This window comes from Streptomyces sp. NPDC006261, assembly GCF_040613515.1.
Lineage (GTDB): Bacteria > Actinomycetota > Actinomycetes > Streptomycetales > Streptomycetaceae > Streptomyces.
In genome coordinates this window covers 1-57,067 of the sequence record NZ_JBEXSI010000029.1, presented here as the reverse complement: position 1 = coordinate 57,067, position 57,067 = coordinate 1, and the positions used below count along the sequence as shown (strand labels likewise).

At 71.8% G+C, this 57,067-nt stretch carries 47 protein-coding genes, 2 tRNA genes and 1 pseudogene (1 of these 50 cut by a window edge); 17 read left to right on the top strand and 33 right to left on the bottom strand.

Annotated elements, in window-relative coordinates; translation table 11 throughout:
- Window positions 1-193: pseudogene (locus ABZ154_RS20370) on the top strand (helix-turn-helix domain-containing protein); its annotated part reaches 650 nt to the left of the window's first position; the annotation flags it as partial.
- Window positions 194-226: 33 nt separating this feature from the next.
- Here the strand turns inward: ABZ154_RS20370 and ABZ154_RS20365 are convergent.
- The 7 genes from ABZ154_RS20365 to ABZ154_RS20335 all read right to left on the bottom strand — a co-directional run bounded on the left by ABZ154_RS20365 (window position 227) and on the right by ABZ154_RS20335 (window position 5,914).
- Window positions 227-964, bottom strand: coding sequence for a D-Ala-D-Ala carboxypeptidase family metallohydrolase (locus ABZ154_RS20365; RefSeq protein ID WP_356834493.1), 738 nt, complete (start codon window positions 962-964; stop codon window positions 227-229).
- A 157-nt stretch (window positions 965-1,121) separates the two neighbouring features.
- On the bottom strand, window positions 1,122-1,760 hold the full coding sequence (def, locus tag ABZ154_RS20360) for a peptide deformylase (protein ID WP_356834491.1): 639 nt from the start codon (window positions 1,758-1,760) through the stop codon (window positions 1,122-1,124).
- Between the two features lie 119 nt (window positions 1,761-1,879).
- The gene (locus tag ABZ154_RS20355) at window positions 1,880-2,875 is read right to left on the bottom strand and encodes a hypothetical protein (RefSeq protein ID WP_128845825.1); all 996 of its coding nucleotides are present in this window, start codon (window positions 2,873-2,875) and stop codon (window positions 1,880-1,882) included.
- A gap of 253 nt (window positions 2,876-3,128) precedes the next feature.
- Window positions 3,129-3,491, bottom strand: coding sequence for a mycothiol system anti-sigma-R factor (gene rsrA, locus ABZ154_RS20350; RefSeq protein WP_356834489.1), 363 nt, complete (start codon window positions 3,489-3,491; stop codon window positions 3,129-3,131).
- Window positions 3,488-4,144 carry a sigma-70 family RNA polymerase sigma factor gene (locus ABZ154_RS20345; RefSeq protein ID WP_018510075.1) on the bottom strand — a complete coding sequence of 219 codons (657 nt, stop codon included), beginning with the start codon at window positions 4,142-4,144 and terminating at the stop codon, window positions 3,488-3,490. Before ABZ154_RS20345 ends, rsrA begins: the two co-directional genes overlap by 4 nt.
- A gap of 284 nt (window positions 4,145-4,428) precedes the next feature.
- A complete protein-coding gene (locus ABZ154_RS20340; RefSeq protein ID WP_356834487.1) occupies window positions 4,429-5,073 on the bottom strand; it encodes an alpha/beta family hydrolase in 645 nt (214 codons plus the stop codon).
- A gap of 25 nt (window positions 5,074-5,098) precedes the next feature.
- Complete coding sequence (locus tag ABZ154_RS20335; RefSeq protein WP_356834485.1) at window positions 5,099-5,914, bottom strand: SOS response-associated peptidase; 816 nt, start codon at window positions 5,912-5,914, stop codon at window positions 5,099-5,101.
- A gap of 53 nt (window positions 5,915-5,967) precedes the next feature.
- Here ABZ154_RS20335 and ABZ154_RS20330 point away from each other — a divergent pair, with 53 nt between their 5' ends.
- The 4 genes from ABZ154_RS20330 to ABZ154_RS20315 all read left to right on the top strand — a co-directional run bounded on the left by ABZ154_RS20330 (window position 5,968) and on the right by ABZ154_RS20315 (window position 9,642).
- Window positions 5,968-6,681 carry a M50 family metallopeptidase gene (locus tag ABZ154_RS20330; RefSeq protein ID WP_356834483.1) on the top strand — a complete coding sequence of 238 codons (714 nt, stop codon included), beginning with the start codon at window positions 5,968-5,970 and terminating at the stop codon, window positions 6,679-6,681.
- A gap of 127 nt (window positions 6,682-6,808) precedes the next feature.
- Entirely contained in the window at window positions 6,809-8,149 is a 1,341-nt protein-coding gene (gene aroA / locus ABZ154_RS20325) for a 3-phosphoshikimate 1-carboxyvinyltransferase (protein ID WP_356834481.1), read from the top strand.
- Window positions 8,150-8,152: 3 nt separating this feature from the next.
- A complete protein-coding gene (gene rsgA, locus ABZ154_RS20320) occupies window positions 8,153-9,169 on the top strand; it encodes a ribosome small subunit-dependent GTPase A (protein WP_356834479.1) in 1,017 nt (338 codons plus the stop codon).
- A gap of 149 nt (window positions 9,170-9,318) precedes the next feature.
- Window positions 9,319-9,642, top strand: a complete 324-nt coding sequence (locus ABZ154_RS20315) for a multidrug efflux SMR transporter (protein ID WP_356834477.1) — start codon at window positions 9,319-9,321, stop codon at window positions 9,640-9,642.
- Here ABZ154_RS20315 and ABZ154_RS20310 read toward each other — a convergent pair.
- Window positions 9,534-10,142: a TetR/AcrR family transcriptional regulator gene (locus tag ABZ154_RS20310; RefSeq protein ID WP_356834475.1), complete on the bottom strand. Its 609-nt coding sequence runs from the start codon at window positions 10,140-10,142 to the stop codon at window positions 9,534-9,536. The two genes, ABZ154_RS20315 and ABZ154_RS20310, sit on opposite strands and share 109 nt — an antisense overlap.
- A 129-nt stretch (window positions 10,143-10,271) precedes the next feature.
- Between ABZ154_RS20310 and hisN the strand changes: the two genes are divergently transcribed.
- Window positions 10,272-11,072 (top strand): histidinol-phosphatase, encoded by an 801-nt coding sequence (hisN, locus tag ABZ154_RS20305; protein ID WP_356834473.1) that lies wholly within the window; start codon window positions 10,272-10,274, stop codon window positions 11,070-11,072.
- 177 nt (window positions 11,073-11,249) lie between these two features.
- Window positions 11,250-11,657 (top strand): CBS domain-containing protein, encoded by a 408-nt coding sequence (locus ABZ154_RS20300; protein WP_356834471.1) that lies wholly within the window; start codon window positions 11,250-11,252, stop codon window positions 11,655-11,657.
- A gap of 63 nt (window positions 11,658-11,720) precedes the next feature.
- Here ABZ154_RS20300 and ABZ154_RS20295 read toward each other — a convergent pair whose 3' ends face one another.
- Window positions 11,721-13,190 carry a catalase gene (locus ABZ154_RS20295; RefSeq protein ID WP_356834469.1) on the bottom strand — a complete coding sequence of 490 codons (1,470 nt, stop codon included), beginning with the start codon at window positions 13,188-13,190 and terminating at the stop codon, window positions 11,721-11,723.
- A 145-nt stretch (window positions 13,191-13,335) separates the two neighbouring features.
- On the opposite strand from ABZ154_RS20295, the gene ABZ154_RS20290 reads away from it, so the two are divergent.
- Window positions 13,336-13,755, top strand: coding sequence for a Fur family transcriptional regulator (locus ABZ154_RS20290; RefSeq protein WP_356834467.1), 420 nt, complete (start codon window positions 13,336-13,338; stop codon window positions 13,753-13,755).
- Window positions 13,756-13,881: 126 nt separating this feature from the next.
- Here ABZ154_RS20290 and ABZ154_RS20285 read toward each other — a convergent pair.
- The 4 genes from ABZ154_RS20285 to ABZ154_RS20270 all read right to left on the bottom strand — a co-directional run bounded on the left by ABZ154_RS20285 (window position 13,882) and on the right by ABZ154_RS20270 (window position 19,570).
- Window positions 13,882-13,955, bottom strand: a tRNA-Met gene (locus tag ABZ154_RS20285).
- Window positions 13,956-14,039: 84 nt separating this feature from the next.
- Window positions 14,040-16,259 carry a tetratricopeptide repeat protein gene (locus ABZ154_RS20280; protein ID WP_356834465.1) on the bottom strand — a complete coding sequence of 740 codons (2,220 nt, stop codon included), beginning with the start codon at window positions 16,257-16,259 and terminating at the stop codon, window positions 14,040-14,042.
- Window positions 16,260-16,469: 210 nt separating this feature from the next.
- Window positions 16,470-16,543: transfer RNA gene (locus tag ABZ154_RS20275), tRNA-Met, on the bottom strand.
- A 42-nt stretch (window positions 16,544-16,585) separates the two neighbouring features.
- On the bottom strand, window positions 16,586-19,570 hold the full coding sequence (locus ABZ154_RS20270; RefSeq protein ID WP_356834557.1) for a UPF0182 family protein: 2,985 nt from the start codon (window positions 19,568-19,570) through the stop codon (window positions 16,586-16,588).
- 136 nt (window positions 19,571-19,706) lie between these two features.
- Between ABZ154_RS20270 and ABZ154_RS20265 the strand changes: the two genes are divergently transcribed.
- Window positions 19,707-20,267, top strand: coding sequence for a PPA1309 family protein (locus ABZ154_RS20265; protein WP_356834463.1), 561 nt, complete (start codon window positions 19,707-19,709; stop codon window positions 20,265-20,267).
- Between the two features lie 30 nt (window positions 20,268-20,297).
- On the opposite strand, the gene ABZ154_RS20260 is transcribed toward ABZ154_RS20265, so the two are convergent.
- The 3 genes from ABZ154_RS20260 to ABZ154_RS20250 form a co-directional block, all read right to left on the bottom strand.
- Window positions 20,298-21,401 carry a PDZ domain-containing protein gene (locus ABZ154_RS20260; protein ID WP_356834461.1) on the bottom strand — a complete coding sequence of 368 codons (1,104 nt, stop codon included), beginning with the start codon at window positions 21,399-21,401 and terminating at the stop codon, window positions 20,298-20,300.
- 401 nt (window positions 21,402-21,802) lie between these two features.
- A complete protein-coding gene (locus ABZ154_RS20255) occupies window positions 21,803-22,264 on the bottom strand; it encodes a molybdenum cofactor biosynthesis protein MoaE (RefSeq protein WP_356834459.1) in 462 nt (153 codons plus the stop codon).
- A 112-nt stretch (window positions 22,265-22,376) separates the two neighbouring features.
- The gene (locus ABZ154_RS20250; RefSeq protein ID WP_356834456.1) at window positions 22,377-23,534 is read right to left on the bottom strand and encodes an SDR family oxidoreductase; all 1,158 of its coding nucleotides are present in this window, start codon (window positions 23,532-23,534) and stop codon (window positions 22,377-22,379) included.
- Between the two features lie 190 nt (window positions 23,535-23,724).
- Here ABZ154_RS20250 and ABZ154_RS20245 point away from each other — a divergent pair, with 190 nt between their 5' ends.
- Both ABZ154_RS20245 and ABZ154_RS20240 read left to right on the top strand, forming a co-directional pair.
- On the top strand, window positions 23,725-25,164 hold the full coding sequence (locus ABZ154_RS20245; protein WP_356834454.1) for a zinc-dependent metalloprotease: 1,440 nt from the start codon (window positions 23,725-23,727) through the stop codon (window positions 25,162-25,164).
- On the top strand, window positions 25,161-25,703 hold the full coding sequence (locus ABZ154_RS20240; protein WP_356834452.1) for an NUDIX hydrolase: 543 nt from the start codon (window positions 25,161-25,163) through the stop codon (window positions 25,701-25,703). Before ABZ154_RS20245 ends, ABZ154_RS20240 begins: the two co-directional genes overlap by 4 nt.
- Window positions 25,704-25,780: 77 nt before the next feature.
- Here the strand turns inward: ABZ154_RS20240 and ABZ154_RS20235 are convergent, their stop codons facing one another.
- From ABZ154_RS20235 to ABZ154_RS20220, 4 genes are all read right to left on the bottom strand, one after another.
- Window positions 25,781-26,536 carry an AIM24 family protein gene (locus ABZ154_RS20235; protein ID WP_356834450.1) on the bottom strand — a complete coding sequence of 252 codons (756 nt, stop codon included), beginning with the start codon at window positions 26,534-26,536 and terminating at the stop codon, window positions 25,781-25,783.
- A gap of 18 nt (window positions 26,537-26,554) precedes the next feature.
- Entirely contained in the window at window positions 26,555-27,235 is a 681-nt protein-coding gene (locus tag ABZ154_RS20230; RefSeq protein ID WP_356834448.1) for an AIM24 family protein, read from the bottom strand.
- A gap of 12 nt (window positions 27,236-27,247) precedes the next feature.
- Complete coding sequence (locus ABZ154_RS20225) at window positions 27,248-28,867, bottom strand: TerD family protein (protein ID WP_356834447.1); 1,620 nt, start codon at window positions 28,865-28,867, stop codon at window positions 27,248-27,250.
- A gap of 138 nt (window positions 28,868-29,005) precedes the next feature.
- Window positions 29,006-29,587 carry a M48 family metallopeptidase gene (locus ABZ154_RS20220; protein WP_356834555.1) on the bottom strand — a complete coding sequence of 194 codons (582 nt, stop codon included), beginning with the start codon at window positions 29,585-29,587 and terminating at the stop codon, window positions 29,006-29,008.
- 297 nt (window positions 29,588-29,884) lie between these two features.
- Between ABZ154_RS20220 and ABZ154_RS20215 the strand changes: the two genes are divergently transcribed.
- Window positions 29,885-31,030 (top strand): ThiF family adenylyltransferase, encoded by a 1,146-nt coding sequence (locus ABZ154_RS20215; RefSeq protein ID WP_356834553.1) that lies wholly within the window; start codon window positions 29,885-29,887, stop codon window positions 31,028-31,030.
- 64 nt (window positions 31,031-31,094) lie between these two features.
- On the top strand, window positions 31,095-32,573 hold the full coding sequence (locus ABZ154_RS20210) for an AarF/ABC1/UbiB kinase family protein (RefSeq protein ID WP_356834445.1): 1,479 nt from the start codon (window positions 31,095-31,097) through the stop codon (window positions 32,571-32,573).
- A 5-nt stretch (window positions 32,574-32,578) separates the two neighbouring features.
- Here the strand turns inward: ABZ154_RS20210 and ABZ154_RS20205 are convergent, their stop codons facing one another.
- From ABZ154_RS20205 to ABZ154_RS20185, 5 genes are all read right to left on the bottom strand, one after another.
- Window positions 32,579-32,782: a hypothetical protein gene (locus ABZ154_RS20205; RefSeq protein WP_327220451.1), complete on the bottom strand. Its 204-nt coding sequence runs from the start codon at window positions 32,780-32,782 to the stop codon at window positions 32,579-32,581.
- 182 nt (window positions 32,783-32,964) lie between these two features.
- Window positions 32,965-33,324 (bottom strand): hypothetical protein, encoded by a 360-nt coding sequence (locus ABZ154_RS20200; protein WP_356834443.1) that lies wholly within the window; start codon window positions 33,322-33,324, stop codon window positions 32,965-32,967.
- Window positions 33,321-33,689, bottom strand: a complete 369-nt coding sequence (locus tag ABZ154_RS20195) for a WhiB family transcriptional regulator (RefSeq protein ID WP_015611216.1) — start codon at window positions 33,687-33,689, stop codon at window positions 33,321-33,323. Before ABZ154_RS20195 ends, ABZ154_RS20200 begins: the two co-directional genes overlap by 4 nt.
- A gap of 164 nt (window positions 33,690-33,853) precedes the next feature.
- A complete protein-coding gene (locus ABZ154_RS20190) occupies window positions 33,854-34,180 on the bottom strand; it encodes a hypothetical protein (protein WP_356834441.1) in 327 nt (108 codons plus the stop codon).
- Between the two features lie 167 nt (window positions 34,181-34,347).
- Complete coding sequence (locus ABZ154_RS20185) at window positions 34,348-36,570, bottom strand: ATP-dependent DNA helicase UvrD2 (protein WP_356834439.1); 2,223 nt, start codon at window positions 36,568-36,570, stop codon at window positions 34,348-34,350.
- Window positions 36,571-36,859: 289 nt separating this feature from the next.
- Here ABZ154_RS20185 and ABZ154_RS20180 point away from each other — a divergent pair, with 289 nt between their 5' ends.
- Entirely contained in the window at window positions 36,860-37,114 is a 255-nt protein-coding gene (locus ABZ154_RS20180; protein WP_073878569.1) for a glutaredoxin domain-containing protein, read from the top strand.
- 70 nt (window positions 37,115-37,184) lie between these two features.
- Here the strand turns inward: ABZ154_RS20180 and nudC are convergent, their stop codons facing one another.
- From nudC to ABZ154_RS20155, 5 genes are all read right to left on the bottom strand, one after another.
- Window positions 37,185-38,141, bottom strand: a complete 957-nt coding sequence (nudC, locus tag ABZ154_RS20175) for an NAD(+) diphosphatase (protein ID WP_356834437.1) — start codon at window positions 38,139-38,141, stop codon at window positions 37,185-37,187.
- Between the two features lie 53 nt (window positions 38,142-38,194).
- Window positions 38,195-39,592, bottom strand: coding sequence for a dipeptidase (locus ABZ154_RS20170; protein ID WP_356834435.1), 1,398 nt, complete (start codon window positions 39,590-39,592; stop codon window positions 38,195-38,197).
- 10 nt (window positions 39,593-39,602) lie between these two features.
- Window positions 39,603-43,064 carry a UvrD-helicase domain-containing protein gene (locus tag ABZ154_RS20165; RefSeq protein WP_356834433.1) on the bottom strand — a complete coding sequence of 1,154 codons (3,462 nt, stop codon included), beginning with the start codon at window positions 43,062-43,064 and terminating at the stop codon, window positions 39,603-39,605.
- Between the two features lie 54 nt (window positions 43,065-43,118).
- Window positions 43,119-46,604 carry an ATP-dependent DNA helicase gene (locus tag ABZ154_RS20160; protein WP_356834431.1) on the bottom strand — a complete coding sequence of 1,162 codons (3,486 nt, stop codon included), beginning with the start codon at window positions 46,602-46,604 and terminating at the stop codon, window positions 43,119-43,121.
- Window positions 46,605-46,817: 213 nt separating this feature from the next.
- Entirely contained in the window at window positions 46,818-47,222 is a 405-nt protein-coding gene (locus ABZ154_RS20155; RefSeq protein ID WP_356834429.1) for an MGMT family protein, read from the bottom strand.
- Between the two features lie 221 nt (window positions 47,223-47,443).
- Here ABZ154_RS20155 and ABZ154_RS20150 point away from each other — a divergent pair, with 221 nt between their 5' ends.
- The 3 genes from ABZ154_RS20150 (at window position 47,444) to ABZ154_RS20140 (ending at window position 53,660) form a co-directional block, all read left to right on the top strand.
- Window positions 47,444-50,269, top strand: a complete 2,826-nt coding sequence (locus ABZ154_RS20150; RefSeq protein ID WP_356834427.1) for a lysylphosphatidylglycerol synthase transmembrane domain-containing protein — start codon at window positions 47,444-47,446, stop codon at window positions 50,267-50,269.
- 102 nt (window positions 50,270-50,371) lie between these two features.
- Window positions 50,372-51,973: an alpha/beta hydrolase gene (locus tag ABZ154_RS20145; RefSeq protein WP_356834425.1), complete on the top strand. Its 1,602-nt coding sequence runs from the start codon at window positions 50,372-50,374 to the stop codon at window positions 51,971-51,973.
- A gap of 94 nt (window positions 51,974-52,067) precedes the next feature.
- Window positions 52,068-53,660 (top strand): alpha/beta hydrolase, encoded by a 1,593-nt coding sequence (locus tag ABZ154_RS20140; protein ID WP_356834423.1) that lies wholly within the window; start codon window positions 52,068-52,070, stop codon window positions 53,658-53,660.
- A gap of 82 nt (window positions 53,661-53,742) precedes the next feature.
- Here ABZ154_RS20140 and moeZ read toward each other — a convergent pair whose 3' ends face one another.
- The 3 genes from moeZ to ABZ154_RS20125 all read right to left on the bottom strand — a co-directional run bounded on the left by moeZ (window position 53,743) and on the right by ABZ154_RS20125 (window position 56,799).
- Window positions 53,743-54,921 (bottom strand): adenylyltransferase/sulfurtransferase MoeZ, encoded by a 1,179-nt coding sequence (gene moeZ, locus ABZ154_RS20135; RefSeq protein ID WP_356834421.1) that lies wholly within the window; start codon window positions 54,919-54,921, stop codon window positions 53,743-53,745.
- 85 nt (window positions 54,922-55,006) lie between these two features.
- The gene (locus ABZ154_RS20130; RefSeq protein WP_356834418.1) at window positions 55,007-55,846 is read right to left on the bottom strand and encodes a spherulation-specific family 4 protein; all 840 of its coding nucleotides are present in this window, start codon (window positions 55,844-55,846) and stop codon (window positions 55,007-55,009) included.
- A complete protein-coding gene (locus ABZ154_RS20125) occupies window positions 55,834-56,799 on the bottom strand; it encodes an NAD-dependent epimerase/dehydratase family protein (protein ID WP_356834416.1) in 966 nt (321 codons plus the stop codon). The genes ABZ154_RS20130 and ABZ154_RS20125 overlap by 13 nt, the downstream gene beginning before the upstream one ends.
- Between the last annotated feature and the right edge of the window lie 268 nt (window positions 56,800-57,067).

Genomic DNA, 57,067 nt, shown 5'->3' with positions numbered 1-57,067 from the left:
ACGGCAGCGGGTGCTGCTGGCCCAGCACCTGCTGGAGACCTCCGACCGGACGATCGACACGATCGCGGGGCAGACGGGGTTCGGCACGGCGGCAACCCTGCGGCACCAGTTCGTACGCACGCTCGGTACGACGCCGAACGCCTACCGCCGGACCTTCCGGGGCCCGGCGGGCACCGTGCCCGACGTCGCCTGAGGACGGACGCCGGGCACGGTCAGCGGCCTTGGATCAGATACCGCAGCTGGGGGCCGACCAGAAGCGGCTGGGCCCCTGGTTGACGTGCACGTGGTCATTGTGGCCCGAGTAGCCGGGGCCGAGGATGCCCCGGAAGCCGTGGTAGCGGGCCTGCTTGGCCAGTGTGCACAGAGAGTGGGGCGAGGCGCCGAGGTCGACCGCGTCGCCGTACAGGTGGCGGCTGTTGCTCGCTCCGCCGACAGCCGAGTTGCAGGAGTAGGAACGGAAGCCGCTGGTGACGCGGATCGACCTGTCCCCGAGCGCGTGGCGCAGCGCCTCCAGTTTCCACATGCTGCTCAGCGCGTTGGCCTTGGCCGTGCCCGCCGCGACCGCGCCGCCGGCCCAGGTGCTGTTGCACTGGTTGAGCTCGGGGTACGTGAAGTGGATCGGGGTGCAGTCGTTGTCCTGGAGCTCGTAGATCTTGGCCTGGGTGGCGGGGCCCGCGATTCCGTCGGCAGCCAGGCCGTAGGCCGCCTGGAACCGCTTGACGGCGGCGGTGGTGGCCGGGCCGTAGGAGCCGTCTACGGCGAGCACGGAGTCGTACCCCGGCCAGCCGGCCACCCGGATCTGGAGCTGGGTGACGTCGTTGCCGGTGGCTCCGGGCGCGAGCGTACGGGTCCAGGTGTAGCAGCCGTCGGCCTGCGCGGGCCCGGCGGTCAGGACCGCCCCGCCCAACGCGAAGGTAATGGTCATGACAAGTCCGAGCAGAACGCGTGCGGTGCGTTTCAGCATGGGGCTCCCTCTCGGTCACGGACGCTGTGCGGCGAGCCTGGCCCAAGGGGTCGACGCGCGTCAACTACCCCAAAGGAAACGGCAGTTAGCTGCCACGGGTACGTGAAAGGCCCGGCACCAGGAGTCGGTGCCGGGCCCTTCACGCGGATACGCGTCCTCAGTCGTTCGGGACGGTCTCGTAGCGCGGCGTGCCCTCTTCCATCTGCCGGAGCGCGTCCTTGCGGTCGCGCTTGGAGAGCCGGTCGATGTACAGGTAGCCGTACAGGTGGTCCGTCTCGTGCTGGAGGCAGCGCGCGAAGTAGCCGCTGCCGCGCACCTTGATCGGATTGCCCTGGGCGTCCTGGCCGCGCACCACCGCGTAATCCGGGCGGGCGAGGGAGGCATACGCGGTCGGGACCGAGAGGCAGCCCTCGTTGGAGTCGTCCAGCACCCGAGCCTCGGGGGGCAGCTCCTCCAGGACCGGGTTGCAGACCACGCCGGTGTGCCGGTTGCCGTCGTCGTCCGGGCAGTCGTAGACGAAGACCTTGAGGTCCACGCCGATCTGGTTGGCCGCGAGGCCCACGCCCTCGGCCGTCTTCTGGCTGGCGAACATGTCGTCGATCAGCTGCGCCAGCTCGTCGCCGAACTCGGTGACGTCCTTGCACTCCTTGTGCAGCACCGGGTTGCCCACGACCGTGATCGGACGCGACGTACCGCGCTCCCGGTACGCCGCCTCGCGCGCCTCGCAGTCCTCGGTGTCGACGATGAACCCCTCGTCGTCCACGCCGATCCGCCCGTCCGTCTCCTGCTGCGACATGTCCGCCGTACGCCTTCCTGCAAAACCTGAACTCGGTGACCCCGCCGGACCCTGTCGAAACCGGGAACCGCGGGAGGAACAGCACCGCGATCGGTGCGCGTACAGCCTACGGGCAGCGGTCAGCAGACTTCTTCGAGATCCCGCCACTCGCGGCTGTCCGGGCTGTCGGCGACCCAGCCGTCCAGCAGCCCGCGCACCAGACCGGCCGGCGCCGCGAGACCGCACTCGCGCTCGGGGACCCACAGGTCCCCGGCGCCCGCGGTCCGGTGCCCCAGCGGTCCCGGGTGGCCCGGCTCACTGTGGTCGTGCGGGTCCAGGTGCTCCCCGTCGCCCTCGTCGCTCTCCATCCGGCTCTCCGAACAGGCCCGGCACAGCAGCCGTACGGAGGACGACCAGTCCTCGGCGGCGAACCCGGCGTCCGACGCCAGCTTCTCCAGCGCGTCCCGGTCCTCCTCGGTGGCCGCCTCCAGCAGCACCACCCAGGTCGGCACCGGGGAGGGCGCCCACAGCTCGATCTCGTCGAAGACCGGATACGAGGGTCCGGCGGCGGTGACCCGCTCGCCGTTGGGCACCCCGTCGTGCAGCACGACCTCGCCCCAGCGCCGCCCGGAGGACGGCAGCGGGATGGAGAGCACCTCCATCCGGGCCGGGTCGAGCCGACGCCCCCAGACGACCTCGGCCTCGCCCTCGGGCGAGAGCCGTACCGCCGCGCTGCCCAGCTCCATGCCGGACGGCTCGGTGGTGGCCGCGCTGTTCAGCCCGGAGCCGGGCACCTTGAGGCCGTACGCCTGCCAGGCCCGGCGCGCCAGCGGCCAGTCCTGAAGCGCGGTGGCCGCGATGCCGACGTTCCACCAGTCCGGGGCGCCGGACTCACGGTCCAGCAGCGCGACCGCCCGCAGGCCCGCCGCACGCGCCTGCTCCCAGTCGTGCCGGAACTTGTGCAGCAGTGCCAGATTGAACCAGGACTCCGAGAGCCAGGGCTCCAGATCCGCCGCGCGCGTCAGCAGCGCCCCCGCGTCCTCGTACCGGCCGTCGCCGATCAGCGTGAACGCGCGGTCCGTGGCCTGCCGCCAAGAGGCGGACGGCCGATGCCGTACCTTCCCGAAGATCCTCACGATTCCCGCCTGTCCCGACTGGACACCCTCGTTTTCCGCTCTGCTTCGCATCCAACCATGCCCGGCCGGACGCCCGCTCATTACCCATGGGTTACCCAGTCCGGGCCCCGGTCAGACCGGCACGGCGGAGGACTCTCGCGACGGCCTGACGCCACGTGCGGCTGGTGAGGGCGTAGCGGGGGGTGCGGGCGAGCGCGGGGGACGGGGTGCGGTCTTCGAGCCCGGTGGCTGTTCGCGCGCTTCAGCCCGGCGGCTACTCGCGCGCGGTCGCGGTCTGGTCCGTGCCCCCGACCACGATGTCCTGGACGTCGGCCGGGGCGTCCTGGCCGCCGACGGTGATGTCCTGCTCGGGCACGGCCTCGCCGGCCCTGATCAGATCGATCCGGCCCATCACCTTGGAGCGCAGGTCGGTCGGGACCTCGTCCTGGCCGCAGCAGCGCTTGACCAGCTTCTTCACGGCCTGTTCCAGGCCGTACTTCTCCAGGCACGGGGAGCACTCCTCGAAGTGCACCTCGAACTTGGTGCAGTCGCCCTCGGGCATCTCCCGGTCGAGGAACTCGTAGAGATGGTCGAGGACCTCCGAGCAATCCGTCTCGTGCGGCTCTCCGCAGCTCATGAGGTAGAGCCCTTCCGATCGTCCGAGTCACCGGCACCGGCCGCGACGAGCCCGCGCTCACGGGCGTAGTCCTCCAGCATGCCGCGCAGCTGACGGCGACCGCGGTGCAGCCGGGACATCACCGTACCGATGGGTGTCCCCATGATGTCCGCGATCTCCTTGTAGGCAAAGCCCTCTACATCGGCGAGATAGACGGCGATGCGGAACTCTTCGGGAATCGCCTGGAGCGCCGACTTCACGTCGGAGTCCGGGAGGTGGTCGAGGGCCTGGGACTCGGCGGAGCGCAGACCGGTCGACATGTGCGACTCGGCGCGCGCCAGCTGCCAGTCCTCGATCTCCTCGGCGGCGCTGCGCTGGGGCTCGCGCTGCTTCTTCCGGTACGAGTTGATGAAGGTGTTGGTGAGGATGCGGTACATCCACGCCTTGAGGTTCGTGCCCTCACGGAACTGGTGGAAGGAGCCGTACGCCTTCGCGTAGGTCTCCTGGACCAGGTCCTCGGCATCGGCGGGGTTGCGCGTCATGCGCAGCGCGGCCGAGTACATCTGGTCGAGAAAGCCGAGGGCGTCCCGCTCGAAGCGCGCGTTGCGCTCGGCGGTCGTCTCCGGTGCACGGCCGTCGTCGGTCCCTGTGTCGGTCCCAGTGACCGGACCCACCTCCTCCAACGATGTGGCGGAGCCGAAACCGGACCCGCTCGCCTCGGAGAATAGTCGACCTTGCTTGGAGACGGGCTGTCGATCAGCGCCGCCCGTCGGCCGCTCACGGGTGGTCCTCGCCGCAGGCAGCACGGTCCACTCCAGGTCAGCGGCGTTCGAGCGGCTGGGGCAGATGGTCGAACCCATGCGACGGACTCCCTCTCCACGTACGACGTTGTTGTACCGACGTCCCGAACAACAGCGCCCCCGTACGCCGCATTCCCGTGGTCCGTGTCACCTGAGGCTCACCCGAGCGCGGCGAGCCACGTCGCCACCGCGCCGGTGAGGATGTCCATGGCCTGAGCCTCACTCAGCCCGGATTTCCTCGGTACGGCGAAACCGTGGTCGCCGTACGGCACCTCCGCCAGCTCGTACGAGCCGGACGGGAACTCCTCCGGTCGCCCGAACGGGTCGTTGCCGCCCTGGACCACCAGGGTGGGCACGCCCGTGCCCAGCAGCTCGTCCGCCCGGGACTTCTCCGGCTTGCCCGGGGGGTGCAGCGGGAAGCTGAGGGCGAGGACGGCCGCCGCGCCCAGCTCGGCGGCGGTCCGGCAGGCGACCCGGGCCCCGGCGCTGCGGCCTCCGGCGACGACCGGAGGTCCGGGCTCGGCGAGGGCGGGCCACAGCCCGCGCCAGCCGGTGTCCAGGGTCTTCGGGGCGGGGGCCACCTTCTTGCCGGCCACCCGCCAGGGCTGCTCCACCAGTGCGACGGTGACCCCTCGGGCGGGCAGGGCGGCGGCCAGGGCCCTCAGGTCGCGGGCCTCGATGCCGCCGCCCGCCCCGTGGCTCGCGGCCAGCACGAGGCGGGGCTCGGTCGTGGCGGGGAACCAGGTGATCCGGGCCTCACCGGCGTCGGTGGTGACGTTCTGCGTACGTGGTTGACGGCTCACCGCGCCATCCTCTCCCGCCCGCCGCTCAGAACAGCGTCTCCTCCTCCGGCGCGGCCAGCTCCTCCAGCAGTTCCGGCCCGTTGTTGCGGACGTTGCTGACGGCGGTGGCGACCGGGTAGGCGCGCATCAGCCCGCCGGGCGGCGGCTCCAGCAGTGCGCGCAGCTCGTCCACTGCGGTGTGTGAGGGGTCGAGCCAGGTGTCCCAGCGGTCCGGGGTGAGCATGAGCGGCATCCGGGGGTGGATGTCGGCGAGCGCGCCGGGGCCCTCGGCGGGGGCGACGGCCAGGGGTGTGGTCTCGGCCTCGGTGGTGATCACCGAGCACGTCACCCACCAGGCGTTCTCGTGGTCGCCGGGGAGGGTCGCATCGCGCCAGAACTCGTACAGTCCGGCCATCGCGAAGACCGAGGCGTCGGCGGGGGTGACGAAGTAGGGCTGTTTGCGCGCCCGCTTCCTGCCCTTCTTCTCCTCCAGCTGCCGTTCCTCGGCGCCGGTGACCCACTCGTAGTAGCCGTCGGCGGGCAGGATGCAGCGGCGCTGGGCGAAGGCGCGGCGGAAGGACGGCTTCTCGTGCACGGTCTCCGCGCGGGCGTTGATCATCCGGGCCGCGCCCTCGGGGGTCTTGGACCAAGAGGGCACGAGCCCCCACTTCAGCGTCCGCAACTGGCGAACCGGACGCTGATCGTCCGCGTCCTTCACAGGACGCTCCAGCACGACGTGGACCTCTTTGGTCGGCGCCACGTTCCAGTCCGGCTCCAGGGTCTCGGTGGGTTCCCACTTCTCGACCCCGAAGAGTCCGGTCAGGTCCTCGGGTTTCCGACTGGCTGCAAACCGTCCGCACATAAGTGCCAGACTGCCACGACCGCCCGCCCCTGCCGCAAGGAGTCGCCCGGCCGATGAACAGCACCGAACTGGGCGATCTGTGGGATCGCCTCACGGGCACCCAGCCCGCACCCGAGCAGTGGCTGGTGGTGGCGACGGCCGCCCTGGCGCTCATCGCCGTCGTACCGAACCCGATATGGCGCCTGGCGCGCAACACCATCACCATCGCCCACGAGGGCGGCCACGGCCTGGTGGCCCTGCTCACCGGGCGCCAGCTGTCGGGCATCCGGCTGCACTCGGACACCAGCGGGCTGACCGTGAGCCGCGGCAAGCCGACGGGGATCGGCATGATCCTCACCGCCGCGTCCGGCTACACGGCCCCCTCGCTGCTGGGTCTGGGCGGTGCCTGGCTGCTGACCAACGGCCGGATCACGCTGCTTCTGTGGATCGCGACGGCGCTGCTCGCGGCGATGCTGGTGATGATCCGCAATGTGTACGGGGCGCTCACCGTCATCCTGACCGGTACGGCGTTCCTGCTGGTGTCCTGGCTGACCTCGTCGGACGTGCAGTCGGCGTTCGCGTACGCAGTGGTCTGGTTCCTGCTGCTGGGCGGGGTGCGGCCGCCCTTCGAGCTCCAGTCCAAGCGGCGCTTCGGGGGCGCCCCGGACTCCGACGCGGACCAGCTGGCCCGGTTGACCCTCGCCCCGGCGGCGCTGTGGCTCTTCCTCTTCCACGCGGTGTCGCTGTGCTCGCTGACCGGCGGCGGGCGCTGGCTGCTGGGCTGGTGAGATCCGGAGGAGATCGGAGGGGCTCCGGAGGGGGCGAGCTACGATCCGTACCATTGTGTCGTTACGGGTGGTTTCCGCCCTTTTGCTGACGAACCGGGATGGGCACGGAGCCACTAAAGTAAGGGCCATGACCGAGAGTTCCGTGCACCCCGCCCTCTGGCCCGCACCTCACGCGAGTGGAGCCGTCGACGCGACCGTCACCGTGCCCGGCTCCAAATCGGTCACCAACCGGGCGCTCGTGCTGGCTTCCCTGGCCTCCGAGCCGGGCTGGCTCCGCCGCCCGCTCCGCTCCCGCGACACCCTGCTGATGGCCGAGGCGCTGCGCGCGATGGGCGTCCGCATCGAGGAGACCATCTCCTCCAGCTCCACCGCGGCGGGCGAGCCCGACGGCTCCGGCGAGGCCTGGCGGGTCATCCCGGCGGGGCTGCACGGCCCGGTCACCGTCGACGTCGGCAACGCCGGCACCGTCATGCGTTTCCTGCCGCCCGTCGCCGCGCTGGCGGACGGGCCGGTCCACTTCGACGGCGACCCCCGTTCTTACGAGCGGCCGCTGACCGGCGTGATCGAGGGGCTGCGGGCGCTGGGCGCGCGGATCGAGGACGACGGGCGCGGTGCGCTGCCGTTGACCGTGCACGGCGGCGGGGCGCTCGACGGCGGCCCGGTGGCGATCGACGCGTCGTCGTCCTCGCAGTTCGTCTCGGCACTGCTGCTGTCGGGGCCGCGCTTCAACCAGGGCGTGGAGGTCCGGCACACCGGCTCCGTCCTCCCCTCGATGCCGCACATCCGGATGACCGTCGACATGCTGCGGGCCGTCGGCGCGCAGGTGGACGAGCCGGAGACGGGGGGCGAGCCGAACCTGTGGCGGGTCTCGCCCTCAGCGCTGCTCGGCCGGGACCTGACGATCGAGCCCGATCTCTCCAACGCCCAGCCGTTCCTGGCCGCCGCGCTGGTGACCGGGGGCAAGGTCACCATCCCCGACTGGCCCGAGCGGACCACCCAGCCGGGTGACGCCCTGCGGGAGATCTTCACCGCGATGGGTGGCAGCTGTGAGCTGACCGAGCGCGGTCTGACCTTCACCGGTACGGGCCGGATCCACGGCATCGACGTGGACCTCGGCGAGGTCGGCGAGCTGACCCCGGGCATCGCGGCGGTCGCGGCGCTGGCCGACTCCCCCTCCACACTGAGCGGCGTCGCCCATCTGCGGCTGCACGAGACGGACCGGCTGGCCGCTCTCACCAAGGAGATCAACGAGCTGGGCGGCGACGTCACCGAGACGGCCGACGGGCTGCACATCCGCCCGCGCCCCCTCCACGGCGGTGTCTTCCACACGTACGACGACCACCGCATGGCCACCGCCGGGGCGATCATCGGCCTCGCGGTCAAGGGCGTGGAGATCGAGAACGTGGGCACGACCGCCAAGACCCTGCCGGACTTCCCGGACATGTGGACCGGAATGCTCGGGGTCTAGAACATGCGCCGCTACGGGAAGAACCCCGACGAGGACGACATCCGCGTCCGCCCCAACCGCAAGGGCAACCGGCCGCGTACACACATCCGGCCCAAGCACGAGGACGCCGAGGACGGCATGGTCCTCACCGTCGACCGGGGCCGGCTCACCTGCCTCGTCGACGGCCGGACCGTGGTGGCGATGAAGGCCCGCGAGCTGGGACGCAAGGCCGCCGTGGTGGGCGACACCGTCTCCATCGTCGGGGACCTGTCCGGCGAGAAGGACACCCTGGCCAGGATCGTTCGCATCGCCTCGCGCCGTACGGTGCTGCGCCGCACGGCCGACGACGACGATCCGTACGAGCGCGTGGTCGTCGCCAACGCCGACCAGCTGGCGATCGTCACCGCGCTGGCCGACCCGGAGCCGCGCCCGCGCATGATCGACCGCTGTCTGGTCGCGGCGTACGACGGCGGCCTCACCCCGCTGCTGGTGCTGACCAAGTCCGACCTGGCGTCGCCGGACAAGCTGCTGGAGGCGTACACCCCGCTCGGCGTCCCGTACATCGTGACCAACCGCGAGGAGCTGGAGAACGGCGGCGCGGCGGACCGGGTGCGCGAGCAGCTGGACGGCAGGATCACCGCCTTCGTGGGCCACTCCGGGGTCGGTAAGACCACGCTGGTCAACGCCCTGGTGCCGAAGGACAGGCGGCGGACCACCGGCATCGTCAACGCGGTCACCGGCCGCGGTCGGCACACCACCACCTCCGCGCTCGCCCTGCCCCTGCCCGACGGCCGCGGCTGGGTCGTCGACACCCCCGGCGTACGGTCGTTCGGGCTGCACCACGTCGACCCGTCGCGCGTGATCAACGCCTTCCCCGACCTCCAGCCCGGCACCGAGAACTGCCCGCGCGGCTGCACCCACGACGCGGACCAGCCGGAGTGCGCGCTGGCCGCCTGGGTGGCCGAGGGACACGCGGATCCGGCACGGCTCGACTCCCTGCGCCGGTTGCTCTCGACCCGCGAACGGCGCGAGGGCGACTGAGACGGTCCGGCCGACGGCTGACCCGGGCCGGCTGCGGAGTGGCTGTATCCGGCCGGTGTGCCACGGCATGTTTGCCAGTTTCAACGATTGGTAAAGGCATAATCGCACCGTGCGGGATCAACCCGTCACCCTTCAGGAGGCAACGGACGATGGCATGGCTACTGGTCGTGGTCGCCGGGCTGCTGGAGACCGGTTTCGCCGTCTGTCTGAAGCTCTCGCACGGCTTCACCCGGCTCTGGCCGACCATCGCGTTCGCCGCTTTCGCCCTGGGCAGTTTCGGCCTTCTGACGATGGCTCTGAAGAAGCTGGACGTCGGACCGGCGTACGCGGTGTGGACCGGCATCGGCGCGGCGGGGACGGCGATCTACGGCATGGTCTTCCTCGATGACGTCGTCTCGACGCTGAAGCTCGTGTCGATCTCGCTGGTGATCATCGGAGTGATCGGGCTCCAGCTGTCCGGCTCCACGCACTGACTCCCGGCACCGCCGGGCGGGCACGGCACGATCATGTAGGAGAGCGCGAGGCGGAGGGCGAGCTCGCAGCGTCTCGCGACGACCGGGCGCGAAGCGTCCTGGTGCGCGGCGTCCACCATGCGGTCCCTGGCCAGCCCGAGCAGCTGGGCGGGGCCCGGGATATCGCGGCCCGGGCGGGGCAGCCCCTCGCTCCAGAGCCCGGTGAGCAGCCCCTTGACCAGCGGGTCCGCCTCCGCGGCCCGTACGGTCCAGCGCGCGACGGCGGCCGGATGCTCCGGCGTGGGAGCCGTCAGTGCGCGGTCCACGCCGGTCAGATAGCCGTCGGCGGCCTGTCGCAGCAGGGCGGCGCCCAGGCCTCCCTTGGTGCCGAACTCGTTGTAGAGGGTCTGCCGGGAGACGCCGGCCAGAGCCGCGACGTCGACCATCCGCACCGTGCGCCAGGGCCGGTCGGCGAGCGCCCTGAGGGCGGCGTCCAGCAGGGCTTCTCGCGCTGTCGGCATCGCCGCCTCCCACGCCAGGGGTCTGCGGTTAAGAGTTGAGGCGCTCATGGCGACTGTCAAGGGCCCGCGTAGAGCCGGTGGGCCGGGGGCCGGTGGCTCCTCCCCCGTACGGCTGGATACTGTGACGGCATGCCCGACTACCACGATGATCTGCGCCTCGCCCATGTTCTGGCGGACGCCGCCGACGCGGCGACCATGGACCGGTTCAAGGCTCTCGACCTGAAGGTGGAGACCAAGCCGGACATGACCCCGGTGAGCGAGGCCGACAAGGCCGCCGAGGAGCTGATCCGTGGCCATCTGCACCGGGCCCGCCCACGCGACGCGATTCTGGGCGAGGAGTACGGGGTCGAAGGCACCGGGCCGCGGCGCTGGGTGATCGACCCGATCGACGGCACCAAGAACTACGTCCGCGGCGTGCCGGTGTGGGCGACGCTGATCTCCCTGATGGAGGCCGGGGAGAACGGGTTCCAGCCGGTGGTCGGAGTGGTCTCCGCGCCGGCGCTGAGCCGGCGCTGGTGGGCGGCGAAGGGCGCCGGCGCGTTCTCCGGGCGCAGCCTCACCTCCGCGACCCGGCTGCACGTGTCGAAGGTGGAGACGGTCGCGGACTCGTCGTTCGCGTTCTCCTCGCTGAGCGGCTGGGAGGAGCAGGGCCGCCTGGACGGCTTCCTCGACCTGACCCGGGCCTGCTGGCGGACGCGGGGGTACGGGGACTTCTGGCCGTACATGATGGTCGCCGAGGGTTCCGTGGACATCTGCGCGGAGCCGGAGCTCTCGCTCTGGGACATGGCGGCGAACGCGATCATCGTCCAGGAGGCGGGCGGCCGGTTCACCGATCTGGACGGCGCCGACGGGCCCGGCGGCGCCAACGGGGCCGCGTCGAACGGCCTGCTCCACGACGAGCTGCTGGGCTACCTCAACCAGCGCTACTGAGACCCTCTGCCGGCCGACCGGGCGCCTGGGGAGCGCGGCGCTCGCTCACGCACTCCCCGGTGCGCGCCCGGTCCGCCCCTTGTCGGCCCGCCTCAGGGGTGCGACTCTGAGGGTCCCCCACTTGTGAACTTGTGAATCGACTCACAGAGTCGGCGCACCGAGGAGGTGGCTCGTTCCATGCTCGTTCGTGACGCCATGAGCACGGTGGTCCTCACCATCGGCCCCACCCACACGCTCCGCCAGGCCGCCCGGCTGATGTCGGCCCGCCGCATCGGGGCGGCCGTCGTCCACGACCCGGACAACTGCGGGCTCGGGATCATCACCGAGCGCGACATCCTCAACGCGATCGGGTCGGGTCAGAACCCCGATCTGGAGACCGCGTCCGCCCACACCACCACCGACGTGGTGTTCGCCGCCTCGGCCTGGACCCTGGAGGAGGCCGCGGAAGCCATGACGCACGGCGGGTTCCGGCACCTGATCGTGCTGGACGCCACGGGCCCGGTGGGCATCGTGTCGGTGCGCGACATCATCCGCTGCTGGGCGCCCACCCGTCGCCGTACGGTGGCGGCCGCCGGGTCGGCGTAGAACGGCCGATGGGCCGGATCCCCGCGAAGGGGAGCCGGCCCATCCTCGACGGCAAGCGTCAGGTCAGCCGCGAAGGGCCTGGACCGCGGCTTCCAGCCGCTTGCCGAAGTCACCGTCCGCCTGGCGGAAGTTGTTGATCGCCCGCTCGGCGATGTCGTCGCGCGAGACCTGGGCGATGAACCCGGCGAGGTTGTCGATCAGCCGGGCCTTCTCGTCCTCGGAGAAGAGCCGGTAGAGGTCGCCGGCCTGCACGAAGTCGTCGTCCTCGGCGTGGCTGGGGGCTTCGTGGTTGCCGGTGCCACCGGTGACGGGGGTGGACTGCCAGAGCGGGCGGTCCGTCTGGACGGGGCCGCCGAAGCTGTTCGGCTCGTAGTTCTTGGTGCCCTGGTGACGGCCGTCGTAGAGGTAGCCGTCCCGGCTGTTGGTGCGTGCCTCGGTGGCGTGCGGGCGGTTCACCGGCAGGTGGTCGGCGTTGATGCCGACGCGGTAGCGGTGGGCGTCGCCGTACGCGAAGAGGCGGCCCTGGAGCATCTTGTCCGGGGACGGGCCGATACCCGGCACGAAGTGCGCGGGACTGAAGATCGACTGCTCGACCTCGGCGAAGATGTTCTCCGGGTTGCGGTTGAGCTCCAGCTTGCCGATCTCGATCGGCGGGTAGTCCGCGTGCGGCCACACCTTGGTGAGGTCGAAGGGGTTGAAGCGGTATGTCGCGGCATCCGCCGCCGGCATGATCTGGACCTGCACCGTCCAGGACGGGAAGTCACCGCGCTCGATCGACTCACGCAGGTCACGCTGGTGGCTGTCAGGGTCGACGCCGGAGAGCCGGACGGCCTCCTCCGTGGTGAGGTTCTTGATCCCCTGGTCGGTCTTGAAGTGGTACTTGACCCAGAAGACCTCGCCGGCCTCGTTGTTCCACTGGAAGGTGTGCGAGCCGTACCCGTTCATGTGGCGCAGCGTGGCCGGGATACCCCGGTCGCCGAAGAGCCAGGTCACCTGGTGCGTCGACTCGGGCGACAGACCCCAGAAGTCCCAGACGTTGTCCGCCTCCTGCGAGCCGGTGTACGGGTCGCGCTTCTGGGTGTGGATGAAGTCGGGGAACTTGATGGCGTCCTTGATGAAGAACACCGGGGTGTTGTTGCCGACGAGGTCGTAGTTGCCCTCTTCGGTGTAGAACTTCAGCGCGAAGCCGCGCGGGTCGCGCACGGCGTCGGCGGAGCCGAGGTTGCCGGCGACGGTGGAGAAGCGCAGGAACGTCTCGGTCTGCTTGCCGACCTCGGAGAGGAATTTCGCCCGGGTCCACTGCGACACGTCGCGGGTCAGGGTGAAGGTGCCGTATGCGCCGGCGCCGCGGGCGTGCACGACGCGCTCCGGGATGCGCTCCCGGTTGAAGTGGGCGAGCTTCTCCAGCAGCGCCTGGTCCTGGACGAGAACCGGACCGCCGACGCCCGCGGTCTCGCTGTTCTGGTTGTCCGCGACCGGAGCCCCGGCTTCCGTGGTGAGCGGTCCCTGCGTCACGTGCGCCTCCTGCGTCATGTTCTGTACAGCCTTCTGTTTCCTGTACAGCCTGTCCCTTGGCTAATGCCGCTCTCGATCCTACAATGGACAATGTCTAAGTCAAGTGAACATCCAAAATCACACCCGATCGGGACTCGCTCCCTCCACTGTTAGGCTGGGCTCCATGAGCGACCTGTTGGAACGACTCCGTGGACGCGGCTGGCGCATGACGGCGCAGCGGCGTGTCGTGGCCGAGGTCCTCGACGGGGACCACGTGCACCTGACGGCTGACGAGGTCCACGCGAGGGCCGTCGACAGGCTGCCCGAGATCTCGCGCGCCACCGTCTACAACACCCTCGGCGAGATGGTGTCCCTCGGTGAGGTGCTGGAGGTCTCCACCGACCGCCGGGCGAAGCGGTACGACCCGAACGCGCACCGCCCGCACCACCACCTGATCTGCGGCCGGTGCGGCGCCATCCGCGATGTGCACCCGGCGGGCAACCCGCTGGCGGACCTCCCGGCGGACGAGCGCTACGGCTTCACGGTCTCCGGCGTCGAGGTGACGTACCGGGGGCTGTGTCCGAGCTGCGCCGCCACAGCGTGAGCACGACCTGAGCACGCCGGGCCCGTCTCCTGTGAGACGGGCCCGGCTTTTTCGTTCCCGGGCTCGTCATCCCGGACATGACGAAGGCCCGGATCTCCAGTCGAGATCCGGGCCTTCGTTTTTCAGTAGCGGGGACAGGATTTGAACCTGCGACCTCTGGGTTATGAGCCCAGCGAGCTACCGAGCTGCTCCACCCCGCGTCGGTGAATGCAACATTACGTCAGCAGGTCGAACGGCGCAAATTCATTCACACCGGCCTCCGGGAGGCCGGCCCGTCCTTGCCCTCAGGCGGTGAGTTCCTGGTGCAGCGCGTCGCGCAGCCGGGCCGCCCGCTCGGCCACCTCGGCCGGGCCCAGCTCCACGGCCCGCGCACACCAGCGCTGGCCCTCGGTGAGCTCGCCCCGGCGGGCGGCGAGCAGGGCCAGACGCAGCGCGGCCCGCCCGTGACCGGCGTTGGCGGCACGGCTCCACCAGAGGGCGGCCTCCCGCTCGCTGCCCTCACGGGCGAGGAGCAGCCCCAGATTGAAGGCGCCGTTACGGCTGCCCGCCTCGGCGGCCTCCCGGTACCAGTGGGCGGCGCTCTCCACGTCCCCGCGCGCGGCGGCGAGCATGCCGACCCGGACCTGGGCGCGGCGGTGGCCCTGCTGGGCGGCCCGCTCGTACCACTCCTCGCACTCGGTCTTCTCCGGCATCGGCTCGCCCAGCGCGGGCGGGCCCGGCGGCGGCTGGCGGGCGTCGAGCACCCCGGCCAGCCGGAACGCCGCCTCGGCGCTGCCGCCGCCCGCGGCGCAGCGCAGATGACGCTCGGCCTCCCGGTCCTCGCCGTCACGCAGCAGGGCCATGGCGACCTGGAGCGCGGCGTCTGTGTGCCCGGCCGCCGCCGCACGCTGGTACCAGCCCAGCGCCGTACGGTCCTCGTCGCGCCCGGCGTGCAGGATGCCGAGGTTGAAGGCGGCGTCCACGCTGCCCGCCTCGGCCGCCTTGGAGAACCAGGGCTCGGCGCCGGTGTGGTCCCCGGCCTGGAGGAGCAGCACGGCGAGCGCGTTGGCGGCCTCGCGGTGACCGGCGTAGGCGGCGCGGCGGTACCACTGCTCGGCCTGCGGCGTACGGTCCTGGGCGGCGCAGAGCAGCCCGAGGTTGTACGCCCCGTTGACGTCACCGGCGTCCATGGCGGCCCGGTACCAGCGCTCGGCGGTCTGCTGCTCGCCGCGCGCCGCGTGGAGGGCGCCCAGCGCGTTGGCCGCGTTGCCGTCGCCGTCCTGGGCGGCGCGCAGCCACCACACCGCCGCGCTCTCCTCGTCGCCCGCGTCACGCAGCAGGAAGCCCAGCGCACAGGCGGCGCGGGCCTCGCCGTCCTTGGCCGCGGTGAGGTACCAGCGGCCCGCCTCCTTGAGCTCGCCGCGCTGCTCCAGGATCGCGCCGAGGTGCAGGGCGGCACGGCGGTGTCCCCGGGCGGCGGCACGGCGGTACCACTGCTCGGCCTCCCCGACCCGGCCCGCGGCGGGACCGGCCACCGGGCTGTCGCCGCCGGCTCCGCCCTTCGCGCTCTCCCCACCCTTCGCATCACCCCGCGCGCCCGTGGTCAGGGCGTCGGGGGCGGCCGGGCCGACGGGGAGGCCGAGGCCGCTCCGGCCCGCGCCCCGGCCCAGGCCGAAGGCGTCGTGCGGGTCCTCGACCGCGTTCCGCTCCAGGGCGCGGGCCAGCCGGTAGGCGGCCTCCCGGTGGCCCTGCTCGGCGGCGGCGCGCAGCCACCGCTCGGCACCGATGTCGCCCCGGTGCTCCAGGAGGTCGGCCAGCGCGTAGGCGCCCAGCGCGTGGCCCTGCTCGGCGGACTGGCGCAGCCAGTATTCGGCACCCGGCTCGTCCCCGCGCTCGCGGAAGTGGCGGCCCAGCGCGTGCGCGGCGGCGGCGGATCCGGCCACCGCGGCGATCCGCCACCAGCCGGCGGCCTCGTCCGGGTAGCCCCGCTGGTGCAGCAGGACGCCCAGGTTGTTGGCGGCGGCCCGGTCGCCGTCGGCGGTGGCGGCGCGGAGATAGGTCTCGGCGCCGTCCAGCTCCCCGCGGCGCAGGAGCAGGGCGCCCAGCACGCTCATGGACGCGGTGTCCCCGGCCTCGGCGGCCCGGCGGTGGCGCGCCTCGGCCTCGGCACTGTCCGCCGCGTCAATGGCGTCCGTGGTGCCCGCGTCGGCGTCCGCGGCGCCCGCGTCCGGCCTGGTCAGGCCCGTGGCGCCGGTGGCGTGCACGACGTCCCCGCCCACGTGGCCCACCGTCGCGGTGGTCTCGCTCGTGGTACGCCTCCTGCCCCGGACCGGCGCCGCGACGGCGGGTCCTGCTTCACCGGCGGTGGTGGCGTCCCGTGGTCCGAGTGTGCTCGCGCCCGCTCCGGCCGCCCCGGCGATGACGGCAGCGAAGGCCGCATCTGCCGCCTTGTCCGCCTTCTGGCCGCGCCGCTGCACAAACCGCCCTGTCTCCAACAGAGTTGCCCTGTCCCCCATAAATACCATCGTCGCACCACCTGTAACCCGCGTACACCTGGTATATCGCGGCCAGTGAGGTCACTTCAGCGTTTTGTCGACATGCCCACAGAGAGACAAGTCAAACACGTCGGGACCCAACTGGTGCCCAGCGAACCGCACTTCACGCCCACGGAACAAGAAAGACACGACGGCACGACGAAGGCCCGGATCCATAGGATCCGGGCCCTTGTCCTTCAGTAGCGGGGACAGGATTTGAACCTGCGACCTCTGGGTTATGAGCCCAGCGAGCTACCGAGCTGCTCCACCCCGCGTCGTTGTGTTCAAACCGTACCACGACGCGGGGTGGCGCTTTCTCAGGTGCCCTGGTCGCCGCCCTGCTCGGTCCCGTCGCCCTCATCGGGCTTCTCGTCAGGCTTCTTGGCCGGGTCGGCTCCGTCGTTCTTCTCCGGCACGTCGGCCTTGTCGCCCTCGGCTCCGCCCTTGGGCTGAGCCGAGGCCGCCCGCTCCAGAGCTTCCTGGAGCGCGTCCTGGGCCTTGCCGTAGGCGGGCCAGTCCTGCTCCTTCAGCGCCGCCTCGCCGTCGTTGTACGCCTTCTGGGCGTCCGCGATGGCCTTCTTGAGAGCGTCACTGCCGGTGGCCGGCGGCTTGGTGGTGTCACCCGGCGGCTCACTGGGGTCGGGCGGTGTGGTGTCGGCGTCGCCGTCGGCCCCGAAGACCGCGTTGAGGGCGTCTCCCAGGTTGTTCTCGAAGACGATCTTCGAACCGTACGAGGCGGCCACCTTGCGCAGCAGCGGGTAGTTCTGCGTGCCACCGCGCGTGTAGACCGGCTCGATGTAGAGGAAGCCGCCTTCGAGCGGCACCGTCAGCAGGTTGCCGTACTCGATGTCGGAGTCCGTGCCCTTGAGGTTCCTCACGAACTCGGCGACGTCGTCGTTGCCGTTGAGCTCACTCTGTACCTGGCCCGGACCCTTCACCGTGGAGGTGACCCGCAGCAGTCTCATCGTGCCATAGTCCTTGCTGGCCGCGTCCGCGTTCACCGCCATGAAGGCGCCGAGGTTCGGGCGCCCCCTCGGGGTGAACGTGGTGGTCAGCGAGAACGCCTGCTGGTCCTGGCCCGGCATCTTCATGGACAGGTAGTACGGCGGGACGGAACCCGGCTCCTTGTTCGTCGGGTCGTCCGGCACCTGCCACGCGTCGGAGCCGCTGTAGAACTGCGCGGGGTCCTCGACGTGGTAGCGGGTGAGCAGCTCACGCTGGACCTTGAAGAGGTCCTGCGGGTACCGCAGGTGGTCCATGAGTGTCTGCGGGATCTTCGACCGGGCCTCCACCGTGCCCGGGAACGCCTTGCGCCAGGTCTTGAGGACCGGGTCCTTGGTGTCCCACTCGTAGAGCTTGACCTTGCCGTCGTACGCGTCGACGGTGGCCTTCACCGAGTTGCGGATGTAGTTGACCTGGTTCTGCTGGGCGACGACCGCGCGCTGGTTGGTGGTCAGCGAGTCGGCCGTGGTGTCGCCGAGCGTCGTCCGCGAGGCGTACGGGTAGCCGTTCGTCGTGGTGTAGGCGTCGACGATCCACTGGATCCGGCCGTCGACGACCGCCGGGTAGGCGTCGCCGTCGATGGTCAGCCACGGGGCGACCGCCTCGACGCGCTCCTTGGGCGTGCGGTTGTACAGGATCCGCGAGCCGTCACCGATGGCTCCCGAGTACATGATCTGCGGCTCGCTGAACGAGACCGCGTACGCGGCGCGGTTGAAGGTGTTGGAGAGGCTGACCCCGCTGTCGCCCTTGTAGCTGGTGGTCTTCTCGCCGTCCTCCTCGTAGTCGAGCTCCTTCTGGGGCCCGCCGACGATGGAGTACTGCTCGGTCTTCTCGCCGTAGTAGATCCGCTGCTCGTACTTCCCGAACTCACCGGTGGACGGCAGACCCGACTCGGTGAAGTCCGGGGACCCCGTCGGGTTGGTGCCGGTGGTGGTGCCGCGGGCCGCGATGGCGCCGTAGCCGTGGGTGTACGTGAAGTGGTCGTTGATCCAGTTCCGCTTGGGCAGGCCCTGGATGTTCAGCTCGCGCAGGCCGATGACGGTGTCCTGCTCCTTGCCGTCCTTGCCCTTGTAGCGGTCGACGTCCAGCGTCTTGGGGAACTGGTAGTAGTTCCTGCGCTGCTGGAGCTGTTGGAAGGCCGGGGAGACGACGTTGGGGTCCATCACGCGGTAGCTGGCGGCCGTGTTGGCGGCGGCCCGCAGTTTGGTGTCGTCGCCCGTGGTGGCCTGGCCCGCGTAGTCCTCCATCACCGCGTCGTCGATGTCGTACGCATCGCGTGTCGCGTCGATGTTCTTCTGGATGAACGGCGCTTCCTTGGCCTGCTCGTTCGGCTGGACCTGGAACTTCTGCACGATCGCCGGGTAGAGCCCGCCGATCAGGATCGCCGAGAGCACCATCAGGCCGAAGCCGATGACCGGCAGCTGCCAGGTGCGGCGCCACAGCGTCGCGAAGAACAGCACGGCACAGATCGCCGCGATGAAGAACAGGATGGTCTTCGCCGGGAGATAGGCGTTCGCGTCGACGTACCGCAGGCCCGTCCAGTTGTCCGCGGCCTTGAAGTCACTGGACTTCACCGCGAGACCGTACCGGTCGAGCCAGTAGGCCACGGCCTTCAGGGAGACGAAGATGCCGAGCAGCACCGAGAGGTGGCCGGTGGCCGCGCCGGTGGCACGGGCGCCAGGGCTGGTGATGCGCAGCCCGCCGTACAGGTAGTGGGTCAGGGCTGCGGCGATCAGCGAGAGCACGGTCGCCGCGAAGCCGAAGCCCAGCAGGAAGCGGTACCACGGGAGGTCGAAGGCGTAGAAGGCGACGTCCAGCTTGAACTGGGGGTCCTTCGTACCGAACGGCACGCCGTTGACGTACATCAGCCACGTGCGCCACTGGCCGGAGGCGGATGCCCCGGCGATCAGTCCGACGAGCGCGGTGACGGCGAGCAGCACCCACTTCTTGAAAGGGGCGACGCTCATGCGGTAGCGGTCCAGGCTCTGCTGCTCCAGCGACATCGCGCTCAGCGGCGGCCGGAGCCGGTGCGCGAGCCAGATGTTCACGCCGATGGCCAGGGCCATCAGCAGTCCGAAGACGAGGAACAGCCCGATCTTGGTCCACAGGGTGGTGGTGAAGACGGAGGAATACGCGACCGACCGGTACCAGAGCCAGTCCGTCCAGAACCCGGCGAACATGACGAAGGCCATGGCGAGAACCGCCAGGACCCCCAAGGTCATGAGCAGGGTGCGGACGCGCCGGGACGGGCGGCCGACACTGATCCGTGGCCCGGTCGGGCCTCCGCCGCGGTCCGGCATCTGGAAAGCCAACGTGCGCACCTCGAAGTTCGCGGTCGTGTGGAGCGGGCCCAGCGGTCCTAGAACCCACCTATGCAACTTACTGAAGCTTTACCTAGTTCCCGATACCGGGGCCGAAGGAGGCAGGATATTGCCCATGCCCAACGTTTCCCCCTCAGGACCCCCGATGGCAGCGAGCCCGCTCACCGTCGCCGTCCTGGAAATCGACGCCTATGCCTCCACTCTCGGCTGGGACCAGCCCGCCCGGCTGTTCGCCCTGGTCGACACCGCCCGGCTGCGGGTCCAGGAGCCGGGCCTCGCCGCCCAGCTCGGGCTGGACGACGCCGCCTCCACGACCTCTTCCCTCACACCGATCGAGCAGGAGGAGCTGCCCGCCGGTACCGCCCTGGACGATTTCCTCGGAACCATCGCCTGGCCCGACTCCGTGGCCGGCTGCGCCATGACCGTGGAACGGCTGATGCTGCCGCCGTCGGCCGAGGCCTCCGTACCGGAGGGGCTCAGCGACAAGCAGCTCACCCAGTGGGTCGCCAAGCACCCCGACCGGCAGGAGGTGCGGATGACCGTGGCCGTGCTGCGGGACGGGGCGCGCGACTCCGCCGTACGGCTGCGCGAGAAGGACTCCCCCACCGAGGTGCTGACCGGAGCGGGTCTGGTGCCGGGGCTGGCCGAGGCCCTCGCGGCGACGTTCGAGTCCTGACGGCCCGTCGTCCGCTTACCCGACGCGCTGTCAGCCTGCCGAGCAGCTCGGCAGCGCGTCGGTCTTCCCGGCGCTGATCTGCTCCAGCGACGTCCTGGCGTCGTCGAGGGTCTTGACCCGGACCAGGGTCAGCCCGTCCGGGGTGTCCGATGCGGCCGAGGCGCAGTTGTCGTCGGGCGTGAGGAAGTAGCGGGCGCCCGCTTCGCGGGCCCCGACGAGCTTCATGTTGATCCCGCCGATCGGGCCGACCTTGCCCGCGTCGTCGATGGTTCCGGTGCCGGCGACGAACTTCCCGCCGGTCAGATCGCCCGGGGTGAGCTTGTCGATGATGCCCAGGGAGAACATCAGCCCGGCGCTGGGGCCGCCGACGTCCGCGAGCTCGATGTCGATGTCGAACGGGAACGTGTGGTCGGTCCCGGCCCTGATCCCGACGACCGCCCGGTCCTTGCCGCCCTTCTCCGCGGGGGGCGCCTTCTCGGTGGTGATGGTGATCTTCCGGCTGCCCTCGGGGGCCCGGCCGGCCTTTTCGGCGGCGGCCGCTTCCTTCGCCGGGACGATGGTGAAGGTGACGTCCTCGCCGGGCTGGTGCTGGGTGACGAGCTCGGCGACGTCACCGGGCTCCTCGACCGCGGTGCCGTCCACAGCCTTGATCACGTCACCCGCGTGCAGCTTGCCCTCGGAAGGGGTGCCCTTGACCACGGTGGAGACCACGACCTGGGTGGCGACCGGGATGTCCAGCTCCTTCAGGGCGGCGACCTTGGCGCTCTCCTGGGACTGGCTGAACTCCTCGGCGTTCTCCTGGGTGGACTGCTCCTCGGTCTTGCCGTCCGGGTAGAGCGTGTCGTGCGGTACGACGATGCTGTCGTGGGCCAGCCAGCCCCAGACGGCCTGGCCCAGGTTCATCCGGTAGTCCGCTCCGGTGACGCGGACCGTCGTCATGTTGAGGTGCCCGGACGTCGGGTAGGTCTTGCGACCGGTGATCCGCAGGACCGGCTCGCCACGCGCTTCGCCCAGGGTGTTCACCGTCGGTCCGGGAGACATCTCGGAATACGGGACTTTGATCAGCAGGCCTGCGCAGAACAGCACGATGAGGATGAGGGCGGAGGCGAACATCGTCGCGGTGCGGCGTGGCATGGAACGACAGTACGGGAAGGGCCTGTGCGTCCACCCCCGGGGCCGGTCCGTCCGGGGCCCGGCGAAAACGCGGCGGAAAGGTGGTCACGCGGCGTTCGACGGCCTCAGAGAGCCTCGGAACCGGAGTGCGATTTCTCCATCGCGTCACGGAACCTGGCATACCCGGCGAGTTCGGTGACATCGCCGGTCGTGCGGTTGCGAGCAGCCCAGCTCGCCCATATCGCACCGCCGACAGCAGCGAAAAGTGGAATCAACAGCCAAGCGAGTGCCGCCATCACGACCTCCCTACCTCATGAGCGACCGAGTGATCGATCTGCAGGTTAACGATCCGGAAGACCAACGCTCACGGCAGGGGTGCGGTTACGCAAATCGGGGCTGATGCGCTCCGGTCCGGTTTGCGCTCAGCAGGCCCCGACCCACTCCTCCGTGCCGTCGGAGAAACGCTGGTGCTTCCAGATCGGAACCTCGTGCTTGAGGTCGTCGATGAGCTTGCGGCAGGCCGCGAAGGCCTCCGCCCGGTGCGGACAGGCGACGGCGACGACCACCGCCAGATCGCCCACCTCCAGTTCACCCACCCGGTGGACGGCGACGAGGCCGCGGACCGGGAAGTCGGCGACGACCTTCTCCGCCACTCGGCGCAGTTCGTCCTGGGCGGAGGGGTGGCAGGAGTAGCCGAGCGCCCCGACGTCCTGTCCGCTGTCGTGATTGCGCACGGTGCCGACGAAGAGGGCGATGCCGCCCGCGGCGTCGTCCCCGACAGCACGGAAGACCTCGTCGACGGAGAGTTCGCTCTCCCGGATCGCCAGCAGCCGGATGGGGTCCGAAGCCGCCTGCTCGCCGGGGTGGTCCTGGGTGCGTGCCATGCCCCCATCGTGCCGTACGGCACCGACATCGCGGAATTGCCTGTTCGACCGGCGGACGCACGGCCGCGTTGGAGCCTCCTACAGACGGCTTCCGGCGCCCCGCGGGCGCAGTTCAGATGCGACGCCGGGCCTTACGCGCCCGGCGGACGAGGGCCGCCGTACCGAGCAGGGCGACCGTGGCACCGGCGGCGGTGGCCGTGGCGGCGGTGGCGTCCTTGCGGCCGAGGCGGCGTCCGGCGAGCGTGTGGCGTCCCTCGACCTCTTCGAGAAGCGCCCGGAGGACCTCCTCGTTGGTCCACCTGGGCCGCCACCCCGCGTCGTGCAGCCGGCTCACGCTGACCACCCAGGGGTGCATCGTGTACGCCAGGTCACCGGCCGGCGACGGGGTGAGTCCGATGCGGTGCAGCCGGGCAGCCGCCCCCAGGGCGACGGCGGAGGGCAGCTCCATCCGGCGTACGCCGCTGAGCTCCTCGACCTCCTCCTGTTCGAGCCAGCCGTCGCAGCCGACCGCGAACTCGCCGTCGATCTTCTCCAGGGCTGCGTACTCCAGGGCTGTCACCAGGTCCTCGACATGGCAGAACTGCCAGGTGGGGCGGGAACCGGCGACAACCAGGAGACGCGGTGACTCGAAGTAGCGGGTCAGCGCGGTGTCCGTGCCGCCGACCAGGACGGTGGGGCGTACGACGGTGACGTTGAGCCCGGGGTGGGCGCGGGGGGCGCGGCGGCCGAGCCGTTCGATCTCCAGGAGGTCGCCGACCCCGGTGGCCTCGGCGGTGGCCCGCAGTTCGGCGTCCTCGGAGAGCGGCACATCGTTGTCGGGCAGGGCCCCGTAGACCATCGCCGAGGTGCACAGGACGACCCGGTGGACCCCGGCGGCCGCCGCGGCGGTGAGCACGGTCTGGGTGCCCCGCACGTTGTACGCGGTCCGGGCGGCGGGGTCGGTCTCCAGGTCGAGGTCGAGCGCCAGGTGCACGACGACGTCCGCGCCGCGCAGCTTCTCCGCGATGGCCGGGTCGCGTACGTCCAGGATGTGCCAGGTCGCCTCGGACACCTCTCCGCGGCGTTCGTCGATCGCGATGACCTGCTTGATCTCGTCGGATGCGGCGAGGCGGGCGGTCAGCAGCTCACCGACGCCGGTCGCGGCACCGGTGACCGCGACGACGGGGCCCCGGTTTCGCTGGCTCCTGGGTCGTTTCTTCTCGAGTGTGCTTTCGGGCGGGGGGTCGGTCAGGTTTCGCGCTGCGCGAACCTGCGGATCTGGGGAACTCACCGGGCGTCTCCAGCGGTTGTCTTCAGTACGTACCCGCATGACGCGTACGTACCAGGTGGCGTCCATCCTGCCGCAGGCCGGGAGTCGGCGGAGCACTGAGCCTCGAAGCGGGCGTGGTGTCTACGCTGGATGGTGATGTCGGGCAGTCGCCGTCGGTTCGAGCCGGCGGCCCTACGAGCCGAGGAAACCCGTGAGTGACACCCCATTCGGATTCGGCCTTCCGCCGGAGGAGCCGGAGAACGGCGACGAGGGCAAGAAGAAGGACCCCACCGAAGGTGGGCAGAGCGCGGGCGGGGCCGGAGGCCCGTTCGGAATCGGGCCGGGGGCGGGCGGGGACAACCCGTTCGCCGCGATGTTCGGCGCGATGAACCCGAACGATCTCGGTGCGGCCTTCCAGCAGCTCGGCCAGATGCTGAGCTACGAGGGCGGTCCCGTGAACTGGGACATGGCCAAGCAGATCGCGCGCCAGACCGTCTCGCAGGGGACGGCCGACGGCACCAAGGACGCGAGTGTCGGCCCCTCCGAGCGGACGGCGGTCGACGAGGCGCTGCGGCTGGCCGACCTCTGGCTGGACGGCGTGACGTCGATGCCCTCCGGTTCGGTCTCCACCGTGGCGTGGAGCCGCGCGGAGTGGGTCGAGGCGTCGCTGCCGGCCTGGCAGCAGCTGGTCGACCCGGTGGCCGAGCGGGTGGGCCTGGCGATGGGCGATGTGCTGCCCGAGGAGATGCAGGCCATGGCGGGCCCGCTGATCGGCATGATGCGGTCGATGGGCGGCGCCATGTTCGGCCAGCAGATCGGGCAGGCCGTCGGCGTGCTGGCCGGAGAGGTGGTCGGCTCGACGGACATCGGGCTGCCGCTCGGCCCGGCGGGCAAGGCCGCGCTGCTCCCGCTGAACGTGGCGCAGTTCGGCAAGGACCTCAGCGTCCCGCAGGACGAGGTGCGGCTGTATCTGGCCCTGCGCGAGGCTGCCCACCAGCGGCTCTTCGCTCATGTGCCGTGGCTTCGCTCGCACCTGTTCGGTGCCGTCGAGGCGTACGCACGCGGTATCAAGGTCGACACCAGCAAGCTGGAGGACGTCGTAGGCCAGTTCGACCCCTCGAACCCCGAGCAGCTGCAGGACGCCCTTCAGCAGGGCATGTTCCAGCCCGAGGACACGCCTGAGCAGAAGGCCTCCCTGGCCCGCCTGGAGACGGCCCTGGCGCTCGTCGAGGGCTGGGTCGACGCGGTGGTCCACGAGGCCGCGAAGTCCCGGCTGACCTCGTCGGACGCCCTGCGCGAGACGATTCGCAGGCGCCGTGCCTCCGGTGGCCCGGCCGAGCAGACGTTCGCCACGCTCATCGGTCTGCAGCTGCGCCCGCGCCGGCTGCGGGACGCCTCGCGCCTGTGGGCCTCGCTCACCGACGCCCGGGGTCTGGAGGGCCGCGACGCCCTGTGGGCGCACCCGGACATGTTGCCGACGGCGCACGACCTGGACGATCCGGACGGCTTCGTCCACCACGAGCAGGCCGACTTCTCCGAGCTGGACAAGATGCTCGGCGAGGCCGCGAAGGGCCCGCAGAAGCCCGCCGAGAGCGACGAGGGCAAGCGCGAGGACGGCGAGGAAGACGGCAAGGACGGCCGCGACCGGTGACCCTGCGCGACGACGCCACCCTCGTACTGAGGGGTTACGCCCCCGGGGGCGAAGCCGGCGACGGCCAGGCGGAGCTGCGCCAGGCCTATCTGGACCATCTGGCGCTCCACGACGACGGCATGTGGAAGGCGTGCGGGACCGGTCATCTGACGGCCAGCGCCCTGGTGATCGATCCGGAGCGGGAGATGGTGCTGCTCACCCTGCACCGCAAGCTGCGGATGTGGCTCCAGATGGGCGGGCACTGCGAGCCGCAGGACACCTCCCTGGAGGCCGCGGCGCTCCGCGAGGCGACGGAGGAGTCCGGCATCACGGGACTCACCCTGCTCCCGGGCGGGCCGGTCCGGCTGGACCGGCACCCCATTCCGTCCCCCTGCACCTGGCACCTCGACGTGCAGTACGCCGCCCTGGCCCCCGCCGGTGCGGCGGAGCGGATCAGCGAGGAGTCCCTGGAGCTGCGCTGGTTCGGCTACGAGGACGTGGCCACGGTGGCCGACACCTCCGTCGTACGGCTGCTGGAGGCGACCCGCGCCCGGTTGTAGCCGCAGGCTGAACGGATGTGCGTAAGGGGCGGCCTCCATGGAGGCCGCCCCTTACCGCTGTGCTCTGCGACTGGAGATCAGTTCCAGGCGTTGTTCTGGTTCTGCCCGTGGGCTCCCTGCTGGCCCATACCGAACTGGGCGCGGGCGCCCTGGCCGATCTGGGCGTTCTGCGGGGGCATGACCTCACTCGGCTGGACCAGGGCGAAGCCCTGGCCGAGGAAGCTGAGCTCCCAGCCCTCACCGGTGTTGCCGCGGCGCCTGAAGACACCGCTGGAGTGCGTCTGGGCCTGCATCTGCACCCGCAGGGCGCTGGACCAGGCCACGATGGCGTCGGCGTCCACGTTGACGTACTTGTCGGGCGTGACCTGCATCATCAGGGGCTGGCCGGATGTCATGAGGGCGACCTTGCCGCTGCCGGTGATGTTGAGCTGGTACTTGCCGCTGCCGGAGATCCCGTACTGGCTGTCCACCGCGATGACCTCGGTGTGCAGCGAGGAGTCGAGCGCGAGGACGTAGGAGCTGTCCACGGTCATCCCCCCACGGTCGACGTCCACGACGTGGATGTACTGGGCGAGGTTGGCGAAGTAGACCGTGCCCTGACCGGACACCCGCATCAGGTCGAGGCCCTCCCCGGTGTGGGCGCGGGCGCGCCGCTGGCCCTGCGACTGGTACTCGCCGTCGAAGTCCATCAGCCCCTGGTAGGCGACCATGGCGCCCTTGCGGGCCAGGACGTCGTCCTGCCCGGTCAGTGCCACCCGCAGGAGCTGCGGGTTCTGGATCGTGTACCGGTCCTGGGACTGCTGCTCGGTGTAGCTGAAAAGCGGACTCTGCATGTGTGTGTTCCCCTCCCCTCAGTTCCGGATCCGCAGGCGGTCCGTACTGTCCTCGCTCGGCTGGACGACGACGACGCCCTCTCCGGAGAAGGCCATCTGGTACGCCTCCCCGCTGCCGCGGCCGATCAGCGCCCCGGCCTTGAAACTGCGCTTGCCCTTCACCTTGAGGTTCGTGGACCAGGCGACGAGGGCGTCCGGGTCGACGTACGTCTCGTCGTCGCCGCGTCCGCAGTCGACGACGATCGGGGTGCCCCGGGAGGTGATGGCCACCCATCCGGTGCCCTGGACGACGACGTTCCACAGCCCCTGTCCGGCGAACTTGGCCATCCCCTTGACCTTCTCGACACCCCAGGTGAGGTGCGCGTCGAAGGCGAGGAGATTGGTGCCGTTGACCGAGATCGCCTCGTTGTTCAGGTTGATGACGACCACGTCGGCGCCGTAGTCGGCGAGGTAGAGCAGTCCGTCGCCGGAGCACTTCATGACGGGTGCGCCCTCGCCGGTGATCCACTGGGAGGCGATCTGCCGGGCGGCGGGCGGGTTGGGCTCGTACTGGATGAACCCTTCGTACGCCACCATGGAACCGGTGCGCGCGTAGAGGTCGTGCCCGGAAGCCATGGCGACCTTGAGCATGGCCGAGCCGTGGTTCTCCATACGGGCCGTGACGGGGGTCGGGGCGAAGCCCGCGAGTTGCTGGTTCATGACGGGCTCCCTTTAGACCTCGTAGGGCTGGACGACGATGAAGTTGCCGGGGGCTCCCCGGAACTGGAGGTTCACGGTCTCCCCGCTGTGTCCCGGGTAGGCGTTGCGGCGCAGCCGGACCTGACTGGAGACGATCACCTGGGAGGCGGCCGACCAGGCCACCACCGCGTTGCAGTCGGCGAACGTGGTAGGGGTGACCGGCAGGACGACCGGGGTGCCGTGGGTCTTGATGATCACGGTGCCGGTGCCCTGGAACTGCATGGTGAACAGGGCGCCGCCGGGGATGCCGTGCCCCTCGACCCGGCGGATCTCGTACTGGAGGGACTCGTCGAAGGCGAGGACGCTCTCGGCGGAGACGCAGATGGCGTCGCCCTGGAGCTCGATGGGGTGCAGGTACGAGCCCTCCTCGGCGAGGAAGACCTGGCCGCGGCCGGTACAGCGCATCAGCTGCATCTCCTGGCCGGTGGCGTTGCCGACGGCCCGTCCGACGAAGCCGGCGCCCTTGTAGCCGAAATCGACCTTGCCCTGGTACATCACCATGCTGCCCTGGCGGGCCAGCACGCCGGCGCCGCCCATGGTCAGGTCGACCCGCATGAGCTGTTGGTTCTGCGGGGTCCAGCGCTGCCCGGTGGGGGTCTCCTTGTACAGCTGGAGGGCCGCCTGGAGCCCGGCGCCGGCCGCCGGAAGGCCCTGCGGCACACCGGCGGGCTGCTGCCCATAGGGGGGCGGGGCGCTCTGCCCGTACGGTGTCGGGGCCGGCTGGCCGTAGGGAGCGGGCGCGGGCTGGCCGTAGGGCGGCGTGGGCGGGACGCCCTGACCGGGGACCTGGCCGAACTGCGGCTGCGGGGGCGGCGGGAGCTGGTGGCCGGGCTGGCCGTACGGGGAGGGAGCCGAGGGCGCCTGCGGGGTGAGCGGCGCCGCGATCGTGGGCGCGGCGTGCATCGGCTGCTGCGGTGCGGCGGCGGGTGCGGGCGGTGCGCCGAAGGATGGCGCGGGCTGCGGGGCCGGAGGGGCGGGCGGTGCGCCGAAAGCCGGGGGCGCGGTGGCCTGGGCCGGCGGGGCGAAACCCGGGGCCGCCTGCGGGGCGGCCGGCGCCTCTTCCTCTTCGGCGACCTCGCCGCCGAAGTTCTTCAGGAGCGCGTCGAGACCGCCGTCGAACCCCTGGCCGACGGCGGCGAAGCGCCAGACGTCCTTCAGGTAGAAGTCACCGAGCATCACCGCGCGCTCGGTGGTGAACTCCGAGCCGGTGAAGGCGTATCTGACCACTTCTTCGCCGCCCGCGACGATCCGGATGTACCCGGGGCCGACCTGGGACATCTGTCCGGCACCGTCGAGCGTCGCGGTGAAGGAGAGCTTGTGGATACCGGCCGGGATGCGGTCGAGCGTGACACGGAAGGACTCGGTGTCGCCGGACTGCGCACCGAGGAGCTGAATCGACTCCTCGGGCGATTTCGGCTGGTTGAAGAAGATGAAATACCGGTCGTCCGAGAGCTGTTCGTCGGCATCCAGGCCGAAGCAGCTGATGTCGAAGGTCAGTCCAGGGGCGGCGATCTGCACACCTACGTACAGATCTGTCCCCGGTGTGAGATCACTGATCTTGGCCTTGTGGCCTCGTTGGAATTCCCTGGCCATACGTAACGACCGTCCCCCATCCCGAAGGTGAATGCGTCGCGTCAGGCTAGCCGCAAACCGCGACATCCGGCCAAGCCGGTACAGACCCGGTACAGAATCGCCGAACGCGGCTCACCGGAAGCGCCGCGCGGGCCGGTCTCACTCCTCGCGCGCGGCGGGCGGATGGGGCAGCTGAGCGGCCGCGACCACTCCTTCGAGGTAGCCACGGGCCCGCTCGGTGCGCGGATACGCCTCCAGCAGCCGCCAGAACCCCGGGCCGTGGCCGGGGACGAGCAGATGGGCCAGCTCATGGACCAGCACGTAGTCGACGACGTACTCCGGCATGCCCTGGAGCCGGCGCGAGAGCCGGATGCTGCCCTCGGCGGGGGTGCACGAGCCCCAGCGGGTGTTCTGGTTGGTCACCCAGCGGACGGATGCGGGCCTCGCCCTGCCGTCGAAGAACTGGGCGGACAGCCGCTCGGCCCGCTTCGTGAGCTCGGCGTCCCCGAGGACCCGCTTGCTCTCCTGGGCCGCGAGCTTGTCGAGCATCACGCCCACCCAGCGCCGCTCCTCCGCCTCCGACATCCGGGCGGGGATGAGCACGATCGTGCGGCCGCCCTCCCGGTACGCGGAGACCGACTTCCTGCGCCGGGTGCTCCGGCGGACCTCGACCGCGCTCGTCGCCGGGGCGCGGGGCACACGGGCGGCCGCGCCGGGCTGACAGCTCACGGCGCTGTGCATGGGGGTCTCCCCGGCGACGCCGGGTGACGGGTCTGCGGGCACGCCTCGACGTTACCCGCTGTCAGTGGGGGAAGTCCCGCCTCAAGGTCCGTTCGCCACCGATCCTCTCCACTCCCCGCACCTCGCTTCGCACCAAGCCGCACTATGGAATGACTAATCCCCCTACCTGTGGATAACTCCGAGCATGCTTCGTCGCGGTCGCGCATGCTGGCAACGGCTCGACGCGGCCGGGAATTATCCCGAGCACGCGGTCACGACACCGATAGGGGGAAAGCCGTGCGTCTCGGGGGAGAAGTCCTGCATCCGATGTTGAAGCCCGCGCTGCGCCGGGCATGGCGCGGGCGGAACACCGTGCAATTCGGGGTGACCCCCGCCCACGCCGTGACGCTCGGCCCGGTGGACATCGCGACGGGGAGCTTTCTGGAACTGCTCGACGGGACGCGCGGCCTGCCGCTGCTGCGGGACGAGGCCCGCAGCCTGGACCTGTCGGACCGCCATGTGGACATTCTCGTCCGGCGGCTGGCCGAGGCGGGCCTTCTCGACGATCCGCGGGCCGCCGGGCCGCAGGCCGATGTCCTGCGCCACCGGGCCGAGGTGATGGAGCGTCAACGTCCCGATGTCGCCTCGCTCTCCGTCGTCTACCCCGGGCCGGGCGAGGGGCTGCGCCGGATGGCGGCCCGGCGGGCGATGCGGGTCCAGGTGCGGGGCGCGGGCAGGGTCGGAGCGTCGATCGCCGCGGTGCTGTCCGGCTCGGGGGTGGGCCACGTGGAGGTGCTGGACGGGGGCCGGGCCGAGCCGGGGGACGTGGCACCGGCCGGACTTCCGCCCGCGGCCGTGGGGGAACGGCGCGACGCGGCGGCCCGTCGGCTCGTCCGCCGGGCCGCCGCCGGACCCGCGCCCCGGTCGACGGGGGCGGAGCGGGGCGCGGGCGATGGGCAGCCCGGCCTGTCGCTGATCGTCGTCGCGCCCCGGGACGGCCTCTCGGTCTACGCGCCGGTCCCGGACACCGCGGCTCCCTGGATCGCGTCGGGCACCCCTCATCTCTATGCGGGAGTCATCGAGGCCACCGGGGTGGTCGGGCCGCTCGTGCTTCCGGGCGGCACCGGCTGCGCGGGGTGTCTCGAGCTGCACCGCGCGGACCGGGATTCGCAGTGGCCACGGATGCTGGCGCAGTGGCGGTCCGGGCGGCGGGGTGTGGTGCCCGCCTGCGACCTGGGACTGGCCACAGCGGTGGCCGGGCTCGCCGCGGCCCATGCCCTGTCCTTCCTGGACGGGGAGCTGCCGGCCAGCACCGGGGCGCGCTGGGAGGCCGCGCTGCCCCTGCTGGACTGGCGGAGCGAGCGGATCGGCCCCCATGCCGACTGCTCCTGCGGGGCGGCCGAGCACGTCGAGGGGGAAGGGGCCTCCGGCTCCGTTCCGGCGCAGGACACAATGGCCGGGTGACCGCCGTCGCCGGAGAGATACCGTCGGCCCGAGCGGCACGGCAGTCTGGGAACTGGAGGGGCACATGTCTGATCTTCCCCGGAAGGCGGTTACGCGTACGGCCAGGCTGGCCGCGCTCCCGCTCGGCTTCGCCGGCCGTGCCACCTGGGGTCTGGGCAAGCGGATCGGCGGCAGGTCCGCCGAGCTGGTCGCCCGAGAGGTGCAGCAGCGCACGGCGGACCAGCTGTTCAAGACCCTGGGCGAGCTGAAGGGCGGGGCCATGAAGCTGGGCCAGGCCCTCTCCGTCTTCGAGTCGGCGCTGCCCGAGGAGGTCGCGGGCCCCTACCGGGCCGCGCTGACCAAACTCCAGGAGGCCGCGCCACCTCTGCCCGCCGCCACGGTCCACGCGGTGCTGGCCGAGCGGATCGGTGAGGACTGGCGGGAGTGCTTCCTGGAGTTCGAGGACAAGCCGTCGGCCGCCGCCTCGATCGGGCAGGTGCACCGGGGGGTGTGGCACGACGGCCGGAAGGTCGCTGTGAAGGTGCAGTATCCCGGGGCGGGCGAGGCGCTGCTCTCGGATCTCACCCAGCTCAGCCGCTTCGCCCGGCTGCTCGGCCCCCTGGTCCCGGGGATGGACATCAAGCCGCTCATCAAGGAGATGCGCGACCGGGTGTCGGAGGAGTTGGACTACGAGCTGGAGGCGCAGGCCCAGCGGGTCCACGCGGAGGAGTTCGCGGACGACCCCGATGTGGTGATCCCGGGGGTGGTGCACCAGTCCGACCAGGTGCTGGTGACGGAGTGGATGGACGGGGTGCCGCTGGCCGACGTCATCGCGGACGGTACGGCGGAGCAGCGGGACCGGGCCGGGCAGCTGCTGGCGCGTTTCCTCTTCTCGGGCCCGGCCCGCACCGGCCTGCTCCACGCCGACCCGCACCCGGGCAACTTCCGGCTGCTGCCCCCGGCGGAGACCCCGGACGGCTCGGACGGATCAAAGGCCCCGGGCGGCTCGGACGGCTCGGACGGCTCGGACGAAGGGAGTGCCGATGCCGGGCCATGGCGGCTGGGGGTGCTGGACTTCGGCACGGTGGACCGCCTTCCGGGCGGGCTGCCGGGGACCATCGGTGAATCCCTGCGGATGACCCTGGAGGGCGACGCGGCCGCGGTGTACGGGCTGCTGCGCGAGGAGGGCTTCGTGAAGGAGTCGATCGATCTGGAGCCGGACGAGGTGCTCGACTACCTGCTCCCGATCATCGAACCGGCACAGGTGGAGGAGTTCTCCTTCTCCCGGGGCTGGCTGCGGGACCAGGCGGCCCGGATCGCCGATCCGCGCTCCCCCGCCCACCAGCTCGGCAGGCAGCTGAACCTCCCGCCGTCCTATCTCCTGATACACCGGGTCACGCTCAGCACGATCGGGGTGCTGTGCCAGCTCGGTGCGGCGGTCCGGCTGCGGGACGAACTCGAAGCGTGGCTGCCGGGGTTCGTTGCGGAGAGCGGGGAGTCCGCGGAGCCCGAGTTCGCCCCGGAGAGGCAGGAGCCGGAGTCGGTCCCGGAGGGCGGCGCGTAGCCGGGTCACCACCAGAGTGAGTCGAGGCGGCTCTCGATCGCTCTGATGTGGAGGCGGGCGCAGGTCTCGCAGAAGTGGAGGCGGCGGCCGTCCTCCACGGAGGAGAGCCAGGTCACCGGGGCCGTCCCGCCCTCGGCGGCGGTGCCGCAGCGGGCACAGACCACCGGTCCAGCAGCCGGTTGTTCGGGGGGATGCGTGTCCTCGTCCACCTCGTGACGATATCCCCGCCCGGGACCCGGCAGCACAACGCACCGCGGGGCCGTCCTCGTTCGGACGGCCCCGCGGGCGGGTGGTGGCTCCTCACCGGGCAGAGCGGTTGCCCGGCGAGGAGCGGTGGTGCTCCGGCGTGGAGCCGTGATGCTCCGGCGTGGAGCGGAGAGGTGGGGGCCTCTCAGTGCATGACGGCCATGGCCAGCGCCCGACGGGCGCGCAGCGAGGCGCGCTCCGCTCGGCGCTGCATCTTGCGGGCGGCGACGAGGCGCACCGCTTGGCGGTCCACCTCGGCCTCCCGCAGACGGTCGTGCATATGCGCACGGGCCATGGCTTCTGGGATGAGTTGCATCTCGCGGGTCCTGTTCTGACGCGAGTCGTTCGCGCCGATGATGGTGACGTCGGGGGTCGCGGAGCCGACGGGCTCCTTCGTGGGGGTGATCATTGGTGCCTGATTCCGGGGGTCATGGGTCTGGGGACGGTCGATGGTTCCTAGGCGCAGCCACCGCGTGGGGGCGGGGGCGCCGCATTCGGCGGTCACGCTGCCACCGGGTTCTTGCGCGGACGGCCACGCGGCCGCTTGCGGGCCACGACGACACCCTGGACGAAGAGCTCGCCGCCCCAGACGCCCCACGGCTCGCGTCGCTCCTTGGCGCCGGCGAGGCAGGCCTCGACGAGCGGGCAGGTACGGCAGAGGGACTTGGCGTACTCGACGTCGGCCGGGGACTCGGCGAAGAAGACCTCCGGGTCGTACGAGCGGCAGGGAACGGGTACGCCCAGGTTCTCGATGGCGTCGTCGAGCGCGGTGAGCGCGGTGAGGGGGAGCAAGGTGGAGTCCTCCGTGGAGCCGGGCGGGGAGATCGAGTCGGACTGCGGTACTGACGGGGCGTGCGCTTCGAGTTGCACGGTGGGTGGTGTCCTCGTCTGGTCGTGCCGGCCTGTTGGCCGGTTGGCGGCTGGTACTGCTGGCCCGAGGCGCCTTCGGTGTGTCCCGTCCGTTCGGACAAAACAAAAGGGCCGCGGATCCCGAGTGGGGTTCCGCGGCCCTGAGGCGCCGGCCTGATGCTGGATCAGGCTGGATCGCTCCAGGGTTCAGGCCCACGGAAGGCCCACATCGTGTGGTGCTGCGTCTGCGTCTTGGCTCCGGCACCGGCTGCCGCAAAGGCATAGGCCTGAGCCTGTGCATCCTTCGCTACTGCTGCCGCCGGTGCCTCGATCGGTCGCTCATTGCGCTCCCGCATCACGGGGAGGCTCGCCAGGGACATCGGGCTGACGGCGGAGATGCCGGACAGACCGGTGGCGCGGAGCGAAGCAGCCGAGGAGCGGGCGAGGCCGAGCGAGCAGGCGGAGACGACCGAAAGACCGGTCATTTTCTGGGTTCCGATGATGCTGATCACTTCAATCGCCTCCTCTCGGCGTCTCGGGGGGACCGGCCGGAGCCGGTCCTGCGTATTCGGATAAGTACAGCACGGAATCAGGGCTTCAGAGAAGTCGCTGTTCCCGTGGTTAAGAACCTATGGTGACGACTGGGGCGGGCGCAAACTATTTTCTGGACGAGTTTTCCTCACCTCTCCCCGCCGCCCTCGTCCGACCCCTCACCGACCGTCTCACCTGCGCAGATGGCGAGTACATCGGCTCCGAAACGGGTCAGCTTCCGGTTCCCGACGCCGGCGATGACGACCAGCTCCCCCTCGGTGGACGGCACCGCCTCGGCGATGGCCATCAGCGTCTTCTCGGTGAAGACGCAGTAGTCCGGCTGGCTCAGCCGGGCCGCCTGGCCGGCGCGCCAGTCGAGCAGCCGGCCGTACAGCGCCTCGTCCATGTCGGACGGGCATTCCTCGCACCGCATCAGCTTCATCTCGCCCGCGTCGGTGAGGGTCCGGCCGCAGACCCGGCACCGCACCGGCCGCCGGGGCGTGGGCTCGACGGCCTCCGTTCGCTCAGCCGCCGCCGGGGCCCGGCCGGTCCCCCGGTCGATGCCTCCGCCGCCTCCGGCCCCGCCCCGGGCGCCGAGCGCCGTGGAGCCCGGGCGCAACCCGTTCAGGAACCGGCTGGGCCTGCGGCTCGCCCGTCCGCCGGGGGAACGCGCCAGGGACCAGGAGAGCGAGAGGTGGAGCCGGGCGCGGGTGACGCCGACGTACAGCAGGCGCCGCTCCTCCTCGACCTGCTCGTCGGTCCTGGCGTACGCGATCGGCATCATGCCCTCGTTCAGGCCGACCAGGAACACCGCGTCCCACTCCAGGCCCTTCGCCGAGTGCAACGAGGCCAGCGTCACCCCCTGGACCGTCGGGGCGTGCTGGGCGGCCGCCCGCTCGTCCAGCTCCCGGACCAGGTCGGTCAGGGTCGCCCCCGGCTTGGCCGCCTCGAAGTCCTCCGCCAGCCGCACCAGCGCGGCCAGCGACTCCCAGCGGTCGCGCACCGCCCCCGATCCGGCGGGCGGGCGGGTGGTCCAGCCCTTCGTGGAGAGCACCGCCCGCACCTGGGACGGCAGCCCTTCCGCCCCGTCGAGCAGCGAGTCGTTGCGCCCGGCTCGAGCGGCGCCGCGCAGGGCGGTGCCCGCCTCACGGACCTCGGCCCGCTCGAAGAACCGCTCGGCGCCGCGCAGCTGGTAGGCCACACCCGCGTCGGCGAGGGCCTGCTCGTAGACCTCGGACTGGGAGTTGACCCGGTAGAGGACGGCGATCTCACCGGCCGGGACACCCGCTGCGATCAGGTCGCGGATGCGACGGGCGGTGGCCTCGGCCTCGTGGGGCTCGTCGGGATACTCCGCGTAGACCGGTTCAGGGCCCTTGTCGCGCTGAGAGACCAGCTCCAGCCGGTGGTCGGCGGCCTTGCCGCGGGCCTGGCTCAGCAGGCCGTTGGCGAGATGGACGACCTGGGGGGTGGAGCGGTAGTCCCGGACCAGCTTGACCACCGTCGCGCCGGGGTGGCGGGTGCGGAAGTTCAGCAGGTGGTCGGGGGTGGCCCCGGTGAAGGAGTAGATCGTCTGGCTGGCGTCGCCGACGACACAGAGGTCGTCCCGGTCGCCGACCCAGAGGTCGAGCAGTCGCTGCTGGAGCGGGCTCACGTCCTGGTACTCGTCGACGACGAAGTGCTGGTACTGGCCGCGCACGTGGTCGGCGATGTCGTGCCGGTCCTGGAGGATGCCGACGGTGAGCAGGAGCACGTCCTCGAAGTCGATCACCGAACGGTCGCGCTTGAGCTGTTCGTAGGTGGAGTAGATCTGGGAGAGGACCGCGGGGTCGCGCGGGGCGTCCCGCCGGGTCTTCGCGACCGCGGCCGGATAGTCGGCGGGCACGGTCTGGGTGACCTTGGCCCACTCGATCTCGCTGGTGACGTCCCGCAGCTCGTTGCGGTCGAGCCGGAGCTCGCAGCGGGCGGCGGCCTCGGCGACCAGCTGCACCTTTCGCTCCAGCAGCCGCGGCAGCTCACCACCGACTGCTTTCGGCCAGAAGTACTGGAGCTGCCGGAGCGCCGCGGAGTGAAACGTCCGCGCCTGGACCCCGGTCGCGCCGAGCTGCCGGAGCCGTCCGCGCATCTCGCCGGCGGCCCGGTTGGTGAAGGTGACGGCGAGGATCGAGGCGGGCTGGAGGATGCCCGCGCGCACCCCGTACGCGATGCGGTGGGTGATCGCGCGGGTCTTGCCCGTACCCGCTCCGGCCAGCACGCACACCGGTCCGTGCAGGGCGAGAGCCACCTCGCGCTGCTCGGGGTCGAGCCCGTCGAGCACGGCGTCCGGGGTCTCGGGAACCTGCGGGAAGAGGGTGGAATGCGTTGCTGCTGTCACCCCGCCATGCTGCCAGGTCTCCTGGGGCGGACGCGGCGGTTGTCCACAGGGGTGAGGTATTCGTCGTACTGATGCGGGGGACACCGGGGCTGATGCAGGGGACGACGGGGCTGATGCAGGGGACGACGGGGCTGATGCGGGTGACGACGGGGCTCCGATGCCGCTGTGGGAATGGTGACCGCCTCCCGTACGTTCCACTCGGTGCGGGAATGGCGGCGCAGGCCGCCGGTCCGCATGTGACGCTGCCGGCCGCGCAGCGCGACGGACGAGACAAGGGAGCGCCACCGACATGGCGGGCACTGTGACGATGTACAGCACCACCTGGTGCGGCTACTGCCGTCGGCTCAAGGGCCAGATGGACCGCGAGGGCATCGCGTACAACGAGGTCAACATCGAGCACGACGCGGACTCGGCGGCTTTCGTCGAGAAGGCGAATGGCGGAAACCAGACGGTCCCGACGCTGCTGATCGTCTCCCCCTCGGGCACCGAGTCGGTCATGACCAACCCGTCGCTGGCCCAAGTGAAGCAGGCTCTGGCCGCCTGACGCCCGCGCTCGGAGCACCGAACTTCCACGAAGGCCCCCGGCTGGTGCCGGGGGCCTTCGCGTTTCCCGTTCAGTTGGTGCGGTTCAGGCTGCCCGGCCTCGGCAGCGGCTTCCCGTACCAGAGCTCGATCAGCCGGGCGGCGATCGAGATGCCGAACGGGGGCATGACCTCGCCGGACTCGAAGGCGGCGGTGAGGTCCTCGCGGGAGAACCAGCGGGCCTCCTCGATCTCCTCGCCGTCGACGGTGATCTCCGAGGATGTCGCCCGGGCCATGAAGCCCAGCATCAGGCTGGAGGGGAAGGGCCACGGCTGGCTGGCGACGTACTCGACCTCGCCGACGGTGACGCCCGCCTCCTCGTACACCTCGCGCACCACGGACTGCTCGATCGACTCCCCCGGCTCGACGAACCCGGCGAGCGTGGAGAAGCGGCCCTCGGGCCAGTGCACCTGGCGACCCAGCAGCGCGCGGTCCTGGTCGTCGGTGACGAGCATGATGACCGCCGGGTCGGTGCGCGGGTAGTGCTCGGCGCCGCAGGCCTGGCAGCGGCGGATGTGCCCGGCCGCCGCGATGACGGTGCGCTCGCCGCAGCGGGAGCAGAAGCGGTGCAGGCGCTGCCAGTTCTCCAGGGCGACCGCGTGCGCCATCAGGCCCGCGTCACGGGGGCCGAGCAGCAGGCCCGCCTCGCGGAGGCCGGCCGGTCGGGCCGACTGGTCCATGCGTCCGGGCAGCGAGTCCTTCTGGAGCGCGAAGTAGCTGACACCCTCCTCGTCCGTGCCGAGGAAGTAGCGGTGGGTCTCGGTGACCGGGGCCTCGAAGGCCGGGGTCATCACGATGGCGGTGCCCCCCTCGGGGGTGTCGTCGATCAGCACCTGCCCGCCGGAGACGACGAAGACGCGGGTCGTCGGGTGGCTCCACGCCACGGCCAGCCACGCCTCGTCGAGGCGGTGGTGCGCCGCGCGGTCGATGCCGCCGGGCGCGGTGAGGCTGATCGGGCGGTCTGCGGTGGCGTTGTCGAAGGTGCTCACAGGTGCTTCCTACTCCCCCTGGGCGGATCGGGTGTGCGGAGGTGGGGCCGGGTTCATCGGCCGAGCGCCGTGGCCATCTCGCCCCACAGGTACGCGGTCGTCTCCACGCCCTTCAGCAGCAGGTCCAGCTCGACCTTCTCGTCGGGTGCGTGCCAGCCGTCGGAGGGTACGGAGATGCCGAGGAACAGGACGGGGGCGCCGAGGACGTCCCTGAGGTCGGCGGCCGGGCCTGAGCCTCCTTCGCGGGTGAAGAGGATCTTCTTGCCGAAGGCCCGGGCCATCGCGCGGGCCACCGCCTGGAGTGCGGGGTGGTCCAGCGGGGTCAGACAGGGGCGGGTGGCGGGCTGGAACGTGATCCGGTGGCGGACACCCGCCGGGACGCGGGACTCCGCCCAGGCACGGACGGTCTGCTGTACGCGGTCGGGGTCCTGGCCGTCGACCAGGCGGAAGCTGATCTTCACCAGGGCCGATGAGGGGATGATCGTCTTGCTGCCGGCGCCCTGGTAGCCGCCGCCGATGCCGTTGACCTCGGCGGTGGGGCGGGCCCAGACGCGCTCCAGCGTGGAGTAACCGGCTTCTCCGGAGGCCGCCTGCGACTTCGCCGTACGCAGCCAGGTCGCCTCGTCGAAGGGCAGCTGGGCGAAGAGGGCCCGCTCGGAGTCGGTGAGCTCGGTGACTCCCTCGTAGAAACCGGGGATCGCGACGCGGCCGTCCTCGTCGTGGAGGGCGGCGGCCAGCCGGGCGATCTCGGTGGCCGGGTTGGGAACGGCTCCCCCGAACGATCCGGAGTGGATGTCCTGGGCGGGGCCGTACAGCTCGATCTCACACTCGGCGAGGCCGCGCATGCCGGTGCAGACGGTCGGCGTCTCCTCGTCCCACATGCCGGTGTCCGAGACGATCACGGCGTCGGCGGCGAGGCGGGCGGCGTGCTGTTCGGCCAGGGCGCGGAAGTTCGGGGAGCCCGACTCCTCCTCGCCCTCGATCAGCAGCTTGAGGTTGACGGCCGGGGTGGCGCGGCCGGTGGCGGCGAGGTGGGCGCGGACTCCGAGGGTGTGGAAGAACACCTGGCCCTTGTCGTCGGCGGCGCCGCGTCCGTACATCCGGCCGTCGCGGATCACCGGCTCGAACGGGTCGGTGGCCCAGCCGTCCTGGCGGGCGGCGGGTTGCACGTCGTGGTGGCCGTAGACCAGGACCGTCGGGGCGTCCGGGTCCTCGCTGGGCCACTCGGCGAAGACCGCCGGGGCGCCGGGGGTCTCCCAGATCTCGGTGACCGGGAAGCCGGTCTCCTTGAGCTTGGTGCTCAGCCACTCGGCGCTGCGCCGTACGTCCCCGTCGTGCTCCGGCTGCGCGGACACGGACGGGATGCGCAGCCACTCGGCGAGGTCGTCGAGGAAGGCTGCGCGGTGCTGTTCGGTGTACGTACGGACGGCGCTGTCCGGGGTCTCGCTCATGCCGTTGAGCCTATCCGTCCCGCGGAGCCGGATCGTCCAGCAGGATCCGCTCCAGCTCGGCCCGGCCCGGCAGCCCCTGGGGGTGGACGGTCTCCCCGCTCCGTACGTAGAGGAAGGTGGCGGTGACCGCGGTGAGCGGCAGGTCGTGCAGCTCGGCCCAGGCCAGCCGGTAGACGGCGAGCTGGAGCGGGTCGGCGGTGCGATGGCGGGTGGTCTTCCAGTCGACGATCTCGTAGGTGTCACCCGTGCGGTACACGGCGTCGATACGGCCCCGGATCACCCGGCCCGCGAGGGTGATCTGGAACGGGGTCTCCACCCGGTACGGCGTGCGCCGGGCGTACGCGGTGCGCTCGAACGCCTCCTTCAGCTCGGCGAGGTCCCGCTCGTCGGCGATGTCCGCGTCGCTCTCGTCGCCTCCGGGCAGCTCGTCGGGGCCGAGCATGGGCAGCGGCAGCTCCTCGTACCGGGACTCCACCCAGGCGTGGAACCGGGTGCCCCGGCGGGCGGCCGGCTGCGGCGGCCGGGGCATGGGCCGGGCCAGCTCCTTGGCGAAGGCGTCGGGGTCCTCGGCCAGGCGCAGCAGCTGGGTGGCGGAGAGCGCGGCGGGGACGAGGACGTCGTGCACGGTGGCGCGGGCACGGCGGAGCTCCCCCGCGAGGGCGTCGAGATCCCGGTCCCAGGAGGCGAGGGTGCGGGCCTCCTCCGGGGTGAGCCGTTGCTCGGGGGCGGGTTCCGGGGCCTGGTCCGCCTCCTGGGGGTGGCGGGCGGCCGGGATGTGCGGTGCCGAGTCCCGTACGTTCTCCGGTGCCGTGGCCGGGGCGTCCTGGGGGCGTTCGGTGGGGAGCGCGTCCCAGTCCCAGTCCTCGTCGGCCGGGGGCTCGTCGATCGGGGGCTCGTCCTCGTACGCCGGCACGTCATCGGGCTCGGGGGCGTACGCCGGTGTCTGCTCGTCCCCGTGGACGGCCAGGCTCTCCAGGTGGGCGAGCACCGTGTCCCGGGCGGTGCGCCGGCGGGCGAGGGCCGTGGCGTCCAGCGGGAGCGGCCAGGCCAGGTCGGTGCCGGGCGCTGCGAGGGACGGGTTCTCCTCGTCCTCGGCGGGCTCGTCCGCCCAGGCTTCGATCTCGCCGTGGCCCGCCACGCAGTGCTCGTACAGCGCCTGCAGGAAGGCGGACGGACCACGCGTCCTCTTCTGGGAGGGGCCCCACCAGTGGCCGGAGCCGAGCAGCAGGGAACGGGGCCGGGTGAAGGTGACGTAGCCCAGGCGCAGCTCCTCCGTGTGCTGGTGCTCCTTCATCTCCTCCTTGAAGGCCTTCATGGCCTTGGCGTCGAACGCGTCCAGCACCGGGAGGGTCGCCGCGTCGCCGCGCAGGGCGTGCGGGAGCACCTTGGCCTGGGCGGTCCAGGCGTCCCGGGCCCGGTCGCTGGGGAACTGGCCGGTGACCAGTCCGGGCACGGCGACCACGTCCCACTCCAGGCCCTTGGACTTGTGCGCGGTGAGGACCTTCACGGTGTTCTCGCCGCCGGGCAGCGCGTTGTCGAGCCCCTTCTCGTACTGCGCGGCGGTCCGCAGGAAGCCCAGAAAGGCGAGCAGGGACGCCTCGCCGTCCAGGGAGGCGAAACCGGCCGCTGTGTCCAGGAAGTTGGCGAGGGTCTCGCGACGGCGGGCGGCCAGCGCCTGCGGCGACGCGGACAGCTCGACCTCCAGGCCCGTGGTGGCCAGGACGCGGTGCAGGACGTCCATCAGGGGATCGGCGAGCGAGCGGCGCAGGTCGCGCAGCTCGCGGGCGAGCCGGGCGAAGCGCACACGCGCCTCCGCCGAGAACGGCAGCCCGTCGTCCGCCGCGTCCCCCGCGATCAGGAAGGTGTCCAGGGCGTCCGCGAGCGATATCACCTCGGCCGGGTCGGTGCCCTCGACGGCCTCCGCGAGCCGCCGGTCCGGGTCGGCGTCGTCCCCCTGGGCGGCCCGGTGGACGAGGAGGCGGGCGCGGCGGCCCAGGAGTGCGAGGTCGCGGGGACCGATGCGCCAGCGCGGTCCGGTGAGGAGGCGGACCAGGGAGGCGTTGGCACCCGGGTCCTGGAGGACCTCGCAGACGGCGACCAGGTCCGCCACCTCGGGCAGGTGCAGCAGCCCGGCGAGGCCGACCACCTCGACCGGGATGTCCCGGGCGACCAGGGCCGCCTGGATCTGCCCGAAGTCCCCGGCCGTGCGGCACAGGACGGCGATCTCGCCGGGCGGGGTGCCGGTGCGCACGAGGTGGGCGAGGGAGTCGGCGAGCCAGTCGATCTCCTCGGTGTGGGTGCTCAGCAGGGCGCAGCGGACCATCCCGTCGCGCTCCGCCCCCGGCGCGGGGCGCAGCGCCTCGACGCCTTCGTGCATCGCGCGCAGGGGTTCCGCGAGGCCGTTGGCGAGGTGGAGGAGGCGGCCGCCGCTGCGCCGGTTCTCGCTGAGGCTGTAGCGGGTGGCGGGGGCGCCGTCCGCGTGCGGGAAGTGCTCGGGGAAGTCGTCGAGGTTGGCGACGGAGGCGCCGCGCCAGCCGTAGATCGCCTGGCAGGGGTCGCCCACGGCGGTCACCGCGTGGCCGGTGGCCGGGGAGGACGTACCGCTCCCGAACAGCGCCGACAGCAGCAGGCGCTGGGCCACCGAGGTGTCCTGGTACTCGTCCAGCAGCACGACCCGGAACTCGTCCCGCAGGATCTCCCCCACCTCCGGCCGGGTCAGGGCCAGCTCGGCGGAGAGGGCGATCTGGTCACCGAAGTCCAGGAGGTCCCGGCTCCGCTTGGCGGACCGGTAGCGCTCGGTGAGGCCGAGGAGGGAGCGGCGGGCCTCGGCGGTCTCGGGGATCTTGCGCAGGTCGGCGTTGCTGAGCTTGGCGGTGGCCAGCTCCCGCAGCAGCTCGGTGTCGTACGCCTCCAGCTTGCCCGTGCGTACGAGGTGTTCGGACAGCTCCCCGTCGAGCGCCAGGAGGTCGCTGACGAGGGTGGGGAACGAGCGGGTCAGCGCCGGATACGGGCCCGGGGCCTCGCGCAGCACCTTCGCTGCCAGTTGGTAGCGCGTGGCGTCGGCGAGGAGGCGCGTGGACGGCTCCAGGCCGATGCGCAGGCCGTGCTCGGTGAGGAGGCGGCCGGCGAAGGCGTGGTACGTGGAGATGGTGGGCTCGCCCGGCGGATTGTCCGGGTCGATGACCTCGGGATCGGTGACCCCGGCGGCGATCAGCGCCTTGCGGACCCGCTCGGCCAGCTCGCCCGCCGCCTTGTTGGTGAAGGTGAGGCCGAGGACCTGCTCGGGGGCGACCTGGCCGGTGCCGACCAGCCAGACCACGCGGGCCGCCATCACCGTGGTCTTCCCCGACCCGGCTCCGGCCACGATCACCTGCGGGGCGGGCGGCGCGGTGATGCAGGCCGTCTGCTCCGGGGTGAAGGGGATCCCGAGGAGCTCCTTGAGCTGCTCGGGATCGGTGATGCGTGAGGACACCTGAGCAACGGTAACCGGACCCGCTGACAAGCCGGGCCGATGCCCACGAAAGCCCTACTCCACCACCTGCCGCCCCTCCGGCTGCGCGCTGCACGAGGCGCGGAAGGTGCAGTGGGTGCAGTGGGTGCCGGTGGTGGGCGTGAACCGTTCGTCCAGGACCTTTCCGGCGGCCGTCGCGAGCAGGTCGGAGACCCACTCCCCGGTCAGCGGCTCCTGGGCCTGCACCTTGGGGAAGGCCTCGCCGCCCTCCTTCTTGGGGGCGGGCCGGCGGAGCTGGACCAGTTCGGCGCCGCCGGGTTCGGGCCGCCGGCCGTCGAAGACCTCGTCCACCGCGCCCTCACGGACGGCCAGCTGATAGACGGCGAGCTGGGGGTGGGTGGCCACCTCGTCCTTGGTGGGCGCGCCCTTGCCGGTCTTGAAGTCGACGACGTATGCCCTTCCCTCGGCGTCCTCCTCCACCCGGTCCATCGAGCCCCGGATGCGGACGGCGTACGCGCCCGCTTCCAAGGTCACGTCGAAGTCGTGCTCGCTGGCGGCGGGGGTGCGGCCTCCGCGGTCCAGGACGTGCCACTTCAGGAAGCGTTCCAGGGCGGCGCGGGCCTGGTCCTTCTCCTGCTCGGACTTCCAGGGGGCGTCGAAGGCGAGGCCGTTCCAGACGGAGTCCAGGCGCTCCATGAGGACGTCGAGGTCGGCGGGCGTACGGCTGGAGGCGACCTCGTCGGCGAGTACGTGGACGACGTTGCCGAACCCCTGGGCGGCGGTGGCCGGGGCGTCGGCCTTCACCTCCCGGCCCAGGAACCACTGGAGGGCGCAGGTGTTGGCGAGCTGGTCCAGGGCGGAGCCGGAGAGGGTGACGGGCTGGTCGCGGTCGCGCAGCGGGACGGCGGAGCGGGTCGGCTCGTCCAGGCCCCACCAGCGGGACGGGTGGGCGGCGGGCACGAGTGCCTGGCCCTCGTCGTCGGTGAGCGCGGCGAGCCGGGCGAGGCGGTGGGCGGCGGCGTCGCGCAGGGCGTCGGAGGCGGCCGGGTCGACGGTGGTGGCACGCAGCTCGGCGACGAGCGCGGCGACGGCCAGGGGCCGGCGGGGGCGGCCGGTGACGTCGCGGGGTTCGACGCCCAGCTCGGTGAGGAAGCGGGAGGGCTGGTCGCCGTCGTCGGCGGGGGCCTTCACGGCGGTGACCACAAGGCGCTCGCGGGCCCGGGTGGCGGCGACGTAGAAGAGTCGGCGCTCCTCGGCGAGGAGTGCGCCGGGCGTGAGGGGTTCGGCGAGCCCGTCGCGGCCGATCCGGTCCGCCTCCAGGAGGGAACCGCGGCGGCGCAGGTCGGGCCAGAGCCCTTCCTGGACTCCGGCGACGACGACGAGCCGCCACTGAAGGCCCTTGGAGCGGTGGGCGGTCATCAGGCGTACGGCGTCGGGGCGGCCGGTCCGCCGGGAGAGGGTGTCGGCGGCGATGTCCTGGGCATCGACCTCCTCCAGGAAGTTGAGCGCCCCTCGCCCGCCGGTGCGCTCCTCGGCGCGCGCGGCCGTGTCGAACAGGGCGCACACCGCGTCGAGGTCCCGGTCGGCGTTGCGGCCGCCCGCCCCGCCGCGCAGCGCGGCCCGCTCCAGCCTGCCCGGCCAGGGGGTGCCGTTCCACAGGGTCCACAGGGCCTCCTCGGCGGTGCCGCCGCCTTCGAGAAGCTCGCGGGCCTTACGCAGGAGCGCGCCGAGGCGCTGTGCGCCGTGGGCGTACGCCGGATCGTGGGTGACCAGGCGTTCGGGCTCGGCCAGGGCGCGGGCGAGCAGCTCGTCGGAGGGGGCGGGGACCCGGATTCCGGCGGCGCGCTCCTCGTCGCGCAGGGCCCGGCCGAGGCGGCGCAGGTCGGCGGCGTCCATGGAGCCGAGGGGGGAGGCGAGGAGGGTGAGGGCGGTCTCGGTGCCCAGCCAGGGGGGTGCTCCGCCCTCGCCGAGGTCCGGGGCCGGCTCCGTCTCCGTGTCCATCTCCGGGGCCGACTCCGTCTCCGTCGTCTTCGTGGCCGGCTCCGTCTCCGGCTTCGTCTTCGTGGCCGGCTCCGTCCCCAGCTCGGTCTCCCTGTCAGCGGACCGGTGGTGCAGTGCCGCCGTCGCCACCGTCCGCAGGGCCGTCAGCAGCGGGGCGACGGCCGGTTCGTGGCGGAGCGGGAGGTCGTCGCCGTCCACCTCCAAGGGGACGCCCGCCGAGGTGAGGGCGCGGCGGACGGCGGGCAGCGAGCGGCCTCCGGCCCGTACCAGCACGGCCATCTCCCGCCACGGGACCCCGTCCTCCAGGTGGGCGCGGCGCAGCAGGTCCGCGATGTTGTCCAGCTCCGTGGAGGCGGTCGGGTAGGTGTACGTCTCCACCCGGCCGCCCTCCCGGACGGCGTGCAGGTCGCGGTGGGCGCGGACGGTGTCGGCGGGCAGCCGGGTCAGCGGCATCCGGCGGGTGAGCAGCCGGGTCGCCGCGAGCAGGCCGGAGCCGGAGCGCCGCGAGGTGGTGAGGACGCCCACGGGTGCGGGGGTTCCGTCGGCCCGCCGGAAGGTGTCGGGGAACTCGAGGATGCCGTTCACGTCGGCGCCCCGGAACGTGTAGATCGACTGGTCCGGGTCGCCGAAGGCCACCAGCGTCCGGCCGCCGCCCGCCCCGGGCCCCCTGCTCCCGCCCCCGGCGTGCGCCCCGCTCCCCAGGTTCCCCGCCAGGGCGTGCAACAGGCGCACCTGGGCCGGGTCGGTGTCCTGGTACTCGTCGACGTACACCGCGTCGTACGCCCCGGCCAACTGCGCCGAGACCTCGGGACGCTCGGCGAGCAGGACCGCGCGGTGGACCAGCTCCGCGTAGTCCAGGACGCCCTGGGCGTCGAGGACGTCGAGGTACTCGGCGAGGAACTGGGCCGCCGCGCCCCAGTCCGGGCGGCCCGTGCGGCGGGCGAAGGCGGCGAGCGCGTCCGGGCCGAGTCCCAGTTCGCGGCTGCGGGCGAGCACGGCGCGCACCTCGTCGGCGAATCCGCGGGTGGTCAGACAGGCGCGCAGCTCGTCGGGCCAGCGGACGTGGGCCAGGCCCTCCTTCTCCAGGTCGAGCTGGCCGGCGAGCAGGTCGCGGACGGTGACGTCCTGCTCGGGCCCGGAGAGCAGGCGCAGCGGATCGGCGAAGAGATCGGCGTCCTGGTGGGCGCGGACCAGGGCGTAGCAGTACGAATGGAAGGTGGTGGCCTGCGGCCCGCGGGCCGCGCCGAGCCGGGCCGCCATCCGGTCGCGCAGTTCGACGGCGGCCTTGCGGCTGAAGGTGAGGACGAGGATGCGGGCGGGGTCGGCGCCCCGGTTCACCCGGGCCGCCACCGACTCCACGAGCGTGGTGGTCTTGCCGGTGCCGGGACCCGCGAGGACGAGCAGCGGTCCGTCGGCGTGATCAACCACAGCGCGCTGGCCTGCGTCCAGGAGAGGAGGTTCCACGGAACCCGGCGGGGTGCGCACCAGGCGGTACGCGCCCGTGATCCGCGGCCGTGACTCACGGTGCGGACTGTGCCGGGTGGAAGAGGAGGAGCTCACGTGGATCGCCGGTCCTGGTGGGTTTACGGGTCATACAGGTCACACAGGTCATACAGACCGAAAAAGGCCATCCTTGCGGGACGAGGAGAGGGGGCGCGGGTGGAGCGCGGTGACGACGCTACGCCAGCGGGGGCGCGGGAGGCGGCGGGTGCGCTGCGTCCCTCGTCACGTATCCGGCCGCGCCCTGCCGGAGGCGGGCGGTGGCGTCCGCCGTCACCTGTGAGTTTCCTCGCTCCGACCGTCGGCCGGGCCGCCGGCGCCTCCCCCGTCGCCGTCCCAGCGCGCGCGGCGCATGTCGAGCCGCGGAACGTGGCCGTCCGCATGGCCCGACGCCTCGCGCAGCGGGGTCCCCTCCGCGCGGTAGTGGTCCAGCGCCCGCAGCTCGTGGCCCGGGAGCAGCCCCCCGTCGGCCCGCACCACGCGCCACCAGGGCACGGCGGAGCCGTACAGCGCCATGGCCCGGCCGACCTGCCGGGGGCCGCCGTCGCCCAGCCACTCCGCGACATCGCCGTACGTCATGACCCGGCCCGGCGGGATCAGGTCGGCGACGTCGAGGACCCGCTCCGCGTACTGGGGCAGCTCGGCCGGCTGCCCCTCGCCCGTCTCGTCCTGGCTCATCCGCCCCATCCTGCCGTACGCCACCGACAGTGCGGACGGAACCGTGTCGGTACGGGCACCGAGCGTGCGCGCAGGTGCAAAGGGGCGTATGTTGCGCATCCCGCGCCCGGGCGACGCACCCTGATGCCTCCCTCCGTCTCCGGGCCGTGCCACCATCATCCGGGCGGTGACCGGTGATACGAGACCACGAAGACGAACCAGAGGCGACGAAGGAGCAGGGCGTGCAGCCACCGAAGGCGGCGGACGCCTCCGATGCCGGAGAGCGCCCGCCGAGCGCGCCGGAGCCCGCCGGGGAGCGCGCGGAGAGTGCGCCGGCACCCGCCCAGGCGGTCCGGGCCGAAGGTCCCACCGCGGCCACCGCGTCCACCAGCGGCTACCTCACCGGCTCCACCCTCGCCTCCGCCGAGGCCGCCCTGAGCGACCGGGTCTCCGGCGACGAGCCGCTGCTCCCCGCCCGGGTGCACCGCCCCTCCGACCTGATGCGGCTGCTGATCGGCATCGCCGCCGTCGCCGTGCTGTTCGCCATCGCCGCGTTCGCCCAGGGCACCACCACCGGCCTCGAGGACGACATCTCCAAGGGCACCGAGCAGGCGCCCGATCTGCTGATCAAGATGGCCGGCCTGGTCTCCAGCATCGCCGTGCTGCTCGTGCCGGTGGCCTTCGCCATCGAGCGGCTGATCAAGCGGGACGGGCTGCGCATCGCCGACGGCGTACTGGCCGCCGTGCTCGCCCACGGGGTCACCCTCGCCACCGATCTCTGGGTCTCGCGCTCCGCGCCCGGCACCATCCAGGAAGCGCTGACCCAGCCCCAGCCGGGCGTCGGACTGACCGATCCGGTGCACGGCTACCTCGCCCCCGTGATCGCGTACATGACCGCGGTCGGAATGGCGAGACGGCCGCGCTGGCGGGTCGTGCTCTGGGCGGTGCTGCTGCTCGACGCGTTCGCGATGCTCGTCGGCGGGTACACCACCCCGTTCTCGATCATCCTGACGGTCCTGATCGGCTGGACCGTCGCGTACGGAACGCTGTACGCGGTCGGCTCCCCGAACGTCCGCCCCACCGGCCAGCACCTGATGGCGGGGCTCCGGCACGTCGGCTTCCGGCCGGTCGCCGCGATGCGCACCGAGGATGCCCCCGACAACGACAACACCGACCAGAACGACCGGGGACGGCGGTATCTGGTCACCCTGGAGGACGGGCCCCCGCTGGACGTGACGGTCGTCGACCGGGAACAGCAGGCCCAGGGGTTCTTCTACCGCGCCTGGCGCCGGCTGACGCTGCGCGGGATCACCCAGCGCCGCTCGATCCAGTCGCTGCGGCAGGCGCTTGAGCAGGAGGCGCTGCTCGCGTACGCGGCGATCGCCGCCGGGGCGAACGCGCCGAAGCTCATCGCCACCTCCGAGCTGGGCCCGGACGCGGTGATGCTCGTCTACGAGCACATCGGCGGCCGGTCGCTGGACCAGATGGAGGACGAGGAGATCACCGACGACCTGGTGCGCAGCGCCTGGCGTCAGGTGAAGGCCCTCCAGTCGCGCCGGATCGCGCACCGCAGGCTGACCGGTGACGCGCTGCTGGTGGATCGTTCCGGCAAAGCGTTCGTGACGGACCTGCGCGGCGGCGAGATCGCCGCCGGGGACCTGGTGCTCCGGATGGACGTGGCGCAGCTGCTGACCACCCTGGGACTGCGGGTGGGGGCCGAGCGTTCGGTCTCCGGCGCCCTGGCCGTGCTCGGCCCGGACGCCGTCGCGGACTGCCTGCCGCTGCTCCAGCCGATCGCGCTGAGCCGCTCCACCCGGGCGACGCTGCGTCGGCTCGCGCGGGAGCGGTCGCAGCAGGAGCGCGACGCGGTGCTGGAGTCCTCGCGGGCGGCCAAGGAGGCGCGGGCGCAGGACGCGGCGGACGAGGCCGCGCAGGCCGGGGCCGAGGCTCAGGCCGAGCCCAGGTCCGGCCACAAGGCCGAGCGCAAGTCCCTGCGGACGGAGAAGCAGGCCGAGAAGCGGGCCGTGGACGACGCGATGGAGGAGGCGCGGGAGGGAGACCTGCTCACCCAGATCCGCCGCCAGGTGCTGCTGATCCGCCCCCAGGCACCGGTCGAACCGGTCCGCCTGGAGCGGATCAAGCCGCGCACCCTCTTCAGCTTCATCGCCGGGGCCATCGCCGCGTACTTCCTGATCTCCCAGGTCACCCAGGCCGACTTCGGCGTGCTCGTGGAGCAGGCGGAGTGGGGCTGGGTGGCCGCCGCGCTCGGCTTCTCGGGGCTCAGCTACGTGGCGGCGGCGATGAGCCTGCTGGGCTTCGTGCCGGAGCGGGTGCCGTTCCTCAAGACCGTGCAGGCGCAGGTGGCCGGTTCGTTCGTGAAGATCGTCGCCCCGGCCGCCGTCGGCGGTGTGGCGCTGAACACCCGCTTCCTGCAACGCGCCGGAGTGCGCCCCGGTCTGGCCGTGGCGAGCGTCGGGGCCTCGCAGCTCTTCGGGCTCGGCTGCCACATCCTGCTGCTGGCCCTCTTCGGCTATCTCACGGGGACGGAGAAGACCCCGGACTCCCTCACCCCCTCCCGTACGGTGATCGCCGGTCTGCTGACCGTCGCGGTGCTGGTGCTGGTGGTGACGGCCATTCCGTTCCTGCGGAAGTTCGTGGTGACGCGGGTGCGCTCGCTGTTCGCCGGGGTCGTGCCGCGCATGCTGGACGTGGTGCAGCGGCCGCAGAAGCTGGTCACCGGGATCGGCGGAATGCTGCTGCTGACCGGCCTGTTCGTGCTCTGCCTGGACGCGTCGATCCGGGCGTTCAGCGGCCCTGACGTGGCCCAGCTGAGCTACGCGAGCATCGCGGTGGTCTTCCTCGCGGGCAACGCGCTCGGCTCCGCCGCTCCCACCCCGGGCGGCATGGGCGCGGTCGAGGGCGCCCTGACGCTGGGCCTGATCGCGGTCGGGCTGCCGATGGAGGTGGCGGCGCCCGCGGTGCTGCTGTACCGCGTGATGACGCTGTGGCTGCCGGTGCTGCCGGGGTGGATCGCCTTCAACCAGCTGACCCGCAAGGGCGAACTCTGAGCATCCGGAAGGGCGCACGCGACCCCGCCGCACGCGCCGTGCACCACCCGCATGGACCGCGCCCCAGCGCGCTCCCCGGCGCCCCGCCGCACGATGGAGCCCATGAGGACTTCCCCCGCTCTGCGCGCCGCCGCCCTCGCCGCCACCGCCACCGTGCTGCTGCCCCTGGCGGGCTGCTCGGACGGCGGCGACGGGGGCGGGGAGGGCCGTTCCACGCCCAGCGGGGCCTCGACCGCCTCCCCCACCGCCACCTCCGGGGAACTGGCGTCGCAGAAGCTGGACTGGTCGCCCTGCCCGGCGCCGAACGTGGCGCAGGGCGGTGGTGAGTCGCCCTCGCCGCTGCCCGGGGGCGCGGTCTGGGAGTGCTCCTTCATGGACGTACCGCTGGATTACGCGGAGCCGGACGGCCGGACGATCGAGCTGGCGCTGATCCGGGGGAAGGCCAAGGACCAGAAGCGGCGGATCGGCTCGCTCGTGTTCAACTTCGGCGGACCCGGCGCCTCCGGTGTCGCGACCCTGCCGGCCTTCGGCGCGGACTACGACAGGCTCCGCACCCGGTACGACCTGGTGAGCTTCGACCCGCGCGGGGTGGGGCGCAGCGAGGGCGTGGAGTGCGCGGACGACGCCCAGCTGGACGCCCTCTACCAGGAGGACTCCACGCCGGACGACGCGGCCGAGGAGAAGGAGTTCGTCCAGGGCCAGAAGGACTTCATCGCCACCTGCAAGAAGAACTCGGGCTCCGAACTGCCCTATGTGGGCACGACGAACGCCGCCCGCGACATGGACCTGATGCGCACGGTCCTCGGCGACGACAAGCTGCACTACTTCGGCATCTCCTACGGCACCGAGCTCGGCGGCGTCTACGCCCACCTCTACCCGGACAAGGTCGGCCGGGCGGTCTTCGACGCGGTGGTCGACCCCACCAAGGACGCCGAGCAGTCCTCCCTCGGCCAGGCCCAGGGGTTCCAGCTCGCCTTCGACAACTTCACGAACGACTGCGCGGACCGCGGCGACAAGTGCGCCCTGCCCGGCGCCACCGGCGCGGAGGTCGAGCAGTGGATCGCCGACTTCCTGGCGAAGCTGGAGAAGGAGCCGATCGACGGGCTCGGCGACCGGGCGCTGACGCAGACGCTGGCCACCACCGGCATCGCCTCCGCGCTCTACTCCCAGGAGACCTGGCCGCTGCTGGAGCAGGGCCTGGACGAGGCCGACGGCGGCTCCGGCGCCCTGCTGCTCGCGCTGGCCGACTCGCTGAACGGCCGCTCGGAGGACGGGCGGTACGACAACTCCAACGCGGCCAACATCGCGATCAACTGCGCCGACAACAAGCAGCGCTTCAGCCTGGCGCAGACGAAGGCAGCCCTGCCCGCCTTCCGCGAGGCCTCGCCGCTGTTCGGCGAGTACCTGGGCTGGGGCCTGATGGGCTGCACCGGCTGGCCGGTCGCGGGCGCCTGGGTGACCCCCGACGTCAGCGCTCCCGGCTCCGCCCCGATCCTGGTCATCGGCAACACCGGCGACCCGGCGACCCCGTACGCGGGCGCACAGGCGATGGTGGAGAAACTCGGCAAGGGAGTGGGCGTCGAGCTGACGTACAAGGGCGAGGGCCACGGCGCGTACAACAGTAAGAACGCGTGTGTCCAGGGGGCCGTCGACGGCTATCTCCTGAACGGTACGGTGCCGAAGTCGGGCACTGTCTGCGAATGATCCGCGCCCGGGCAACAGCCTTTAGCATGACCGGACATCACAAGCGCCCGACGCGTCACCACCGGCTCCGGGCCACGGGGAGGGAAGCCGGATCATGCGTGCGCACCGAGGAGCCCGACGGGCCGTCGTCCGGGCGGGGGCAAGCCTGCTGGCGGCGGGACTGCTGGCCGGCTGCGGCCTGCTGGCGACGGAAGCGGAGAAGAGCGAGCCGGCGGACGGCCGCTCCGGTGACGCCGCCCCCTCTCCGTCGCCGGACCTGAAGGAAACGCCGAAGACCCCGCCCCTGCCCGCCGCCCTCACCTCCCAGCGCCCCGACTGGACGCGCTGCGAGGCACCGCGCGGCGGGAGCGCGCCCGGCTCCGACTGGCGCTGTACGAGCGTCGAGGTGCCTTTGGACTACGCGAAGCCGGCCGGCGAGACCATCGCCATCGCGCTGATCCGCAAGCAGGCACGCGACAAGGACCGCCGACTCGGCTCGATGCTGTTCAACTTCGGCGGCCCGGGTGGTTCGGGCGTCGAGATACTGCCGCGCGCGGCCTCCTCGTACGACAGGCTCAACTCCCGCTACGACCTGGTGGGGTTCGATCCGCGCGGGGTCGCGGCCAGCTCCGGGGTGCAGTGCCGTACCGACGAGGAGCAGGAACAGGCCTTGCGTAGCGTGGACCTGACCCCGGAGACGGCGGCCGAGGAGGCGGCGTTCATCAAGGACGGCGCGGACTTCGGCGCGGGCTGCCGGCGCCGGTCGGGCAAGGTCCTCCCGCACGTCGGCACGTCCAACGCCGCCCGTGACCTGGACCTGATCCGCCAGGTCATCGGCGACGACAAGCTGTCGTACTTCGGCTTCTCCTACGGTACGGAGCTGGGCGGCACGTACGCGCACATCTTCCCGCACCACGTGGGGCGCACCGTCCTGGACGCGGTCGTCGACCCCACGGCCGACGGGATCGGGCACGCCCGCAACCAGGCGACCGGCTTCCAGCGCGCCCTGGAGAACTACCTCAAGGACCGCGGCCAGGATCCGAAGGCAGGCTCGGAGCGCATCGCCCGGATGCTGGCCAGGATCGACAGGAAGCCGCTGCCGACCGCGTCCGGCCGCGAGCTGACCGAGTCCCTCGCCGTCACCGGCATCGTCACCCCGCTCTACTCGCAGTCCAACTGGCCCGCGCTGACGGCCGCCCTGGACGAGGCGGAGAACAAGGGCACGGGCAACGGGCTGCTCCGTCTCGCCGACTCGTACAACGGGCGGGACGAGAACGGGCGTTACGACACCCAGGCCCACTCCCAGCGGGCCATCTCCTGCGCCGACTCCAAGGCCCGCCCCACGGTGGACGAGGCCCGCGCGCTGCTGCCGGAGTTCCGCAGGCTCTCCCCGGTGTTCGGGCCGTTCCTGGCCTGGGACACGGCCGGCTGGTGCGCGCAGTGGCCGGTCGACGGGGAGCACGAGACGCCGGAGACCAGTGCGCCGGGCGCGGGCCCGATCCTGGTGATCGGAACGACCGGCGACCCGGCCACCCCGTACGAGGGGGCGCAGAGGATGGCGGACGAGCTGGGCAAGGGTGTCGGCATCATGCTCACCAACGAGGGTGAGGGGCACGGGGCGTACGGCGAGGGCGACTGCGTGACCGCGGCGGTGGACAACTACTTCCTGGACGGGAAGGTCCCCCAGGACGGCACGACCTGCTCGTGACGGGCCGCAGGCGCACGGAAGAGGCCGGTCCACACGAGGTGGGCCGGCCCCTTCTCCGTACGTTCCGCAGCTTCTGCGGGCTCTAGTAGATCGGCTTCGCGGGCTCGATCTGGTTGACCCAGCCGATCACGCCGCCGCCGACGTGCACCGAGTCGGCGAAGCCCGCCGACTTGAGGACCGCGAGGACCTCGGCGCTGCGAACACCCGTCTTGCAGTGCAGGACGATGCGGCGGTCCTGCGGGAGGTCCTGAAGGGCGTTGCCCATGAGGAACTCGTTCTTCGGGATCAGCTTCGCGCCGGGGATCGAGACGATCTCGTACTCGTTCGGCTCGCGGACGTCGATGATCTCGATCTTCTCGTCCCCGTCGATCCACTCCTTGAGCTGCTTCGGAGTGATCGTGGAGCCGGCCGCCGCCTCCTGGGCCTCCTCGGACACGACGCCGCAGAAGGCCTCGTAGTCGATGAGCTCGGTGACGGTCGGGTTCTCGCCGCAGACCGCGCAGTCGGGGTCCTTGCGGACCTTGACCTGGCGGTACTGCATCTCCAGGGCGTCGTAGATCATCAGACGGCCGACCAGCGGGTCACCGATGCCGGCGAGCAGCTTGATCGCCTCGGTCACCTGGATCGAGCCGACCGACGCGCACAGGACTCCCAGCACGCCGCCCTCGGCGCAGGAGGGGACCATGCCCGGCGGCGGGGGCTCCGGGTAGAGGCAGCGGTAGCAGGGGCCGTGCTCGGACCAGAACACGGAGGCCTGGCCGTCGAAGCGGTAGATCGAGCCCCATACATACGGCTTGTTCAGCAGCACGGCCGCGTCGTTGACCAGATAACGGGTGGCGAAGTTGTCCGTGCCGTCCACGATCAGGTCGTACTGGGCGAAGATCTCCTTCACGTTCTCGGCTTCGAGCCGTTCCTCGTGAAGGACCACGTTGACGTACGGGTTGATGCCCAGCACGGAGTCCTTGGCGGACTGCGCCTTGGACCGGCCGATGTCGGCCTGGCTGTGGATGATCTGGCGCTGCAGGTTCGACTCGTCGACCTCGTCGAACTCCACGATGCCCAGCGTGCCGACGCCGGCCGCGGCCAGGTACATCAGGGCCGGCGAGCCGAGACCGCCGGCGCCCACACAGAGCACCTTGGCGTTCTTCAGGCGCTTCTGCCCGTCCATCCCGACATCCGGGATGATCAGGTGGCGCGAGTACCTGCGGACCTCGTCGACGGTGAGCTCAGCGGCTGGCTCGACCAGGGGTGGCAGCGACACAGGAACCTCAACAATGCAGGTGGTCGGATTTTACGTACTTCGACTACGTACGGTTGTTCTTCCGGTAACACTGCCACGCCCCCTCTCATTCCGAGATACCGGGTCCGATCCGCGAGACGATTTCGTCCCAGTACCTGGGCAGCGCCGCGAATGGATCGGTTTGTCCGCTCTGTCCGTCGTCGCTCCGCCCGCCCCGGTCCGTGAAGAAGATCGTCCCGGCGCCCTGCCAGCGGGCGATGCGCATCGCCTCGTCGAGATGGGTGCGCGGCACCCCGTGGACGAAGTGCGCGAACCGCTCCGGCGGGTAGTCCGCCGTCCACTCGGCCACCTGTGACCAGCGGTAGTCGGTCCACGGGCCCTGGAAGGAGACCAGTTGGTCGGCCGCCTCCGCATAGCCGGGGTACGGGTGGGTGCCGTGGCCGAGGACCAGGCGGCCGCCGTCGTCCGCGCTGTCGCTCTCCGCCAGCAGGGCGTGGAGTGTGCCGGTCAGACGGCGGACGGCAGGCAGTTCGGACCGTTCGGCGGGGCAGCGGGCCAGATAGAAGCCACCGACCCGGTACCAGTCGATGAAGGCCCGGGCATCGGCGATCAGCTCATCGAACCGCCGGTTGCCGTAGGCGAGATCTAGGTGGCCGAGGAGCCGTCCGCCGCAGGCGCGTACGGAGTCGTCCGGGGCCTCGCCGTGCAGGGCCCGTTCCCGTGCGTTACGGAGTTTGCCGGCCACCTCCAGGCAGTGCGGGTCGGGCCGGGTGCCGGGGCCCTCAGCGATGTTGAGGACGGCCCAGTGGAGCGGGGTGCCGGGGCGGACCAGCTCGGCCCATTCGGCGGGGGCGAGCAGCGGATGGGCGTAGCCGGGGACGCCGAAGCCGAGCTGCTCGCCGCCCGCGGTCCTGCGGGCGTCGGCGGGAGCGGTCAGATACGGCACGCCGCCTCCATCCAGATGTCCGCCAGGGACTCCTCCAGATTGATCCGGGGGCGCCAGCCGAGCCGGTCCCGCGCGGTGCGGACGTCGGCCTGCTGCCAGACGCCGCAGCCGTCCGGGTACGGGGACGGGGTCGCCGAGAGGTGCTCCATGACCGACTCGGCGGAGGTGCGCGGGGCGCCGATGGGCAGGCGGGCGGGGGGCGTGTCCAGCTCGTGGAGTGCGCCCGCGTACCCGGCGACCCTCGCGAGGACGGCGGCAGCGTCGCGGAGGCGCACGGCCCGCCCGGTGCCGATGTTGACGACGCCCTGGGCGGCGGAGAGCGAGGCGGCGTGCACGGCCCTCGCCACATCCCGTACGTCGACGAAGTCCCGCTGCACGCCGAGGCCGCTGAGCTTGAGCTCGCCGTCGCCGGACTGCATGGCCCGGCGCATCGCCTCGGCGAGCCGGCCGAGCGGGGATCCGGCCGGGGTGCCGGGGCCGACCGGCGAGAAGACCCGGAGCACCACGGCGTCGAGGCCCGAGCCGAGGACCAGCTCGGTGGCGGCGAGCTTGCTGACGCCGTACGGGCCGCCGGGGCGCGGGATGGCGTCCTCGGCGGTGGAGGAGCCGGGCTGCGAGGGGCCGTACTCGGAGGCGCAGCCGACCTGGACGAGCCGGGCCCCGCAGCCGCTGCGGCGCAGGGCCTCGCAGACGGTGGCGACGGCGACGGTGTTGTGGCGGGTGAGTTCCCGGGCGCCGCCGCGGGTGGCGCCCGCGCAGTTGACGACGACTCCGGGGTGGACGGCGTCCAGGAAGCGGGTGAGCGCGCCCGGGCTGCCGCCGGCGAGGTCGAACCGGACGTCGGCGTCGTCGCCGCGGCCGAGGGCCGTGAGGTGGACAGCGGGATCGGCGAGCAGACGGTCGGCGACGAAGCGGCCGAGGAATCCGTTGGCTCCGAGCAGCAGCACCCTCATCGCGCACCGCCTCGGTGCCGACGGCGGACTGCCGGTGCGGGGGATTGGGGGGTCATGGCGGGTTACTCCTTGGTCGGTCAGTTCGTGCGGTCGGTTCGTGCGGTGTCGAAGAGGCCCGCGGCGTCGGCTCCGCGGGGTGGTGCGGTGGTACGTCGGTGGGGGCTCAGGGCCTGGTGTGGGCCGAGGCCCGGGAGAGGGCGGCGGCGGCGTGGACCAGCAGTCCGAGCGCCGCCGCCCCGCAGGCGAGGGCGGGCACGGCGCCAGATCG

Bases quoted from the DNA above. Each gene is read 5' to 3' on its own strand.
- ABZ154_RS20180 (WP_073878569.1), top strand. From the start codon at position 36,860: ATGGCGGGCACTGTGACGATGTACAGCACCACCTGGTGCGGCTACTGC.
- ABZ154_RS20235 (WP_356834450.1), bottom strand. From the start codon at position 26,536: ATGCAGAGTCCGCTTTTCAGCTACACCGAGCAGCAGTCCCAGGACCGG.
- rsgA (WP_356834479.1), top strand. From the start codon at position 8,153: ATGCGCCGCTACGGGAAGAACCCCGACGAGGACGACATCCGCGTCCGC.
- ABZ154_RS20255 (WP_356834459.1), bottom strand. From the start codon at position 22,264: ATGGCACGCACCCAGGACCACCCCGGCGAGCAGGCGGCTTCGGACCCC.
- ABZ154_RS20125 (WP_356834416.1), bottom strand. From the start codon at position 56,799: ATGAGGGTGCTGCTGCTCGGAGCCAACGGATTCCTCGGCCGCTTCGTC.
- ABZ154_RS20155 (WP_356834429.1), bottom strand. From the start codon at position 47,222: ATGAGCCAGGACGAGACGGGCGAGGGGCAGCCGGCCGAGCTGCCCCAG.
- ABZ154_RS20140 (WP_356834423.1), top strand. From the start codon at position 52,068: ATGCGTGCGCACCGAGGAGCCCGACGGGCCGTCGTCCGGGCGGGGGCA.
- ABZ154_RS20220 (WP_356834555.1), bottom strand. From the start codon at position 29,587: ATGCACAGCGCCGTGAGCTGTCAGCCCGGCGCGGCCGCCCGTGTGCCC.
- ABZ154_RS20365 (WP_356834493.1), bottom strand. From the start codon at position 964: ATGCTGAAACGCACCGCACGCGTTCTGCTCGGACTTGTCATGACCATT.
- ABZ154_RS20260 (WP_356834461.1), bottom strand. From the start codon at position 21,401: ATGCCACGCCGCACCGCGACGATGTTCGCCTCCGCCCTCATCCTCATC.
- ABZ154_RS20230 (WP_356834448.1), bottom strand. From the start codon at position 27,235: ATGAACCAGCAACTCGCGGGCTTCGCCCCGACCCCCGTCACGGCCCGT.
- ABZ154_RS20335 (WP_356834485.1), bottom strand. From the start codon at position 5,914: ATGTGCGGACGGTTTGCAGCCAGTCGGAAACCCGAGGACCTGACCGGA.
- ABZ154_RS20315 (WP_356834477.1), top strand. From the start codon at position 9,319: ATGGCATGGCTACTGGTCGTGGTCGCCGGGCTGCTGGAGACCGGTTTC.
- aroA (WP_356834481.1), top strand. From the start codon at position 6,809: ATGACCGAGAGTTCCGTGCACCCCGCCCTCTGGCCCGCACCTCACGCG.
- ABZ154_RS20170 (WP_356834435.1), bottom strand. From the start codon at position 39,592: ATGAGCGAGACCCCGGACAGCGCCGTCCGTACGTACACCGAACAGCAC.
- rsrA (WP_356834489.1), bottom strand. From the start codon at position 3,491: ATGAGCTGCGGAGAGCCGCACGAGACGGATTGCTCGGAGGTCCTCGAC.
- ABZ154_RS20210 (WP_356834445.1), top strand. From the start codon at position 31,095: ATGTCTGATCTTCCCCGGAAGGCGGTTACGCGTACGGCCAGGCTGGCC.
- ABZ154_RS20290 (WP_356834467.1), top strand. From the start codon at position 13,336: ATGAGCGACCTGTTGGAACGACTCCGTGGACGCGGCTGGCGCATGACG.
- hisN (WP_356834473.1), top strand. From the start codon at position 10,272: ATGCCCGACTACCACGATGATCTGCGCCTCGCCCATGTTCTGGCGGAC.
- ABZ154_RS20300 (WP_356834471.1), top strand. From the start codon at position 11,250: ATGCTCGTTCGTGACGCCATGAGCACGGTGGTCCTCACCATCGGCCCC.
- ABZ154_RS20145 (WP_356834425.1), top strand. From the start codon at position 50,372: ATGAGGACTTCCCCCGCTCTGCGCGCCGCCGCCCTCGCCGCCACCGCC.
- def (WP_356834491.1), bottom strand. From the start codon at position 1,760: ATGTCGCAGCAGGAGACGGACGGGCGGATCGGCGTGGACGACGAGGGG.
- ABZ154_RS20270 (WP_356834557.1), bottom strand. From the start codon at position 19,570: ATGCCGGACCGCGGCGGAGGCCCGACCGGGCCACGGATCAGTGTCGGC.
- ABZ154_RS20330 (WP_356834483.1), top strand. From the start codon at position 5,968: ATGAACAGCACCGAACTGGGCGATCTGTGGGATCGCCTCACGGGCACC.
- ABZ154_RS20310 (WP_356834475.1), bottom strand. From the start codon at position 10,142: ATGCCGACAGCGCGAGAAGCCCTGCTGGACGCCGCCCTCAGGGCGCTC.
- ABZ154_RS20295 (WP_356834469.1), bottom strand. From the start codon at position 13,190: ATGACGCAGGAGGCGCACGTGACGCAGGGACCGCTCACCACGGAAGCC.
- ABZ154_RS20225 (WP_356834447.1), bottom strand. From the start codon at position 28,867: ATGGCCAGGGAATTCCAACGAGGCCACAAGGCCAAGATCAGTGATCTC.
- ABZ154_RS20280 (WP_356834465.1), bottom strand. From the start codon at position 16,259: ATGGTATTTATGGGGGACAGGGCAACTCTGTTGGAGACAGGGCGGTTT.
- ABZ154_RS20265 (WP_356834463.1), top strand. From the start codon at position 19,707: ATGCCCAACGTTTCCCCCTCAGGACCCCCGATGGCAGCGAGCCCGCTC.